48 protein-coding genes and 2 other annotated features are annotated in these 44,226 nt (G+C 38.7%); of the genes, 5 read left to right on the forward strand and 43 right to left on the reverse strand.

The window, feature by feature from the left end; all coding sequences use genetic code 11:
- Positions 1 to 244: 244 nt before the first annotated feature.
- The 5 genes from AC25Y1_RS18400 to AC25Y1_RS18420 form a co-directional block, all read right to left on the reverse strand.
- A complete protein-coding gene (locus tag AC25Y1_RS18400; RefSeq protein WP_488149467.1) occupies positions 245 to 373 on the reverse strand; it encodes a hypothetical protein in 129 nt (42 codons plus the stop codon).
- Between the two features lie 134 nt (positions 374 to 507).
- Positions 508 to 672 (reverse strand): hypothetical protein, encoded by a 165-nt coding sequence (locus AC25Y1_RS18405; protein ID WP_488149468.1) that lies wholly within the window; start codon positions 670 to 672, stop codon positions 508 to 510.
- A gap of 249 nt (positions 673 to 921) precedes the next feature.
- Complete coding sequence (locus AC25Y1_RS18410) at positions 922 to 1,122, reverse strand: cold-shock protein (protein ID WP_488149469.1); 201 nt, start codon at positions 1,120 to 1,122, stop codon at positions 922 to 924.
- Positions 1,123 to 1,714: 592 nt separating this feature from the next.
- On the reverse strand, positions 1,715 to 3,457 hold the full coding sequence (locus AC25Y1_RS18415; RefSeq protein WP_488149470.1) for a GMC family oxidoreductase: 1,743 nt from the start codon (positions 3,455 to 3,457) through the stop codon (positions 1,715 to 1,717).
- Positions 3,458 to 3,481: 24 nt separating this feature from the next.
- The gene (locus AC25Y1_RS18420; protein WP_488149471.1) at positions 3,482 to 4,228 is read right to left on the reverse strand and encodes a gluconate 2-dehydrogenase subunit 3 family protein; all 747 of its coding nucleotides are present in this window, start codon (positions 4,226 to 4,228) and stop codon (positions 3,482 to 3,484) included.
- 288 nt (positions 4,229 to 4,516) lie between these two features.
- Here AC25Y1_RS18420 and AC25Y1_RS18425 point away from each other — a divergent pair, with 288 nt between their 5' ends.
- On the forward strand, positions 4,517 to 5,116 hold the full coding sequence (locus tag AC25Y1_RS18425; protein ID WP_488149472.1) for a TetR/AcrR family transcriptional regulator: 600 nt from the start codon (positions 4,517 to 4,519) through the stop codon (positions 5,114 to 5,116).
- A 508-nt stretch (positions 5,117 to 5,624) separates the two neighbouring features.
- Here AC25Y1_RS18425 and AC25Y1_RS18430 read toward each other — a convergent pair.
- The 33 genes from AC25Y1_RS18430 to AC25Y1_RS18590 all read right to left on the reverse strand — a co-directional run bounded on the left by AC25Y1_RS18430 (position 5,625) and on the right by AC25Y1_RS18590 (position 35,269).
- A complete protein-coding gene (locus AC25Y1_RS18430) occupies positions 5,625 to 6,068 on the reverse strand; it encodes a tyrosine-type recombinase/integrase (protein ID WP_488149512.1) in 444 nt (147 codons plus the stop codon).
- Positions 6,065 to 6,334, reverse strand: coding sequence for a hypothetical protein (locus AC25Y1_RS18435; protein ID WP_488149473.1), 270 nt, complete (start codon positions 6,332 to 6,334; stop codon positions 6,065 to 6,067). Before AC25Y1_RS18435 ends, AC25Y1_RS18430 begins: the two co-directional genes overlap by 4 nt.
- 183 nt (positions 6,335 to 6,517) lie before the next feature.
- Entirely contained in the window at positions 6,518 to 7,240 is a 723-nt protein-coding gene (locus AC25Y1_RS18440) for a YebC/PmpR family DNA-binding transcriptional regulator (RefSeq protein ID WP_488149474.1), read from the reverse strand.
- A 12-nt stretch (positions 7,241 to 7,252) separates the two neighbouring features.
- Complete coding sequence (locus AC25Y1_RS18445) at positions 7,253 to 8,122, reverse strand: phosphotransferase (RefSeq protein WP_488149475.1); 870 nt, start codon at positions 8,120 to 8,122, stop codon at positions 7,253 to 7,255.
- 6 nt (positions 8,123 to 8,128) lie between these two features.
- Positions 8,129 to 9,313, reverse strand: coding sequence for a SafA/ExsA family spore coat assembly protein (gene safA, locus AC25Y1_RS18450; protein ID WP_488149476.1), 1,185 nt, complete (start codon positions 9,311 to 9,313; stop codon positions 8,129 to 8,131).
- A gap of 134 nt (positions 9,314 to 9,447) precedes the next feature.
- Positions 9,448 to 10,332 carry a prephenate dehydratase gene (gene pheA / locus AC25Y1_RS18455; RefSeq protein WP_488149477.1) on the reverse strand — a complete coding sequence of 295 codons (885 nt, stop codon included), beginning with the start codon at positions 10,330 to 10,332 and terminating at the stop codon, positions 9,448 to 9,450.
- 16 nt (positions 10,333 to 10,348) lie between these two features.
- Positions 10,349 to 10,804 carry an ACT domain-containing protein gene (locus AC25Y1_RS18460; RefSeq protein WP_488149478.1) on the reverse strand — a complete coding sequence of 152 codons (456 nt, stop codon included), beginning with the start codon at positions 10,802 to 10,804 and terminating at the stop codon, positions 10,349 to 10,351.
- 24 nt (positions 10,805 to 10,828) lie between these two features.
- The gene (gene obgE / locus AC25Y1_RS18465; RefSeq protein ID WP_488149479.1) at positions 10,829 to 12,115 is read right to left on the reverse strand and encodes a GTPase ObgE; all 1,287 of its coding nucleotides are present in this window, start codon (positions 12,113 to 12,115) and stop codon (positions 10,829 to 10,831) included.
- 11 nt (positions 12,116 to 12,126) lie between these two features.
- The gene (locus AC25Y1_RS18470; protein ID WP_488149480.1) at positions 12,127 to 12,645 is read right to left on the reverse strand and encodes a Spo0B domain-containing protein; all 519 of its coding nucleotides are present in this window, start codon (positions 12,643 to 12,645) and stop codon (positions 12,127 to 12,129) included.
- A 332-nt stretch (positions 12,646 to 12,977) separates the two neighbouring features.
- The gene (rpmA, locus tag AC25Y1_RS18475) at positions 12,978 to 13,268 is read right to left on the reverse strand and encodes a 50S ribosomal protein L27 (RefSeq protein ID WP_488149481.1); all 291 of its coding nucleotides are present in this window, start codon (positions 13,266 to 13,268) and stop codon (positions 12,978 to 12,980) included.
- A gap of 12 nt (positions 13,269 to 13,280) precedes the next feature.
- The gene (locus AC25Y1_RS18480) at positions 13,281 to 13,610 is read right to left on the reverse strand and encodes a ribosomal-processing cysteine protease Prp (RefSeq protein ID WP_488149482.1); all 330 of its coding nucleotides are present in this window, start codon (positions 13,608 to 13,610) and stop codon (positions 13,281 to 13,283) included.
- Positions 13,611 to 13,613: 3 nt separating this feature from the next.
- The gene (rplU, locus tag AC25Y1_RS18485) at positions 13,614 to 13,922 is read right to left on the reverse strand and encodes a 50S ribosomal protein L21 (protein WP_172369044.1); all 309 of its coding nucleotides are present in this window, start codon (positions 13,920 to 13,922) and stop codon (positions 13,614 to 13,616) included.
- A 12-nt stretch (positions 13,923 to 13,934) separates the two neighbouring features.
- Positions 13,935 to 14,009, reverse strand: a sequence feature (ribosomal protein L21 leader region).
- 41 nt (positions 14,010 to 14,050) lie between these two features.
- The gene (locus tag AC25Y1_RS18490) at positions 14,051 to 14,440 is read right to left on the reverse strand and encodes a hypothetical protein (protein WP_488149483.1); all 390 of its coding nucleotides are present in this window, start codon (positions 14,438 to 14,440) and stop codon (positions 14,051 to 14,053) included.
- A gap of 221 nt (positions 14,441 to 14,661) precedes the next feature.
- Positions 14,662 to 15,204, reverse strand: coding sequence for a hypothetical protein (locus tag AC25Y1_RS18495; protein ID WP_488149484.1), 543 nt, complete (start codon positions 15,202 to 15,204; stop codon positions 14,662 to 14,664).
- A 163-nt stretch (positions 15,205 to 15,367) separates the two neighbouring features.
- Positions 15,368 to 16,168 carry a septum site-determining protein MinD gene (gene minD, locus AC25Y1_RS18500; RefSeq protein WP_488149485.1) on the reverse strand — a complete coding sequence of 267 codons (801 nt, stop codon included), beginning with the start codon at positions 16,166 to 16,168 and terminating at the stop codon, positions 15,368 to 15,370.
- Position 16,169: 1 nt separating this feature from the next.
- Positions 16,170 to 16,853 (reverse strand): septum site-determining protein MinC, encoded by a 684-nt coding sequence (locus tag AC25Y1_RS18505; protein ID WP_488149486.1) that lies wholly within the window; start codon positions 16,851 to 16,853, stop codon positions 16,170 to 16,172.
- Between the two features lie 16 nt (positions 16,854 to 16,869).
- Positions 16,870 to 17,394, reverse strand: coding sequence for a rod shape-determining protein MreD (gene mreD / locus AC25Y1_RS18510; RefSeq protein ID WP_488149487.1), 525 nt, complete (start codon positions 17,392 to 17,394; stop codon positions 16,870 to 16,872).
- Positions 17,391 to 18,284 (reverse strand): rod shape-determining protein MreC, encoded by an 894-nt coding sequence (gene mreC, locus AC25Y1_RS18515; RefSeq protein WP_488149488.1) that lies wholly within the window; start codon positions 18,282 to 18,284, stop codon positions 17,391 to 17,393. Before mreC ends, mreD begins: the two co-directional genes overlap by 4 nt.
- An 80-nt stretch (positions 18,285 to 18,364) precedes the next feature.
- Positions 18,365 to 19,381 (reverse strand): rod shape-determining protein, encoded by a 1,017-nt coding sequence (locus AC25Y1_RS18520; RefSeq protein ID WP_488149489.1) that lies wholly within the window; start codon positions 19,379 to 19,381, stop codon positions 18,365 to 18,367.
- 91 nt (positions 19,382 to 19,472) lie between these two features.
- Positions 19,473 to 20,183, reverse strand: a complete 711-nt coding sequence (gene radC / locus AC25Y1_RS18525; RefSeq protein ID WP_488149513.1) for a RadC family protein — start codon at positions 20,181 to 20,183, stop codon at positions 19,473 to 19,475.
- A gap of 170 nt (positions 20,184 to 20,353) precedes the next feature.
- The gene (locus AC25Y1_RS18530) at positions 20,354 to 20,995 is read right to left on the reverse strand and encodes a hypothetical protein (protein ID WP_488149490.1); all 642 of its coding nucleotides are present in this window, start codon (positions 20,993 to 20,995) and stop codon (positions 20,354 to 20,356) included.
- Between the two features lie 174 nt (positions 20,996 to 21,169).
- A complete protein-coding gene (locus tag AC25Y1_RS18535; protein ID WP_488149491.1) occupies positions 21,170 to 21,925 on the reverse strand; it encodes a prepilin peptidase in 756 nt (251 codons plus the stop codon).
- The gene (locus AC25Y1_RS18540; RefSeq protein WP_488149492.1) at positions 21,926 to 22,651 is read right to left on the reverse strand and encodes a hypothetical protein; all 726 of its coding nucleotides are present in this window, start codon (positions 22,649 to 22,651) and stop codon (positions 21,926 to 21,928) included.
- On the reverse strand, positions 22,648 to 23,247 hold the full coding sequence (locus AC25Y1_RS18545; RefSeq protein WP_488149493.1) for a PilN domain-containing protein: 600 nt from the start codon (positions 23,245 to 23,247) through the stop codon (positions 22,648 to 22,650). Before AC25Y1_RS18545 ends, AC25Y1_RS18540 begins: the two co-directional genes overlap by 4 nt.
- Entirely contained in the window at positions 23,231 to 24,223 is a 993-nt protein-coding gene (pilM, locus tag AC25Y1_RS18550; RefSeq protein WP_488149494.1) for a type IV pilus biogenesis protein PilM, read from the reverse strand. The genes AC25Y1_RS18545 and pilM overlap by 17 nt, the downstream gene beginning before the upstream one ends.
- Positions 24,224 to 24,353: 130 nt before the next feature.
- Positions 24,354 to 24,797: a prepilin-type N-terminal cleavage/methylation domain-containing protein gene (locus AC25Y1_RS18555; protein ID WP_488149495.1), complete on the reverse strand. Its 444-nt coding sequence runs from the start codon at positions 24,795 to 24,797 to the stop codon at positions 24,354 to 24,356.
- A 90-nt stretch (positions 24,798 to 24,887) separates the two neighbouring features.
- Positions 24,888 to 26,096: a type II secretion system F family protein gene (locus tag AC25Y1_RS18560; RefSeq protein WP_488149496.1), complete on the reverse strand. Its 1,209-nt coding sequence runs from the start codon at positions 26,094 to 26,096 to the stop codon at positions 24,888 to 24,890.
- Entirely contained in the window at positions 26,096 to 27,136 is a 1,041-nt protein-coding gene (locus AC25Y1_RS18565) for a type IV pilus twitching motility protein PilT (protein ID WP_488149497.1), read from the reverse strand. Before AC25Y1_RS18565 ends, AC25Y1_RS18560 begins: the two co-directional genes overlap by 1 nt.
- Before the next feature lie 13 nt (positions 27,137 to 27,149).
- Positions 27,150 to 28,814 (reverse strand): GspE/PulE family protein, encoded by a 1,665-nt coding sequence (locus AC25Y1_RS18570; RefSeq protein ID WP_488149498.1) that lies wholly within the window; start codon positions 28,812 to 28,814, stop codon positions 27,150 to 27,152.
- Positions 28,815 to 28,832: 18 nt separating this feature from the next.
- Positions 28,833 to 30,173: a VanW family protein gene (locus AC25Y1_RS18575; RefSeq protein ID WP_488149499.1), complete on the reverse strand. Its 1,341-nt coding sequence runs from the start codon at positions 30,171 to 30,173 to the stop codon at positions 28,833 to 28,835.
- Positions 30,174 to 30,467: 294 nt separating this feature from the next.
- Positions 30,468 to 32,219: a sensor domain-containing diguanylate cyclase gene (locus tag AC25Y1_RS18580; RefSeq protein WP_488149500.1), complete on the reverse strand. Its 1,752-nt coding sequence runs from the start codon at positions 32,217 to 32,219 to the stop codon at positions 30,468 to 30,470.
- Positions 32,220 to 32,238: 19 nt separating this feature from the next.
- Entirely contained in the window at positions 32,239 to 33,945 is a 1,707-nt protein-coding gene (locus AC25Y1_RS18585; protein WP_488149501.1) for a sensor domain-containing diguanylate cyclase, read from the reverse strand.
- A gap of 115 nt (positions 33,946 to 34,060) precedes the next feature.
- Positions 34,061 to 35,269, reverse strand: a complete 1,209-nt coding sequence (locus tag AC25Y1_RS18590; RefSeq protein WP_488149502.1) for a bifunctional folylpolyglutamate synthase/dihydrofolate synthase — start codon at positions 35,267 to 35,269, stop codon at positions 34,061 to 34,063.
- A gap of 61 nt (positions 35,270 to 35,330) precedes the next feature.
- On the opposite strand from AC25Y1_RS18590, the gene AC25Y1_RS18595 reads away from it, so the two are divergent.
- Both AC25Y1_RS18595 and AC25Y1_RS18600 read left to right on the forward strand, forming a co-directional pair.
- On the forward strand, positions 35,331 to 36,197 hold the full coding sequence (locus AC25Y1_RS18595) for an ATP-grasp domain-containing protein (RefSeq protein WP_488149503.1): 867 nt from the start codon (positions 35,331 to 35,333) through the stop codon (positions 36,195 to 36,197).
- Positions 36,194 to 36,970, forward strand: coding sequence for an ATP-grasp domain-containing protein (locus tag AC25Y1_RS18600; RefSeq protein ID WP_488149504.1), 777 nt, complete (start codon positions 36,194 to 36,196; stop codon positions 36,968 to 36,970). Before AC25Y1_RS18595 ends, AC25Y1_RS18600 begins: the two co-directional genes overlap by 4 nt.
- A 364-nt stretch (positions 36,971 to 37,334) precedes the next feature.
- Here AC25Y1_RS18600 and AC25Y1_RS18605 read toward each other — a convergent pair whose 3' ends face one another.
- The 4 genes from AC25Y1_RS18605 to AC25Y1_RS18620 form a co-directional block, all read right to left on the reverse strand.
- A complete protein-coding gene (locus tag AC25Y1_RS18605; RefSeq protein ID WP_488149505.1) occupies positions 37,335 to 38,498 on the reverse strand; it encodes a hypothetical protein in 1,164 nt (387 codons plus the stop codon).
- Positions 38,499 to 38,511: 13 nt separating this feature from the next.
- Positions 38,512 to 38,940, reverse strand: a complete 429-nt coding sequence (locus tag AC25Y1_RS18610; RefSeq protein ID WP_488149506.1) for a PilW family protein — start codon at positions 38,938 to 38,940, stop codon at positions 38,512 to 38,514.
- On the reverse strand, positions 38,937 to 39,323 hold the full coding sequence (locus tag AC25Y1_RS18615) for a type IV pilus modification PilV family protein (protein WP_488149507.1): 387 nt from the start codon (positions 39,321 to 39,323) through the stop codon (positions 38,937 to 38,939). Before AC25Y1_RS18615 ends, AC25Y1_RS18610 begins: the two co-directional genes overlap by 4 nt.
- 229 nt (positions 39,324 to 39,552) lie before the next feature.
- On the reverse strand, positions 39,553 to 42,198 hold the full coding sequence (locus AC25Y1_RS18620; protein ID WP_488149508.1) for a valine--tRNA ligase: 2,646 nt from the start codon (positions 42,196 to 42,198) through the stop codon (positions 39,553 to 39,555).
- 63 nt (positions 42,199 to 42,261) lie between these two features.
- Positions 42,262 to 42,492: a binding site (T-box leader), on the reverse strand.
- 67 nt (positions 42,493 to 42,559) lie between these two features.
- Here AC25Y1_RS18620 and AC25Y1_RS18625 point away from each other — a divergent pair.
- The gene (locus AC25Y1_RS18625; protein WP_488149509.1) at positions 42,560 to 42,751 is read left to right on the forward strand and encodes a hypothetical protein; all 192 of its coding nucleotides are present in this window, start codon (positions 42,560 to 42,562) and stop codon (positions 42,749 to 42,751) included.
- On the opposite strand, the gene AC25Y1_RS18630 is transcribed toward AC25Y1_RS18625, so the two are convergent.
- Entirely contained in the window at positions 42,719 to 43,405 is a 687-nt protein-coding gene (locus tag AC25Y1_RS18630; RefSeq protein ID WP_488149510.1) for a hypothetical protein, read from the reverse strand. The genes AC25Y1_RS18625 and AC25Y1_RS18630 overlap by 33 nt on opposite strands.
- 199 nt (positions 43,406 to 43,604) lie before the next feature.
- Here AC25Y1_RS18630 and AC25Y1_RS18635 point away from each other — a divergent pair, with 199 nt between their 5' ends.
- On the forward strand, positions 43,605 to 43,847 hold the full coding sequence (locus AC25Y1_RS18635) for a hypothetical protein (RefSeq protein ID WP_488149511.1): 243 nt from the start codon (positions 43,605 to 43,607) through the stop codon (positions 43,845 to 43,847).
- The last annotated feature ends 379 nt before the right edge of the window (positions 43,848 to 44,226 follow it).

Raw genomic sequence — 44,226 nt, forward strand, 5'->3', positions numbered from 1 at the left:
TAATGTTGGATGACGTGTCCAACATTAGGGGGGCAGTGCAATTGCGCTCCTGTGGGGTCTTCGGTTGATGCTATTCCCGTAGGAGTCGCCGCCCTCCACTTCAATCAACTGTAGATCTCACTATATATATATAGATAGTTACTAAGATACTTCCCACGTAATAGAACGATTTATGAATCGTGTATGGAAATAAAATATCCACGTCAGTTTAAATGAACTTAAATCGCTTCCTTTACCCAGTAATCTATAAGCGACTCGCTGAAAACTTCGTTAGTTCATCATTTACAACTACTTTGTCCTTGAATTTCAGTATCGCCATAAGTTCAGCTGCACTAGGATTTATTTTCTTGGATATTGAAGATTTCTTTGACAAATCTAATTCCATTTTCTCTTAGTTTGAACTCTATAATCTTACCATCATCACTGTAGATTATATGATTGCCTAGCAAATCAATTATTTTCCAATCTAAATATAGTTATCTACTTTAAGTAAAGCTTCTTCTATTATTAGGAATCCTTTAAAGCGTCACGACTCTTCGCTGCTCTCTCTTTGGATAGCCGTTTGTCTTCTTCAACATCTTTTATTTCTACGCCTACAACTGAATTAGGATTTCTATACTTGGTTCTTGCACCATTTGAAGATTTGAACCATTCATCTTCTGTTCTGGGCAAAAAGTCGTCAAATACCTCTTTTCCACGCAGTTAAAACCTTCTATGAGAACAGTTTTTTCATGGATCATCCACTTCATCAATAATTAATAGAGTTTTTTGAATCAGTTCTAAAATTGATTACAGCCAATGAAATGTACCACCCTTGACATGTTTATTCCAACGAATGCCATAGAATGTATCTGCGAATGACATAAAACAAATTTAAGCACAAAAAAAGACCCTACAAGTAGGGTCTTATTTTTGCTATTATTAAGCTTTTTGAACGTTTGTAGCTTGTAGGCCACGTTGTCCTTCTTCAATTTCAAATGTTACACTTTGACCTTCGTCTAATGATTTGAAACCTTCGCCTGAAATTGCTGAGAAATGTACGAATACGTCATCTCCTGCTTCACGCTCGATAAATCCAAAACCTTTTTCTGCATTAAACCATTTTACTGTACCTTGTTCCATAGTTGTTGCCTCCTATGTGTGGTTATCCACACAATATGTTACTACTCTTGCTCAAATACTTAGACGAAAAACAAAATCTTTTCTAAATCTGAAATAGAACAAAAATAACTCTTCTTAAGAATAACAGAGATAAGATGAAATAGCAAGTTGTTTCGTTTATTGAACAAAAGTCAACACACTCTTCAACTAAGCTAAAAATCTTATTTAATCTTATATGCTTATTAAATGATAAAGAGTTCCAGCATGCAATACTATCGTGTTATTTTAAACATTCATATCTATTCAAACAATCTTAATGTTTACTGCATCTTTTCATGCAAAGAAAGACACTGCCCAGGAATAAAATTCCCGTTCAATGTCTTTTTTAAACGACTACATTATCAGCCATATCTCTATGGAGACGGCGAGAGTCGAACCCACATCCAGTGGGCTGCATATTTTTTTATGCTTTCAAATGTTGATATATCTAGGTTTTACTCATTAGGAAGTATTACATATTCATGATACCCAAAACTTCCATACTATAATCCAATATACCTTAAAAATATAAGCAGATTCGTTGTTTCATATACTCCTTTGTGATGGAAAAATATTAAACGGTTTGCTTTTCACTTTTCACTCCCACTAATTGACCGCCACCATTTTGTAAGAACTGAATCATACCTTCAGTAGCACGGTATGTCAGTGCTGCAGCAGTTGTTGTTGGGTTTGTTACACTGAAGTGAGGGAATGCAGATGCTCCACAAACAAATAAGTTATCTATATCCCACATTTGAGAAAAGTTGTTTACCGCACTTGTACTTGGATCACTTCCCATAATCACACCACCAGCATTATGTTGAAAAGCAAGTCCACCTGTATAATGTTCAGGCATTGGAACTGGTAAAACATGAGTTGCATTCATTTTCTCTAAAATTTCAATTTGTTTTTGTTGCATAAAATCATGGATTTCACGATCGTTTTTAGAAAAATCCCATGTAATGCGAATGAGTGGGTCACCATTTTCATCTTTATAAGTTGGATCTAAGTCTAAATAATGATGTTTAAAGGGCATGGTCGCTTTTTGTGTAAATAGCATTAAGCTACGGTTTGCATAAAATAACGATTCTTTTTTAAAATCTTTCCCCCAAGTAGATGTACCAGGTGCGGTAAGATTATTTGCAATTGGTGAAGTACCCGTTATACGAAGTTCAATCTGCCCTCCGTGGATGAAGTCTAAATTCGTATGGTCAATTAGATCACCAGTATAGTCTGTGATGGCCATTCCATATGCACCTGTTGAAGCATAGTTGTTAAATTTCTTATCATCAAATAATCCAAATGAAAGTGTGATTCCGTGATGATCGGTAAAGTTTTTACCAATAACCCCCATTCCAGTTTGCGGATTATATGCATCACCAATTCCGGATAATAATAATAGTCTTACGTTATTAAAAACATAACTTGTTAGTACTACGAGGTCTGCTGGTTGTTCAAACTCTTCTCCAGTTCGTGTATCTTGATAGATGACACCTGTCGCTTTTACTCCATCATGCAAAACTCTTGTAACTTTTGCATGTGTACGAAGATCAAACTTTCCAGTTTTTTGAGCAGTCGGAATAACCGTCATAACAGGGTCTGCTTTTGCACCATATTCACAATAGTTACTTCCGCAGAATGAACAATATTGACAAGCATTTAAATGTTGTCCATCAGGATTTGTGTAAGATTCTGAAACTGTTCCGGTTGGTATCATAAATGGTTTATAACCCATATTTTTTGTCGTTTCTTCAAATATACGAATCGCCTCACTCTTTTTAAGGGGCGGAGTTGGATATGGATTTGAACGTTCTGGATAATTCGGGTCAGGCTCTCCTGAAATCCCTGCCATTTTTTCAAACTTATCAAAATAGGGTTCTAATTCATCGTACGTAATACCCCAATCTTGAATGGTCATATCAGCTGGTATTTTTCCTTTACCATACTTTTCAATAGTTTTTGATTTAATTTCAAAATCATATGGGTAATAACGGTGTGTTTGAGCACCCCAGTGAGACCCACCTCCACCAATACCTTCGCCTATAACAGCTACTGCTTTATCGCGAATAGGCGTGGCATCTTGCTCGAGTGTGTTTCGATACGTATATGTTTCTTTTGTTAGTTTTTGAAGTCCTTCCCCTCGAATTGGATACCGAACTTCATCGTGTGTTAGTTGATAATCTTTAATATTTTTTTCTTTTCCTTTATCAAGTCCAACGACATTGTATCCCGCTTTTGTTAATTCTGCAGCTACAATTCCTCCGAACCAACCGACACCTACTGTCACAACATCTGTTTTGGGTAGTTTTGTCACCATTACTTTCCACTCCTACTATTCATTTTAATGTAAATGATCGCTTAAACTTTTAGGTTCTTTTAAAATAAACTCCTTAGATTCAACTACATCAACGAATGACATGTATGCTCCTGGAAATTCTTTCATTTTCCAACCTTCCATGTTTTTATTACCACCATGCATTGGATCAGAGTAGCAACCTTCAATGGTTAACTGTCTAAGTAGACTGAAGAAGGCTGCAGACGAAACGAATTGTAATTTTATGCTACCGCTTTCAAACTCTTGTAAAATGGCAATTTGTTCATCTGCTGAAATTACGTTAAATGCTTTTTGGTGTTTTGCATTCGAAATTTCGTTTAATTTTCTTAAACCTTGAAGCATAATATCTCCGCGATTAAGTGGAGTTGCTCCATTTTTAAAAGGTCTTTCCATGTAATCATCTGCGTTTCTTCCCCAAGGAGAGGCTAATTGCTTATCGATATAAAATGGTGCACCAAGTTTAATGGCACCCGGACCATGCTCATCTTCCGGGAAAATTTGCTCTGTTGCTGCTGCCAATACGGTGAAATCTTCCGTACGAGTGAAAAACTGCAGTGCTTCACTAAAATCCTTTGTTTCATGAGTAATCCCACCTACAACTGGCTGAAGAGTTGTTACTTCATCCTTCCCCATTAGACTACCTATTGCACCACCTAGCACAAGACCGCCGACAGTCAATCCAGAATTCTTTATAAAGGTTCGTCTTGAGGAACGTTTATCTAAGACTGGATTTTCCTTTTCTAATTTTGACATATTGCAACCCCTCATATAGTGAAAAAGTAATGATTTCAGCAATCAATTATCTTAAATTCATTCTAAAGTATTAATACTATAGAACGAGCTAATTAAATTCTAACAATCTAATGAAAGCGCTTCAACCATTAAAATGTCTAGTTTTGTCTAACCATTCAACACTTTTCTAAATAGTGTTGCATGAACCTTTTAATTTTTCAGAATGTAGGTTAATATAAACGTATAACTTAAATATGTATATATAATATTCAGGTTTTTAGAATTACCATGAAGTTGGGGGATTTGGTTATGAATGGAGAAAGTAATAATGATTTAGATAGAAGAATTCAAAGGACAAAACTAAGCTTTAAGAACCACTTCATTAGTTTAATAATAGAAAAAGGATATAGAAGTGTTTCGGTCAAAGATATCGTAGAGCACGCAAATTATAATCGGAGTACTTTCTATCATTATTATAAAGATAAAGAAGATTTAACGGATGAATTAGTAACTGAAATGTTAGTTGAATTAGAAGAATCATTTCAGCGGCCATTTGCGGATATGGAAGAAGTTAGAATCCATATAATTAATCCAAGAAACTTAGCATTATTTGATCATATATATGAAAACAAAAATTTTTATACGCTTTTAATATTAACTGACACAATACCCGAGCTACACGAGAAAATCATTAATAGAATTCGAATACTCTATGATACATTAATCTTTCAAACCGACACAAAAGAGCGACTTACCAAAGAACATCTTAAAACGTATATTACATATGGAGAGTTTGGATTGATATTAGAATGGATCAAAAATGATTATGATATATCTCCATTAGAACTAGCAGAAAATATGCTTGATATTTTCACCAACCAAATACATTCAGTTCGTTTAGAAAAGTAGAAAATGAAGCTCTTCAATAGTTAACATTAAGCTCAAATGAATTTCTCATTAATGTAGCATGCATGTGTCAAATGAGTGTGCAATACCCTATTTTGACTGCATACTCGCCCCTCCTTATATGGTCTACGATATTTATAAAATGCGTTAATATCTTTTTACCGTAACTCCTTTAGCATGATTGAGCGGTCTTTCTTTAGCATTTTAATCGCTTGACTCTAGCGCCATTCAACTAGCAGAATAGCTGTACGTTCTAGGAAATTGGCGCAAAGGTATTACCTTGCTAGCGCAAACAATGAAACTTAATTAGCGATAATAAGTAATACCGTCATACTTCGTAATAGCATCATAGTGACGTCTGAGATTTCTCGTATGCTATCGTTAGGTTAGGAACTTCCGTCCCGCATATACTTACCAACATCTTGCAGTCCACGTTGTGCAGTGATCTTGTTTCTATCCGCTTGCATATGCTTACCCGTGCCGTAACTCTCCTGTAAGCCATCCCGCGCCTTTAATGGCAGCGCTCGCCCTTCATCGCAACCTTAACTATAAATGGCTTGACCTGCGATATAGTAGTGGAGGTCGGGCGCTCGTAACACCTCGACCTCTTTTTTGAGTTTTTTTTATTCAAGTTCTTTAACGGACTAGACATTCGCCCCATCTCGACGATCTGCTCGTCTTGCATTGATTCGAGATAAAACTTCGTAATATCAATTGTCGTATGGCCTAATAGCCTACTAAGTGAGTAAACGTCCGTACCCATACGTAATTGCTTCTGGGCGTAGTAGTGTCGAATGGTATGCAGTGAGCAGCGTATCGACTCAAGTACCTTCACACGCCTACCCGCAAGTCTAACGACGCGCTGTAGAGCCTCTGTTGTAAGAGGTAGCCCTCGATATGAAGTAAAGTAGTTTCTATGCGGTACGAGCTTGTCCTTGAAATAGAAGTCCTTCATACGTTCGTACAATAATTAAGTAGCGAGCGGATATTTTTCAAAATACCGTTTATATACGTTGCCTTCCGATCAATCTTCTTCAAATACATGAAATACACTTTAATATGCTGCGGCTTAACGTCGTCAACTTCATCGATATTAAAATCCGCCCCGATGAAACGAAAGATTGCGAGATTATTATTTCGATAACCCTTAATAGTTTTATCCGAATAATTTCGGACTTGTATCGAGTAAATATATTCCTCTAGAACATCGACCAATAACAAAAAAGACACCTCCCCGCAAGATTGTTTTTACACAATACTCGTAGGAAAGTGCCTTAAATAGAACGTCGTAACAAAAATCAACGATAATCCGCGTATATATCGTAACAAATACTGAAAAAACACGCGTTATAATTATTGGAATTCGTTGTAAACCTGTGTTGTGCCTGCGTTTATCTGCTAATCTCAGTCTTCACTAGCATTATGATAAACATCTTGCACATCGTCATCATCTTCGAGGATTTCGATCATTCTTTCAAACTCTTCTTCGCTTTCTTCTGGAATAGGCGTGAACATAGACGGGATCATTTCGATTTCAGCGGAGATGAATTCGATGCCGTCTTCTTCAAGCTTTTCTTTTACTTCCAAGAAGTCACCTGGTTCTGTAACAATTTCAAAGCCTTCTTCAGTAGACTCGATATCTTCAGCGCCCGCTTCAAGAGCAGCCAACATAATCATATCTTCGTCAGTGTTTTCTGTACGTTCGATGAATAAACGGCCTTTGCGGTCAAACATATAAGCGACTGATCCGCTGGCGCCTAGATTTCCACCATTTCTTGAGAATGCAACTCTGACATTCGGTGCTGTTCGGTTTCTGTTTTCAGTTAAACAGTAAACGAGAACGGCAACGCCGCCTGGGCCGTATCCTTCATAAACGACTTCTTCATAGTTTTCATCTGCTCCTGCACCGGTTGCTTTGTCGAGTGCTCGTTTTACAACATCATTTGGTACGTTTGCACTTTTTGCTTTTTCAATGGCTAACCGTAGACCAGGGTTCATTTCTGGATCTGCGCCTTGTTTTGCCGCCATATAAATCTCTCTTGACATCTTTTGAAATATTTTTCCGCGCTTCGCATCTTGTGCGCCTTTACGGTTTTTAATATTATTCCACTTGGAATGCCCTGCCATGATGCAGCCCCCCTATTTTTTCATCCGTTCTACATTATACCATAATTTCGGCCAATGTGAGAGTGCGGACTCAGTAAATAGCATGAGGTTTTTCACTTGTCTATCTTGTGAACGCTGAGGTAATGAAAAGAAATGCAACCATTCACGTAATAACTCATTCGGGAATAATAATAATGTTTTTGAGGCATTATCCAATTTTCTCAGGGATGGCTGTTCATTGACAAGAAATTCGATATCATAATCGATTTGAGGTAAAACTCGATGTATCCATAAAGCAATTTCAGTTCCAGGCGGTCCAGTACACGTTAAATCAAAATCAATAAAACGAATGACATCGTGTTTATCGCGTAAAATATTATGATGAACGACATCACCATGCAACAAAGTTTCTTTTTCTTCTGACTCACCTGTTTTTCTAACTAAGTGAAGCGCATTTTTCGCATACTTCAGGATTTCATCGAAATTATTTTTTCCAATATACTTCACACAGTCTTCCCGTATGTTTTCAAAACGATTTATTCTGTCAGACCATTTCATTTCCAATGTGTAGGGATGTAAGTACGGTTCCGCCGGCCAATTAACGAGCGATCCTGTATTGTGCAATGCAGTTAATGCTTCGAGGGAGTCGGTTCGATCTGCTCTTTTTTTAAAGTTAACAGACCTAGCTCCCTCTAACCAAGGCTGCATAAATGTTAACTGATGCTCATTTGATAACACTGGGACAATATGTGGAAATGAAATCGAATTCAATGTATCATGCACAGTTTTTACTTTTAGTGCAATAGCTGAAAAGTCATATTGCTTTACTGAATAAAATAGCCCATCTCGTTCTAACTTCCAGACATTGCTATTTATTTGCTCTAACTTTCCATCTAATTTCATAGCTTCCTAATAGTTCCCTGGCCAATTTTGGTAGGGGCTATTGTTCTGGTAGGGCATTGCCTGGATTGGTTGATTGCAAGAATTGCAGTAATTCATTTGCTGTACCGACATTGGTTGTTGTTGATACATCGGCATCATACCTTGCCCACAACCACATGGTTGCATCATAGGTTGTTGATATTGGTGTTGTGGCTGTCCACACCCACATGGGGACGCGGAATGTGCCGGATATGCTGGATACGGCTGATAGCTTTCGTACTGACTGTAATTATCCATTCCTTGAGGGAGCATACTGTAAGGTTGAATAGCCTCTTCGTCCATTATATCCTCAACTTCTGCAGCAATATTTTCCATTGCCTCTACTTCTTGCTTTTCAGCTTTCATATCATGCATAGGTGATTCTTCAAAATGGATATTTGGTATTTTATTAAATTTAATATCTTCCTCAAATTGGATAGCTGGAGACTCCATCATTTTCCACTCTTGTCGCAATGGCATTACAGGCATTTCTGGCATTTCCGGCATCGCTGGGATATTCTCATGTTGTGTTGGTAATTGTTGTGTCGGCGGATACGGCATCGGCTGCATTTGGCTTGGGTGCACATAGGAAAAACAATCTGGGTCATAAATCGGCATCCATCCGCATGGAATACCATAAAATTGCATGGGTTGTTGTTGAATAGGCTGCATTTGTTGATTTGGTTGCATTGGTTGCATCGCTTGAATTGGTTGAACCGGTTGCGGCATTTGGTAATGCATTACATTTTCTGATGGCTTTTCCTGAATAGGTTGTGCTGTTGGTTGTTGTTTTGCTTTTGGCATTTCTGGTCTTGCTACTTCTTGGACTATAGGTGCAGGTTTAGCTTTCGGCGCAACAGGCTTTTTGTCCGCTGCTCCAGAAACTACGGGCGGCTTTGAAACTGGTTTCTGTTGAGGTGGTGGTGCAACACTCTCCGTTACTGGTGCAACTTTAACCGGTGCTTTTTCCATCTTCGTCTCTGCACGAACACTTGGTTTAGTAGCTGGAGCATTTTCTTTTGGTCTTACTGGGACTGAAATTTTCATCCCTGGAACAATATAATCTGGGTTAGCGAGGTGTGCATTCACCCGCTTCAATTCATCAAAAGAAACACCGTATTGTCTCGATATTTTCCAAAGTGTGTCACCTTTTTGAACAATATGAACTTCCACTAAAAAAATTCCCCCTTCCATCAACTCATCGTATGAGTGGACACTCGCCTTTGTGACCTCTTTTTTGCAAGCAGTCCCTTGATGTCATTTATATGCGGGAGAAGCGTTAATATGCAAAAAACCGCAACGTCCAATTAGGACATTGCGGTTGATCCTTCATATGTATAATACGTGCCAAATGAGCGAACTGAGCACCCTAGCGCTTCAAGTTCCTCTAACGCACCTTTCATCATCGGTTCTGTTTCTGACTCGACAACATCAATGATAAAAAAATAATTTCCAAGTCCAGTTTTTAATGGCCTTGATTCAATTTTACTGAGATTCAATCTGCGCCAAGAAAAAACAGAAAGCACTTGGTGAAGCATACCTGAACGATCATCTTCTGGAAGTTTGACCATCAGCGTCGTTTTGGGAACTTCTAAATGATTCGGAACTTCCAACTGTCCTTTTTGAAGTGACAAAACTACGAATCTCGTATGATTAAAATGGAAATCATGAATTTTTTCTTCAGCGATATGTAAGTCATATTTTTTTGCAGCAAGACGGTTTCCGATTGCGGCAATTTTCTCATCAGGATTTTCAGAGATATATTTCGCCGCTGCTGCGGTCGAAGTTGTTTGAATGAGCGGTACATTTCGATAATGATACAACAAAAATTTATGGCATTGTGCAAGTGCATGTGGATGCGATTGAACGGATTCAATGTCGTCCATAAATGCAGCTTGCTTTTTATTGACCATAAGATGTTGTTCGATCGGAATTGACAACTCTGCGTTTATAAACAAATCACGTTCGTTGTACATATAATCGATTGTTAATGGAACGGAACCTTCTAATGCATTTTCTAATGGAACGACTGCGTAAGTTGCACGCCCAGCACTTACCGCCTCGATACAATCAGGGATTGTTGGTTGCGGTGACAAGCCTGACGCTCCAAAAAGATAAGAAGCCGCAACATGTGTAAACGAAGCTTCAGGTCCTAAATAAGCAATGATAGGTGTAAATTTATCGGTACTCAAACGATTTCCTCCCTTATTAAAGTGCACCAGAACTTATGACAGATACGGAATCGACAAAATCTGGACTTTTTAATTGTTGGATAAATGTATCCATCTTAATTTCCATTTTTGTAACGTCAAGTGATAATGTTATATTAGCCCTCGCTTGGACTGGAATCGTTTGATGAATCGTGAGTACATTGCATTTGGCATCCGAAACGATGCCAAGCAATGTAGCAAGGGATCCTTTACGATCTTCAAGCTGAATGAAAATCGTTAATATCCGTTCACGTGCAATGGATTCAAAAGGAAAAACTGTATCACGATATTTATAAAAAGCACTGCGTGAAAGCCCAACCTTTTTTACAGCTTGTTGAATGGTTGTGGCTTCACCAGTAGAGAGTAACTGTTTTACTTCAATCGTTTTCTGCATTGACTCTGTAAGGACATCTTCCCTTACAAGATAAAAACGGCCATCGCCTAACTGCTTCATAAAATCCCCCTTGCCATGCTCTTTTTACTCGATAAATTCAAATTCGAAGCCAAGAATACGAACGATGTCTCCGTTTTTAGCACCGCGCGCCCGAAGTTCATCATCGATTCCCATTGCACGCATTTGTCTTGCGAATTTACGAATAGACGCGTCAAAATTAAAGTCCGTCATTTTAAACAGACGTTCAATTGTATAACCCGTAAGCACATAAGCCCCGTCATCATCACGTGAAACTTTGAATTCAGATGCTTGACCTTCGTGTTTATAAAGAACGGATTTATCACTTTCTTCTTCGATATCCACAATCGGAAATTCAGGTGTTACATCGATTAAATCGGCGATTGTGAAAAGAAGTGGATCGAGTCCTTTTCGAGTAACCGCGGAAATTGGAAAGATTTTAACATCGTCACCAATTTTTTCTTTGAATATCCGTAGGTTTTCCTCCGAATCTGGCATGTCCATTTTATTGGCCACAACCACTTGTGGTCGCTCTGTTAAGCGCAAATTATATTGCTTTAATTCTTCATTAATCGTTATATAGTCTTCGTATGGGTCTCGTCCTTCCATCGCTGACATGTCAACGACGTGAACAATAACGCGCGTTCGCTCGATATGTCTTAAAAATTGATGACCTAAACCAACACCTTCATGCGCGCCTTCTATCAAGCCAGGTAAATCTGCAATTGCAAAACTGCGTCCATCATCTGTTTCTACCATTCCAAGATTCGGAACGAGTGTAGTAAAATGATAATCGGCAATTTTCGGTTTTGCAGCTGAAACGACGGATAGGAGTGTGGATTTCCCGACACTTGGAAAACCAACAAGTCCCGCATCTGCAAGAACTTTTAATTCTAAACTGATTTCTTTTTCAACGCCTGGTTCACCCATTTCAGAAAGTTCAGGTGCAGGATTTTGAGATGAGACAAAACGGCTATTACCACGTCCACCACGCCCGCCTCGAGCAATGACTGCTGTTTGCCCGTGTTCAACTAAATCAGCGATGACAGCACCCGTCTCGTTGTCTGTAACGACTGTTCCGGGTGGGACTTTAACGATCATATCTTCAGCGTTTCTACCATGTTTCCCTTTACTCATTCCGTGATCGCCTCGTGGTGCTTTAAAATGACGTTGATAGCGGAAATCCATTAATGTGCGTAAACCTTCTTCTACGATAAAAATAACGTTGGCACCGTCACCACCGTCACCGCCAGATGGTCCACCTAGTGGTACATATTTTTCCCGGCGAAATGAAACCATTCCATCGCCGCCGTCACCACCTTTTACATAAATTTTAACGTGATCAACAAACATATTGTTTCCTCCTATTGTCCAAGTAACTTGAACGTCCATAAATTATGGGTAATGATTTCTTCAACAACTATATTATCGGGTTTAGTTATCTTTTTATTCGTTTCAGGTAATTGACCATCGATTGCTACAGTGAGCGACCAATTTGTTTCGTCAGCGAAAACGTCAAAGTGCACTTCATAATCGGAAAACGGATCAAGCACTTCGTCAATATTGTTAAATAAAGTGCTTAAATATTCGACAAGATCGCCATCAATTACTTGTCGATGTCCTTTTTTCAGATTACAAGTTAGCGTGCTACGAAATGCCGTATAAATCCAGTCAAATGTGAGTATCCATTCTTGGACTTTGGGTAAACCAAGTGCAGACAATTGAGCGTCTTGTTTCATTGCATCAGTCGTTTTCAATATCGCATTTCTAGCTTCCGAGGGATTCCCGAGATCAAGGTACATTAAGATAATTTGTAGCTCATTCATAAAATCATGTCTCATAAATGATATTAATTCATTTGGCGTTAATGGTCCTTTACTCATTCCTCCACACCCCCATCAATTCTAGATCTAACTACAGTATAGCATTTCTTCACGTATTTACGATATTGAACTAAAAAAAAGTAGTTTTTTGTTTGCGGGGTGGTGTTTGGAAAAGCGTTATGGTGAAAACGTTGCGTTCTCGGGCTGAAACGTTGCGAACTTAAAGCGAAACGTTGCGTTCTCAGGCCGAAACGTTGCGCTCTCGTAAAAACGTTGCGTTCTCGAGGCGAAACGTTGCCTACTCAACGGAAAACATTTCCTTCTACCTGTGTCAAAAAAAAAGAGGACTGCATGTACTTCTGCAGTCCTCTCAATCTATTAATTTTTATAAATTAAGCTTCTTGAGCTTCAGCATATACGCTTACTTTCGTTTTACTGCGGCCGTAACGCTCAAAGCGTACGACGCCGTCAATTTTCGCGAAAAGAGTATCGTCGCTGCCGAGACCAACGTTTTCACCTGGGTGAATTTTAGTTCCGCGTTGACGATAAAGGATTGATCCGCCTGTAACGAATTGTCCGTCAGAGCGTTTTGCGCCAAGACGTTTAGACTGTGAGTCACGACCGTTTCTAGTTGAACCTGCCCCTTTTTTCGATGCGAAAAACTGGAGATCTAATCGTAGCATGTGTGCCACCTCCTACTTTTTGAAGATGATTTTTATATGGTGCCCGTAGTCCATTTCAATCGTCTGTAAAGAAACAATCATCGCTTGTACAATTAATTGAATATCGTCATCTTTTTCACTAACTTTAGGAAGTAAGACTTTCAAATACCCGCCGCCGTCTCCTTGGAGAATTTCGGGGGTAATGCCAGTAAGCGCGATAATGGCATTCACAGCACCAAAAGATACTGCGGAAGCACCTGCACAAACAAGATCTTTTCCATGTTCTGCAAAATCAGCATGACCTGACATTTCAAATGCGTGTATGCGGTCTGATCGATCTTTCGTAATCGTCACTGTAATCATGGATTAAGCGTTAATTCCGTCGATCACTACTTTTGTGAACGGCTGACGATGACCTAGTTTTCTGTGATAGTTCTTTTTTGGCTTATATTTGAAAACAGTAATTTTTTTACCGCGGCCTTGTTCAACGACTTTAGCTGTAACAGTAGCGCCTTCCACGAATGGAACGCCAACTTTTACATCGTCTCCACCTACGAATAAAACTTTGTCAAAAGTGACAACATCGTTTACTTCGCCAGCAACTTTCTCAATGAAAATTTCTTGGCCTTGTTCAACTTTAACTTGTTTTCCACCAGTTTCAATAATTGCGTACATACTTGCACCTCCTCATAAACTCAGACTCGCCTTCAAAGGTGACCCTCATCGGATTCTTGAACCTTTTCAGTGCGGTTGTAGCACAGGTGCGCTACAATCAATAACATTAAAATATTACCACGTAGAAATCATTTCGTCAACTCATTTATTTTTAATTTAATAAAGGCTTGTTCGTATTTACGAAAACGGAACGAAGCATAATTTTGAATGAACAAAAAGACAGCCAATAATAGGTATGGAACTGAATTTGGCAAATGAAAAATTAATGCGATTGAGATAATCGCTAGCATAAACATTGAGAAAAGGAGCATCATAGATTTTGTGCTAGATTCAAATCCTTTTGTTTCTAAAGCAGCAGCGAGTGCCTGCCCACCGTCCAACGGCAATATAGGCAGTAAATTGAGACCTAGTAAAAACAGTTGTGTTTTCATCACAATTTCATTTCCCGGAAACTCAAAAGTGAGCGATATAAAGAGGAGTAACATAGTTGCCGCAGGACCACCGAGTGCGAGATACATTCGATGACTCCTTTTTGCGGTCAGTCTCCCTGGTATAACTAATTCGCCACCATAAGGCATAATCGTACACGATCGGACCCGGAGTCCTAGTATGTATGCACTAATGAGGTGACCGATTTCATGAAATAAAAGAGATATGAAAATGATTGTATAAACAGATATGTCTCCAGATATAATAAAAAAGAAAAAGACCGGAAGAAGAACCGGGTGCAAGCGGAATTTCATTCAACCAAACCTGATAAATACGCTGGAAGTAAAGATGAATCTAAATGTTGGCCGTCGCGTTTGACCGTAATGTAAATGGCTTCCTCATCCATAAATGCGAGCGTGTCCCCTTTACTGACAGAAGTATAAGGCAGTTTTTCGAACGTCCCGACAAAACCATATGTCACTTCATCTCCGTCATCATACAGAACAGTAACGGTTTTTCCAGTATCCCGTGTGATGCCCGTGAAGACAACAAGCCCATTCGATTGTGCTTCAATAGAGATTGGAACGGAGTAAGATACGAGTACACCGTTTTTAAATGGTTGCATAGACTCATAGGCAGGTAGTAGTCCACTATCATGACTAACCACTGTTATTTCATCTTCGGGTTGCTTAATCATTGAAGAAACCCATTTTTTCATCGTAACAAAGTCCTCACCTGTCGTCACGTATTGCGTAACGGGTTTACCGATAGTTCCCGCACCTTCTAATTTAGCCACGCCGATGACGCCAATTGTAAACAAAATCGCAATAATCCACTTCGTACGCCACTTCATCCATATACACCACCCATTTTTCTCAGTATATGTACACAAGGCGTAAAATAGTAATAGGCTTTTGTATAGACGCTGACGTTTCAAATAATTTCAGAAGTAATGATTTCCAGCAAATAAAAAAATAGCATAGGAGATAAGTGAAAACCTCCCATACTATCCATACTTAAGCTTTTGAAAAGATTGATTTAATTCGCCCGAAAAATCCTTTATTGCTTGCGTCAAATGACATTAAAGGAACAGATTCTCCAAGGATTCTGCGTGAGATGTTGCGGTAGCCGATTGCAGCTGGATTATTCGGGTCCATCACGACAGGTTCTCCTTTGTTGGACGAGCTAATGACATTCTCATCGTCCAAAACAATTCCTAGAAGATCTATAGATAAATGCGTCGTAATATCATTCACATCAAGTGCGTCACCAGAATTCATAAGATGGCGCTTGATGCGATTAATAATTAGTTTTGGTGGTTCGATATCCTCTTGTTCGAGCAGCCCAATAATTCGGTCCGCGTCTCGAACAGCTGAAATTTCAGGTGTCGTTACAACAATGGCACGGTCAGCACCAGCTACTGCGTTTTTGTACCCTTGCTCAATTCCTGCAGGACAATCAATTAAAATATAATCATAATCACGTTTCAATTCAGTAATTAATGTTTTCATCTGCTCTGTGTTCACTGCATTTTTATCTGTCGTCTGTGCAGCAGGAAGTAAAAAGAGACCATCTTCGAATCGCTTATCTTTCACAAGCGCTTGTTGAACTTTACAACGTCCTTCAACGACATCAACCAAATCATAAATAATTCGATTTTCAAGTCCGAGAATGACGTCAAGATTTCGTAAGCCAATGTCGGTATCTACGAGACAAACTTTTTTCCCTTGAAGCGCCAACGCAGTTCCAAGGTTTGCTGTTGTCGTCGTTTTACCAACACCACCCTTACCTGATGTAATAACAATAGCTTCTCCCAAACTAGATGCCCCCTTTGAATGTAGATAGTTGTGGCCGGAGGATCCGGAGCTCCTGCAACCGGTCAATCGCGATAAATCCTTTCGGATGGAGATATGCGCATTCCATTTCTGGTCGTTCGGACAAAATGGTGATCTCATCCGTCATTAACTGAACTTCTTCGGCAATCAATAAATGAGTTGCTTCGAGCCATGACGCCGCAATAACCGCATCGCGATTGCCATTAGATCCAGCATGAGCAATTCCTTTTAAACGTCCAAGAACATAAATGCTGCCCGCTGCAACAACTCGGCCGTTCGGATTGACATCACCAATGATAACAAGATCTCCGTCTGCCGTGACCACTTGTCCGGAACGCACGATACCTATGAATGTCTCGGATTGTTTTTCTTGTATTCTTGTATTGCATTCTTCCATTGTAATAACATCACTTTGAATCTTTGATACACGTAAATTTGGTGAGCCGTGAATAATATTCATGATTTCTTTTAAATCACTTTCACTACAGTATCGATTGCCTGTGTCAACTCGCACTTCAGCAAGTCCATCCAATCCATCTTCGGCCACCTTTTTACGAAGTTCGGCAAGTAAATCAGAATAGGCACATTTATCATCGAGCCGAAGAACGAGACCGTCTTTCGTCCCTTTGATTACTACATACTGTTGCTGTTTCGTCAATTGCGTCACCCCGTATTTCTATTGTTTACAGAGCTTCACTATTTTTTAGTAAAACTCGATTATCGATTAACTTCTTAAATATCCATCCGAACATAATGATAAACAGTGAATTTGCAATCATCGTTGGCACAAGTCGAGTCGCCATAAACACTTCTGGTTCTATTGAAGTAATCGATATCATCGTAACAAATCCGTATGATAAAACTTCCAACAAGGCAACCAGTAATAAAGCCAAAAAAATCACTGTAATAATATGCTTATGCACATAACGAATGATGAAAGCTGCAAAATAACAAATCACAGGATAGAGAAATGCATATAACCCAATAATATCAATGTAAAACACATCATACAAGAGGCCAAAGACAATTCCGTATATGATTGCGCGCTGTCTACTATAATAAACTGCAATAAAAATGAGATAAACGATGACAAAACGCGGCACCAAAATATATAGATTGCCTGATACTTCAATGGGTGAAAACAAACTAAAAACGGGTTCAAAGAAAAAAAGTAAAACGGCAATAAGGGGGATGATGAACCTAATCATGATCCATCCTCCCCCTCTGTACCTGCTGTCCCGTCGCCGTCTGTTCCATCTACAACCTCAGAACTCCGCATGGCAATAATGACATGGTCAAGCATGGAAAACTTTGCAGCCGGTCGAATATAAGCCAATTTTGTGAGGCCATAATCATCCGTTGAAACTTCTGTAATTTCACCAATAGGAAGTCCCTTCGGAAAAATACCACCCAATCCAGAAGAAATTACTTTATCTCCAACTTCTATCTTAAAACTAGAGTCAATTCGCTTCATGATGAGTTCACCACGGGCTTGGTCATATCCTTCGATAAGTCCATATGCGGGATCTTTACCAGGAACAACTGCAGAAACACGGAAATTTCTATTTTCAGTTGATAATAATTCAACAGTGGCTGTGGTCGATGAGGTATTAATCACTTTTCCAATCAAACCACTCGCTGTGATGACTGCCATATTTTTCTTAACGCCGTGAGATTGGCCTTTATTAATAATAATCTTTTCTTCCCATTGATCCGGATTTCTCGCGATGACTGTCGCATGTACAGGATTGAACTCGCGTAAATCATCTTCCTTATCAATAATTTCACGTAGACTATCATTTTCAGCTTGTACATCTACGAGTTCAGATTGAACTGCAGCATATTCACTTAAACGTGATTTCAATTTCTTGTTTTCCTCATATGTATTCAAAACCCCGTCGATATTCTCAATAACACCAGTTATGTAATGAGCAGGCTTAGAAAATAACGATTGCCCGAAACCGACGACGTCTTTTACAATTTGTTCTGGTAAGGAGGCGTTTTGCCGATCACGCAAGGTGAATGAAATTAATGCAACGAGGACAATGACCCCGACAAGCAGTAATATCAATCGTTTATTAGAAAAAAATCGCGGCATTGCCTATCCCCCTCGAGTATTCTTTAGTAGGCATATGTAAATCACTCTACTTGTAGAAGAGTGATTTACAGTTTACCTAATTATCGAACTTGCATTTTTTTAATAACATCAAAATTATCCAAAGCTTTACCTGTTCCAATTGCAACACAATCCAATGGATCTTCAGCGATGAACACAGGCATATTTGTCTCTTCAGAAATTACTTTGTCAATGTTTCTTAATAGTGCCCCACCACCAGTTAGAACAATTCCACGTTCCATAACATCTGATGATAATTCAGGTGGCGTTGTTTCTAAAGTCTTACGAACACCTTCAATAATTTGCGTAATCGACTCACGTAATGCATTTGCAATTTCGTCAGATGTAATTTCTAATGTTTTCGGTAAACCTGTTAAGAGGTCTCGTCCACGAATTTCCATCTTCTCTGTTTTTGTCGTTACGTTTGCTGAACCGATATCCATTTTAATCGCTTCTGATGTACGCTCACCAATTGTTAAGTTATATGTTTTACGAATATAGCTTGTAATGGCAATGTCCATTGTATCTCCACCAACACGAATTGATTCACTTGTCACGATACCCCCGAGTGAAATGACCGCAACTTCAGTCGTTCCGCCGCCGATATCAACGACCATGCTACCTGTTGGCTCCCAAACTGGAAGACCTGCACCAATTGCAGCCGCAAATGGCTCTTCAATTGTAAATGCGTCTTTTGCGCCAGCTTGACGTGATGCATCAATAACCGCACGTTGTTCAACAGAAGTAATCCCGTAAGGCACACAAACCATAACATTTGGTTTTTTAAATGAACCACCAGAAGCTTTCATCGCTTCTCTCATATAATGTTCGATCATCGCTGTCGTAATTTCATAATCTGCGATAACGCCATCTTTCATAGGTCTTGTTGCTATAATTGAACCAGGTGTACGTCCGATCATATTTCTCGCTTCACTACCTACAGCGACGATTTCACCTGTATGTGTATTTTTTGCTACAACTGAAGGTTCGCGTAAAACGATCCCTTTCCCTTTTACAAAAACTAGTGTGTTAGCTGTTCCTAAATCAATTCCTACATCTCTTGCACCAAATCCAAACAAATTTGTTCTTCCTTTCTTCTGAACCGCTTATTTACGGCATTCATCAAATCATACACCACATTATAGCGGAAAAGCGAAGAAAGTGATAGTGTCACATGTACCCTTTTTCTTTAAGACTTATGAACTGATGGTCGCCAATTATGACATGATCGATAACTTCAATCCCCATTAATGAACCAGCCTCGCTTAATCTCTTCGTTACTTCTATATCTTCTGGTGACGGCGACGGATTTCCAGAAGGATGGTTATGTGCACAAATAATGGAAGCCGCGGAACGTTTTACCGCTTCGCGAAATATGTCCCTAGGATGTACGATCGATGAATTTAATGAGCCGATAAAAATCGTTTGCTTATGAAGCACTTCATTTTTTACATTTAAAAACAAGACGACGAAATGTTCTTGTGTCAGTCCTGACATATCCGTCATTAAGTAAGCTGCTGCGTCTTCAGGCGAGCGAATAGCGTAGCGACCTTCTGAACGCTTTTGATACAGGCGTTTTCCAAGTTCGGCAGCCGCTAGGAGTTGCACGGCTTTTGCTTGTCCAATCCCATTAATCTCTGTGAATTGCTCCACGGTCGCATCTCGTAAATCTTGAATCTTATCAAACGTCGATAAAACTCGGTTCGAGAGGACAAGCACAGATTCATTCTTCGTGCCTGTCCGAAGCAAAATTGCAATCAATTCCTGGTTCGATAAACTCGGTGCACCTTGCCTAATAAGTCGTTCACGTGGCCTGTCTGCAATATGAACATCTCGAATCATCATTTTAGGTTCGAGATCTATTCCCAGTTCTAATTCCATTGTCAATACACACCACACCTCCGATAACGGATGATGTTGGCAATTGCAGCAATGCGTTTACAGCTATTTCTCATCAATATCTCCCCTTTCAAAAACATTGTAGCGGAGATTATTCAATCAGAAAATTGTGTAAAAAACGTGAAATTGGAACTACGACCTGTTTTTCGGCCTCAATCTGAAATTTTGACACAGTCAGCTTTACTTGAAAAGTGCGCAAGTAAATGAAGGCGAACGACTCGAATATCGTTGGTAAATGAAGTAATAGCGCTTAATTGCTCATTGAAAACCTTCACTTTTTCGTCTTCAGTTTCACCTTCCGAAATTTTTATTTTCTCTACAGTGTCTGCAACTAGTGAATCACGTAATACTTTTGCGTCAACTGCCTCACAGGTTCCTGCAGTTGCTGTGATTTCTTTTCGAAATGTATCATCACTTTCACTGTCCATAATTTCTGTTTCGGTCAAGCCCATTGAAGACCAGATAAAGTACTTATCGCCAATTTGAAAAATAGCAGCTGAAGATAATGACGAGTCTGCCGCTAAAAAAGTTGCAGCAGATTCAGAACTCGAGAAAACCCCATGTTGTCTGGCGAATAATTGAAGTGGCGCAACCGTCGTTTCTACAGGTTCTTCTTTGTTTTCCGGTGCAGGTCCTGCTGTCGGTATTTCAGGTTCTTTTTGATCATTTCCCAACTGCCCATTTGCGCTGACGATGATAAAACCAACGACTGCCACTGCTGCAATTCCAATAATAACCCCTTGAATAATCGCCATTACATACGTGCCTTTTTTAAAGTTTCTGCCAAATTTCATCTCACTTCACCCCGTTCGTCCTGCTTTAACAGAAAGTCTACCCACCGCTCGCCTATGTAAAGCATGCAGTATGATTTCTACTTCCGTTAAGCGCTTATCCCTACAATAACCGTAGCAGAACAAGGGTGAAAAAAAACATGAGGTCTGTCAGCGACCCCATGGAAATTTATCGACTTATGTAAACATCGTCATATACCATTCGACAAGGTTAGTTCCCCAAAAATAACAAATAACCGCTGCAATGGCGATGGACGGTCCAAATGGCACCGGCGTTTTACGGCCTTTTCCAGATTTCCGCAAAATAATAATACCGATAACAGAGCCTATTAAAGCAGCCACAAACAAGGTTAATAACGTATTCACGGTACCCAGTACAAGTCCGATGACAAAAAACAATTTAATATCCCCGCCGCCCATTCCGCCTTTCGACACGACAGCGATTAAATACAGTACACTAAAGCCCACTACAGCGCCCAGTAAGCTATCCCACCAGGGCGTCAGTTGTATGAGCATCCGACAGACCAATAGCGCAACAGCGAACGGGAAGAGCACTTTGTCAGGGATGAGCATATAGGCAATATCAGAGACCGTAATAATGACAAGAAGAGACAAAAATAAAAGCGCCACAACAAGTTCCAAACTAAATCCAAGCATGAAATAAGCCAACGCAAATAAAGCACCCGTCGTGAATTCCATAAACGGATAAATGAAACTAATCTTCGTTTTACATCCCCTGCACTCTCCTCTCAAGAAGATGTAGGAAAAAACCGGAACGAGGTCAAGTACCCCAAGTTTCCGGTTACAGTTTGTACAATGAGAAGGCGGTGACACGATGGATTCTTTTTTTGGCACACGTAGGCCAACGACGTTAAAAAACGAACCGAACACGATCCCATAGATGAAAAATAAAATCATAAACAAAATGTCCATTTAATCCCCCACATCTTCAGAGAAAAACGTCGTGATTTGAACTGAAACATCTAATCGTTTGTCAGGATTTTCCTGCGCTAAGTCAAATTCACCAGGTTGATCGAAATCAACTTCATCAATTCGTACAATCCGCTCAAGTCCTTCGATTTCCTGTAAAAATGTCAAGAGATGCGCATAGTCCAGTACTTGCAAATCGATTCTCAGCGAAATTAATTTCAGTTCCGCTGGCAATAAACTAATATTGATTGGCGTGATTGGCTTCACATCATCTTCAGCATCTGCCTCATCACTAGATTCAGGCTCGCCCTCAGTAACTTCTTCAGTGGACTCCTCAGTCGACTCTTCAGTTTCTTCTTCAACTTCAGGCGTACTAATTGCTTGTGATACTTCTGCATCATAATTATTAAAAGAAATGGCCGTAATTTTCGATTCACTTAGCAACTCGACTTCATGGATGGTATGCAGTAAGTTATCCAACTCACGACTCACAGGAAGTTGTTTACGTAAGTTATATTCATTAGCAGTATCCGTATCGACAACACTTAAAACTGCCACTTGATTTTCCAATTCAGCATTATCGACTTTTAGTTGTTGAATGGTCGATTTAATGCGGGACACTTCTTCCCCTTTTGGAACAATCAAATAATAGTAAGCCACAGCAACTAACAAAAAAGCAATTAGACCAAGCAATGTCACTAACATTTTATTTTCACCTGTTTGCTTCATTGCTCAACACCGCCTGTCCGTAAATAGAACGGATCAATTACGACCGTCAGCTCATTTGTAAAACGCTCTACCGTTTCAAAGCTCTCAGTTTCTTCCTCATCTTCTTCCCCATTACTTGGAACCGGGTCAAATGTGGATATTTCCTCAACTTTCACATCTTGGAAATAAGGGCTACTTGATAAATCATTCACATAAGCCACCACTTCAGCGAGCGATTCAAAATCAATAGAAAACCTGATTTCACTTTCAGAGAAAACATAGTTTCGTAAATATGTATGTTCATTGATGTACTTATTCACTTCTTCCAATAGCGGAGAGACAGGATAAGAGATACTCTCTACAAATTGTACAGACGTTGACAAGTCAGCCTTTTCCGGTTCTTCTAAGACAATAAGGGACGATTCAAGTTCCGTCTTTTCGGCCTGTAATTGCTGCTCATCGTCATTTAAAGAAACAACGGCATTTTTTAACGAATAATATTGAACAGCCACATACGTAACCAGTAATAAAAATACGATGGCCAATATGATGGTGAACCAACGCCTACCTGGTGATGGTCTATCAATCTGCGGGAGCAGGTTAATCTCTGGTGCCAAGGGAATCCTCCTCCTTTTGCGAAAGACCGAGTAAGGCGATATGTTTTCGATTAAAATTTTGATAATGTTTTCTAACGAATTTATCGTCAATGACTTCAACTGGTGTATCTACCGTCGCATTTAATTGCGATTTAATATAATCGACCTCCGGATTGTCACCAACAATCACAATCTGATCCACCGATTTTTCACCCTTGTGGAATGAAAAACGATAAAAGTTCAATATACGTTCAATTTCTAGCACTTGTTCAGCTAACGACAAATGGTAATTAATCATTTCTCCATTAAAGGTAAATACGTTTTCATCCATAACATCTGGCGCATACGTCCAATTTCGAGTCGGTGATTCTGCAGAATGATAGCGAAGAAACTCGACATTTCTTTCTGAATAAATGCTGATAGACAACGTATTAATAGACCAATCAGCGACTAAATAAGACTTCCCTGCTGAAAAGTAGTTCACATTTTTAAAGAATCGTATAATAGACAGCATGCGCACATCCACGACTTTCGGATTTAAATGACAATCTTGAAAGAGTTCCATCGCTTTAATGACTTCTTCAGATGAAGATGCATAGATAGCTGCTTCTCCGTCACCTTCTGTTTGATCATAGACGTCGAGAAGTGGATTTTCAAAAGGTAAATGAATCGTACGGCCGAGTTCCATTTCCACATAGCCTTTTAGTTCACTAGATCTTAATTCTTTCGGGTGGTCAAATGTTCGCATCATGACAGAATGATCCGGAACAAAAAAGCGTAGGTCATGCCGTGAGATATTCCAATCTTTCACAAGACTTTTAAGAATCTCAAAAAAAGCCAGTTCATCTACTAGAACTTCATCGACGATAACGCCAGGTGGGAGTGCATATTCGTATACTTCCGCCGTTTCTAAAACACCATCCTGCGTAATAAGTCCACGGATGACATAATCATTCATTTCAATTGAAGCCACTCTATTTTTATTTCTACGAAACATTCTAGTTGCCCCCTTAGACAGACGGATTGTTCATTTAGCATCGAAGGAAACGAAGTGTGTGGGTCGTTTGCTTGGATGGTGAATGAAAGATAAAGACTACAGCAACTGGAGAGCTGCTGTAGGTAAATTTCTACTCAAGTGCCTCATTTAATTTAACTTCAGTAACTTTTTCCGCATCTTTAATTGCTTTATAATCAGCATTTTTAAGTTCTGAAAGCTTTGAGTATGATACAGTCCAAGTATCTCCTACTTTCTCAGCTGAAAAAGTAGTACTTCCTTCTTCTGCCCCCACACCTGTAATTCCTTCAACAAAAGGTTTAAGGTTATCCTGTGTACAAGATATAGTACCGCTTATAGTTTCATCGCAAACTCTATCAACCGCAGCAATCTTTGCCCCCGCCAAAATATTTGATGATTCAGCTAATAAAGCCTTGTCTTTGGAGTTATTAATAATATTCCCAATCGCTGGAACCGCTATCGCCGCAATAATCGCTAAAATAACAATAACTGCAAGTAATTCAATAAGAGTTAAACCTTTTTCGTTGTTCAGTTGTTTCTTCATATTTTTAAACATTCCGTTTCCCCCAATTTATTATAGTTTTTAGTGCGTTTTGACAAATGCGATTAACTTCTTTGCATCACCTCCTTAAAACTGGAATATTTGTTAAATCTGTTCATACAAGCCAAACATTGGAACCATGATAGCGAGGACGATTGTACCGACGATTGCCGCTAGAAAGACAATCATTAGTGGTTCGATTAACGATTTCAATGTGTCGACAGTCCTGTCAACATCATCCTCATAAAACTCTGCAATTTTTTCTAACATATAATCTAGTGAACCTGTTTGCTCACCAATGGCAGTCATTTGTGTGACCAATGGTGGAAATAGCCAACTTTTTTCGAGTGGCGCTGATAATGTACTTCCTTGTTCCAGGCTCGATCTTGATTCTAATATCACTTTTCCGATGACTGGATTTCCGCTTACTTTTTCTACAATCGACAGCGCATTGAGAATTGGCACGGAACTGCTAAATAAAGAAGATAAAGTCCGCGTCATTCTTGCAATCGCTGACTTTTGCAGCAACTTTCCGAAAACCGGCATTTTTAATAAGAAATAATGAACTTGGTAGTGGAAGGTTTTATTGTTTTTGAACATATAATTGAAGCTAAATATTGCAATTAAAACTAGCAGTAATATCAGCCACCAAAACCCTTGAACAAATTCACTCATCCCCATGACGATAATGGTGATCAATGGTAATTCTGCCCCGAAATCGGCAAACATCGCTGTAAAAGTTGGGACGATTGTTAACATGAGAAACACGACGACGATAATTGTTAGAACGAATAATACCAATGGATACATCATTGTCGATTGGATTTTTTTATTTAACGCATGTTGCTTCTCGTAGTACTGAGCGAGTCTATCTAATGTTTCATCTAAGTTACCCGTCAATTCGCCAGCCTTAATCATATTGACGAAAAGTGGTGGAAATACTTTACTTTCCTTAGCCGACGCATCTGAAAATGCAGTACCGGACCGAATATCTTCTTCCACCGCAAGTAATGCTTTTTTCATGATCTTACTTTCTGATTGGTCAGCAAGTATTTTTGTAGATTCTACGATGGTTATACCTGCACGGATCAGTGTGGCAAATTGGCGGCAATAGACAACAAAGTCCTCGGTTTTAACTTTTCCACCCAACGCAATTTGTGTGTGCAAAATATTTGTTGAGACTGTAATTTCTCTTGGGTTAATGCCCTGCCTTCGAAGTTTTTCAACCGCTGCATCTTCAGAATCAGCAGATATGACACCTTTTTTGAATGCACCTGTCGAAGTTCTTCCGCTATATTTGAAAACAGTGGACATCAGTATTCACCTACAGTCAAAAACGCTTTAGCTTCACTAGAATTAATGACGCCATTCGTAATTAATTGTTGAATAGATGATTCTAATGTATGCATGCCTAGACTTCGGCCCGTTTGAATACTATTTTGTATTTGATGGACTTTTTCAGAGCGGATTAAATTTGCAATCGCTGGTGTTTGCACTAATATCTCAGTCGCAACTACTCGTCCGCTTCCTTTTTTGTTGATAAACAATCGTTGTGAGACAATTCCTTGTAAAACGTTTGCCAACTGTATTCTAACTTGATTTTGTTGATGTGGTGGAAAAACGTCTATGATTCGATCAATTGTTGTTGCGGCACTACTCGTATGTAACGTCGCCAATACTAAGTGACCTGTTTCAGCTGCGGTTATGGCCGTCGAAATCGTTTCAAGATCCCGCATTTCTCCGACAAGAATGATTTCAGGATCTTGTCTAAGGGCTGCACGGAGTCCATTGGCAAAAGAGCCAGTATCAGTACCTACTTGACGTTGATTGACGATAGACTTTTTATGTTCATGTAAATACTCAATCGGATCTTCTAATGTGATGATATGTTTTGCTGAATTTGTGTTAATATAATCAATCATCGATGCCAACGTTGTTGACTTCCCTGAACCTGTAGGTCCGGTTACTAAAATCAGCCCATGTGGTTTACTTGCAAGATCATGTAACACCGACGGCATGCCCAATTGTTCAAAAGTTGGAATTGTTGACGGGATGAGACGCGCTGCAATAGAAATTTGGCCACGCTGATGAAATGCATTCACACGAAAACGACATAAATTGCCGAGCACATAGTTAAAGTCGGTTTCACCCTTTTGTTCGAATTCTTCAACTTTAATTTTCGGGATCAACTTTTTGGCCACTTGTTCCAAACCTGTCGATGTCATTACCGTTTGATCTAGTTGTCGGAGTTGACCATCGACCCGATAAACCGGCGGAATTCCATGTGAAAGATGTAAATCCGACGCGCCTTCTTCATATGCTTTCGTTAACAGTTTGTCAATTGTATTCGGCATTTCATCACATCCTTTATTCTGATGTTGCAACGCGTAGAACTTCATCAATTGTTGTGAGTCCTGCCGCGATTTTTTCAAAACCATCTTCGACAAGCGTTTTATATCCGTGACTTCTTGCGTATGCTCGAATCACGTCAGGTCTTTCTTTATTTAAAATTTGCGTTTTAATCTTGTCGTCGATTGTTAAAACTTCATGAATCGCTAAACGGCCTCGGTAGCCCGTGTCATTACACGAAGGACATCCTTTTCCTTCTGTGATCTGGTCAATCGTAACACCGTAGCGATTAAAAATTTGTATTTCATGTTCATGCGGCGCTCGCTTTTCCCCGCAGTCTAAACAAACTCTTCGAACAAGTCGTTGCGCCATAATGCCAAGAAGTGAAGAAGATAATAAAAATGTTTCAATCCCCATATCTATTAATCTTGAAATAGATTCAATGGCGTTATTTGTATGTAAAGTACTTAAAACGAGATGTCCCGTTAACGATGATCGAATAGCAATTTGCGCCGTTTCGATATCTCGAATTTCCCCAATCATAATAACATCAGGGTCTTGTCTAAGAATCGACCGCAGCCCAGATGCGAACGTTAATCCCACTTCTTCTCGAACTTGAATTTGATTAATGCCTTCTAATTGATATTCAACTGGATCTTCAACTGTAATGATATTAACGGCTTCATCGTTCAAATAATTGAGACCTGCATACAATGTAGAAGATTTCCCTGAACCTGTTGGCCCAGTGAGTAATATAATACCATTCGGCTTTTCCAACATTGCATGGAATTTCCGATAGTTTTCATCAGAGAATCCAAGATTATCCAAACTATTTAATGCATTACTAATGTCGAGAATACGCATAACGATTTTTTCACCGTAAATCGTCGGCAAAGTTGAAAGCCGAATATCGATGGGTCGATTATTGACAATGCTTTTAATACGTCCATCTTGTGGTAAACGGTTTTCAGTAATATTTAAATCGCCCATAATCTTCACGCGTGCAACGATAATGTTTTGCATTTTCTTTGGTATTGAACGGTCATTCCGCATGACACCATCTACCCGGTAACGGATTTTCAATTCCGTATCTTGTGGATCGAAGTGAATATCACTGGCTCGTTGCGCAACCCCATTGGCAATAATTTGGTTAACAAGTCGGACAATGGGTGAATCGTCATCTGTCATCTGCGCCTCATCATCAATATCTGCCGGTTCTGCATCGATAATCGCTTCATCCATCGATTCTTGCAGATCATAATACTTTGTAATCGCACGGAAAATATCATCTTTTGCAGCGATGTTTGTTTCTATTTGGTAACCCGTCGCCATTCGAACTTCTTCGATCACGAAGTAATCCATCGGGTCACTCATCGCAATCAACAATTTATTACCGTTTTTACGAACAGGCATGATATTTGCACGTTTTGCCAATTCTTTCGGCACGATATGTATTAGTTCAGGATCAATCGTTTGTTGACTTAAGTAGATACGTGGAACACCTAGCTGCGTTTCAAGAACTTGCAGTAATTGTTGTTCTGTTATAAGTCGTTGTTCTATTAAATAGTCGCCAATTTTTTGTTCTCTTTCTTTATTGACCAATGATTCTTCTAGTTCTACTTTTGAAATAATATTCGATTCTACTAACATATCACCAAGTCGTTTTCGAGTTGCACGTTTCATGGAAAGTACCTCCCGTCTCTATTTTTCATCGGAAGTGATTAAGTTTCCGCCCTTATCATATATCTGCTCGCCATTATCTCCTGCTGACTCTTGTGCTTTTTCCGTTGTCGTCTCTGATTCAACCTCATTAGTTTCTGTTTCGATAACCGAAGTACTCACGCCACCTTCTGCTGCTGTTGGCGGGGTAGTTACAGTATTTTCTTCAATAGCTGTTTCTATTGGTTGTTGAGATGAAACTAGGATAACTTTATTTTTAGGCGGATAAAAATCGCGACTAACGAGCATTTCATCTTCATATGAAGAATTTATTTCAGATATATTTTTATAGACTTTAATCCGCAAACCGTCTTTTCCATTTTCTATTACTTTTTCTTGTCCAATGGCCAAGTCTGCAGAAAGTCTATAAATCGTTCTCGGTTTGATGATTTCTTTATCAGATATTTCATACGATATTTCGTAGTTCGATTTAAAGGAATACAATTCTACAATTAATTTCCCATCCCGGATTTCCGCTGAGATGATAAACGGGGTTTCGGTTTCGTTATTGAATTTTAAATCCTGTGATCTTGCTTGATTTACTTTTGCTTCAATCCCCGCTTGTAAATAATTCGGCAACATATTTTGAGAATGTCGTTCGAGTATATTTAAATCTGTTTGTAAAACTGCGCTATATAAAGTTGAGGCTACGAAATCGGCTGTTCCTTCACTATATAACCCCTCAACACCCTCTAACATTTCTAGAAATGAAAAATGTTCACTATTGACAATTGTTGTGTTGTTTAAGGCTTCGGCAATTAATGAAATACCTGTTCCATCGACCACAACATCTTGAATTTCAAAAGCAATTCTTTCTAAATTCTCTTTGGCTAGTTTTGCTTCCGTCGCCTCAATTGGTCCAGTTCTTAAATACGCAGCATGTTCTACAACTGTATTTAATGTTTCATCTATGTAAAATAAACGAGCTTCTTTTAGTAAGTTCTTAATCTCTTCGTCAACAATTACCTCAATTGGCAGTTGAATATTTTCTTGATCTTCCCAAAATGTATACCAAGGTGTTTTAGTTAATGCCATATACTGATCCACTGTTTTACTAATATCAAACGTAAAAAAAGAACTGGGAACTGTAATCTTCGCGCTTGTCCCTTCGATGATCACGTCATTGTTTTTCCACTTTTGAACTTCAGAAGCTAATTGTGACTGTATATCTATCTTTTTCGTTTCAGTAATTTCAATTCCGGCAATTGTTGCATTCGCAGATCCATCCTTTGCAGAAGCCTTGATCGTTGGACTGATGACTTGATATAAAAGAAATACTAAAATTACAGAACATACTATTGTAAAAACCGACTTCTTATTCAACGACAATCCCCCTTTATTCAACAACAATCTCTTAATAACTTCTTTTTCATCTGTAAAATACTATTATTTACAAAAAAACCAATTCCTTATTTTCAGTTTATACAATGGGATAGTAAAAAGCAACTAGATTATTTCACAATTTCGTGTCATTAATTAAAATAGCAAAAAATAATAGTTCAAATTACTCATATAAAACACCAAAAAATAACACTTCCGAATTATATAGAATAATTCGAATGTGTTATTTCAATTAAGAGAAGGTATTTACACCTACTTTACACTGTAGATGTTTCTTTAATAATTTACTTTTGTACCGGCTACCTCTCCGTCTTCATAAACGCCAACTAAATTTCTACCCGATTGTTTCCCACCAATATACATTGCTCGGTCCGCATTACGCAGTAAGTCTTTTGCTGAAGTCGCATCATCTGGAGCAGTCGAAACGCCTAAACTGACCGTTATATTCACCTTTATTGGTTTCCTGTCTTCTAGTAAGTCCATTGTTAAATCTGGCGTTATTAAGAATTCTGTTTTCTCAACTTCTACTCGAATTGCTTCCGCAAGTTTTGTCGCATCACCCTTTGAACAATTCGGTAAAATGAAAACAAACTCTTCCCCCCCGTATCTTGCCAATGTCTCATTCATCGTCTTGAAGTTTTTCAGCGTTTTAGCAAGCTTGACTAAAATCACATTGCCGCATTCATGTCCGTACATATCATTGATACTTTTGAAAAAATCAATATCTAACATAATGACAGACAAGTTTTCGAGTTTTCCTTTTTGAAGTTTGCGAACGTCTTCTTCTAATTTCGTTTCTAAATAAGAAAAGTTATAGAGCTTCGTTAAGCCACAACGCTCACTCTTCTCAATCGTTGTTTCATAAAACCTTGCTTTTACTAATGAAATAGCGAAATAACCGGTTAAGATATCAATAAATTGAATACTTTCAGGTAGGAACATGTTTTTCCTAAAGGAAGTTAAGATTAGAAATCCTTCCGTAACATCATTTCGAATAATCGGTGCTGTTAAAACACTTCGTATGTCCTCGTTAAATTCAATATTGCTCAAAGCTCGTATTTCTTTTTTATTGAAATATATTCTTATGAAAAAAGCATCTAACCCATCATCGATTTTTTTTACATCGTAAAAAGAAAGATCTTTTACCTCTTTTGTGATCCCAGCTGGCCCATTGCCTATTAAGGGAATCAGTTGATTGGTATCTCTTCGAAAATCAACGACATATGCATGGTCATATGGAACAATATCCTTTAATTTCAACAAAAATGTTGCTGAAACCTCGTCATATAACAGTCGGTCAGCAAGTTCGCGACCAATTTTAGCTGCACTTGAAAGTTGGTCATTCACTGTGTTGGCGTTATTGAACATCCGGCTGATCAACATAACAACGACGAAAGGAATCCCCAGTAACAATAATGATTTATTGCCGAGGTGGTCATTTAAGAAGTAAAGTGCAATTCCAAACGGCACCATAATCAGTGTGGATGCATAATCCCATAACGCTCCTTTTGAAGTTAAAGAGAAAATATGTGAATTGAAATAAAAGTATATTTTTAACAAATAGTTATTTATGAGCGAATAAGAAATTGCATAAATGAGTCCTAGGAAAAGAACTTTTGTAAAGTCCGACGAATCAATCGTTCCCCCTACTGCATGGAAAACAATTCCGCTACCTATTGATGTAACCGCTAAAATCGTAGAGTTCACAAATAGCTTATGCGTAATGGGTAGTCTGCTTTTTTCAGTAAAAAGAAGGAAAAACATCGCGACTTGCATGACAATCAATTCAATAAAAACACCGTATTGTAAAAGGATTGATAATGTAATCCAACGTTCCAATGAAATCGTCATATTTTTAAATCTTAACGGGAGTAGCATCGTTAAAAATATTATCAGAAATAGTACGATGAGATTCATCCAATCAATTTCTTTTGAAGGAAAATATGCTTTAGCCAAGAAAAAAGAAAGTGGAACAACTAGAAGCCAAATAAAGAACATAATAATTTGTTGTTTTTTAGAGACGTTCAAAGTTATTTCCTACCTTTCTTTACTTTACATAGCCCGCGACTCGATTTCGTCCAGCTTGTTTTGCACCAAGATAAAGCGATCGATCTGCATAAGATAACATCGTTTTTGCATCTTCGCTATCTTCCGGCGCTGTGGATACGCCAATACTAACAGTTATAGAAATCAGCACAGGTTCAGTTTGATATGTCAGACTTGGATACACTTGAAATGAATATTTTTCAATTTCCGATCGAATGCTTTCCGCTAAAAGCTTTGCCTCATCAGCGGACATGCCCGGAAGTATGAAAGCAAATTCTTCTCCACCATACCGGCCAACGATTCCATTTTGTGGCACAAATTGATTTAGAATACGCGCAACCATTTTTAAGACTTCGTTTCCGTTTTGATGTCCGTAGGTATCATTCACTTCTTTGAAACGATCAATATCGAGCATCAGGACTGATAATTGGTCGACCAGCCTATTATTTACTTGCGCCATCTCGTATTCTAATCTTTCCTCTATATATTGATAATTATATAGTTTCGTTAATGCGCAGCGTTCACTTTTAATCACCTTTTCTTCAACATGACGCGCTTTTTCCACGGAAACTGTGAAGTATGAACATAGAATATCTAATATTTCAAGATGATATTGTTTAAAAGCTGATTTTCTTTGTGTCGAAAGAAATAGCACTTTCACAACTTCTTGGTTTCGATGAATTGGTAAACAAAGGACACTTTGCATGTCATCAGGACCGTAGTGTTGCGATACTTTTTCCCAACCATCACGATTCGAATAGATAAGTGCCTTATTCCACATAAGCGCGAATCCCGCGATTTCTTGAGCAACTGAGCATTTATTCAACTTACTGTCAATAAACTCACCGTTTTCATAGGAACGCATTAATGACAACAAACCATCCTCATGGTTAAATAAGTACGCATATTCAACGTTAAACATTTCTGATACTTTTCCAACAAATTCATCGATAACCTTTTTTTCCGTCACATAATTCGAAAGTCGGTGACCAATTTCTCCTGCCCGTTGTAAATGGCTATTAATCTCTTCCGTATGATTATTAATTTGAAGTACATAGGCGATAAGGATAAAAGGAATTCCAAGTAAATATAAAGCTCCAAATCCAACATATTCAATTAAAAAGTAAATCGTAAGCGCAAATGGAATAACGCCAAAATCTATTGCATAATCAAATGCGACTTTATTTGATAAATAATTGGAGGCTTGATCCTTATAACTTCCATATAATTTAACGATTAAATCCTTAAAGAATGTATGAGATAATTGATAACAAATAACAAATAAGATGAATGGCCAAAAATCCAATACGCCAATTTCTCCACCAACTAAATGGAATATTGCAGCGCTGAAGATGGACGTGACAAAAAATAAAGTTGAATTTTTAAAGAATCGGGTTCGTTTAAGGTTCGAATTTTCAAATGAGAACACGATCGCAATAATTGAAATTTGCATCACGATGATTTCCGCTATGATTCCGTATTTAAGAAACACAGGTATTGTTACCCACCCGATGAGTAAAAGTGGTTGATCCCCACGTTTAATCGGATAATACAGTGTAACAAAACCAAATAATGTATAAACTAAGATATGTAACCAATTAATGCCTTCGATTCCGTATGTTACAAGTAAATATATAGCCCCAGGCGGAACTATGACTAACCACACAATCAAAGCCCATAAAGTAGTGCGATTATTGGTTTTCAACATAGTTCACCCCCTATTACTTATTATCATTTTTTTGTTGAATATACTGAAATCTTAACAAACAAAGATTAGTTTGTCACCTTAGCAATCAAATTTACGTTGAAATAAATATAATTGCCTATCGGTATAACAGACTAGCAAGCAGATAAAGTGAACCTGTGACTACTTGCTTATTAAGTTTATTTTCACCCAGTTCAATAGTTCTATTCAGTACAGATATTACTTTTTTATTGGGATGTGCACATTTTCCCATCAATTCATCTCCACTTGCAGCTTCTTTATGCGGGAATGTGATGAATGTGAAAGAATTTGCGACAGGCATTAGTTCATCAAGGGTTCCTTTTATGTCTTTACCTTTTAACATGCCAACCATAAAATCTACTTTCTCCCCAGGAAACTCGGATTTAATCGTTTCTGTAAGGGCCTTTGCGGCAGCAGGATTATGTGCGCCGTCCAAAAAGACACCTGGTGCCATTTCTTGAAAACGATGTGGAAGTGTCGTTTTCGCAACTGCGCTGTCGACTTTATCATGAGTAAGCTGAACTTTTGCAGTGAGTAATGCTTGAATCGAGACGGCAGCATTTCTACTTTGATGTTCACCTTTCATTTTTCGCACAGATAATCTAAAGTGTTGTTGTCCATGAAATTGATCTTCTGTGACTCTGAAATCTGCACCATAAATTTGAAGTGTGCTCTCTTTTTCATTTGCTGTTTTCGAAATCACTTCTAGTGCTTCCTTCGGTAATGGCCCAACGACAACAGGGATTCCCTTTTTAATAATCCCCGCTTTATGTTTTGCTACTTCATGTAAAGTCGTTCCAAGAAAATTTGTATGATCCAGCGCAATCGATGTGATGACTGAAACAATTGGCGTAATCACATTTGTGCTGTCGAATAATCCACCCATTCCCGTTTCAAGCAATACATAATCAGGTTGAAAACGATTAAAAGAACAAAATGCTGCTACCGTCAAGAGTTCAAAATCAGTTAATAGCCCACTAAGATTCGCATTTTTCATTTCTTTAAAAGTTTCATTTAATTCCTCTTCAGAAATTGATGTTCCGTTCAATCGAATTTGATCATGAATGTCGAAAATTGCAGGAGATGAAAAAACACCGGTTGAATACCCGTGTTCGCTTAATAAAGACTCCATAAAGGCAATTGTTGATCCTTTGCCGTTTGTTCCTGTTACATGAATGACTTGTAATGATTTTTCAGGATTCCCCAATAATTTTAATGCTTTTTCTATCGCGGCAAGTCCTGGTTTAATCTCATTATCACTTTCAATTCCCCATCGTTCTTTATATTGTTTCATTTTTGGAATCATCTTAAGTCCCCCGTATGGTAAAATATGATTAGCTAATTATATCATGACCGGGGGAAATTTTATGTATAGTTGTTGGGTAATTTATAACGGCAGTTTAACCAGTGATAAATTTAAAGACCAAGCTGTTTTACTAAAAGAAGCTGCTGAGCGTGCAGGTATTAGTACTATGTTAAAGAAAAATTATGAAGTGTTAATGGATTTGTCGGCTGAATTTGCAGCACAACCAGACTTCGTTGTTTTTCTGGACAAAGATATCCTACTAGCAAAGTTTTTGAAAGATAAAGGGATTCGTATATTTAACGATCCAATTGTTATCGAAACTTGCGATAATAAGGCAAATCAATATTTGGAGTTGTCGAAACATGGCATTCCAATGCCCCAAACGATCATTGCACCAAAAGTATATCCTGCATTTACAATTGCGGATTCTGGTTATTATGAAAAAGTACTTTCTACTCTCGGACTTCCCATGATTATTAAGGAAGGGCACGGATCCTTTGGGATGAAGGTTTATTTGATCGAGACGGAAGAAGACTTTTATTCAAAAGTAGAGTCTCTGCGGGGCATCGATTATGTCTTTCAAGAATTTGTCGAATCCAGTCGTGGACGGGACATTCGTGTCAATATTGTCGGCGGTGAAATTGTCGCAGCGATGTACCGTCACTCAGAAACGGATTTTCGCGCCAATATTACTAATGGTGGTGTCGCTGAAGTGATTAAGTTAACAGAAGCCCAGAAGAATTTAGCGTTACGAGCTGCGGATGCGGTTGGAGCTGAATTCGCTGGCGTCGATCTACTGTTCGGAGAAAACGACGAACCACTTGTCTGCGAAGTAAATGCCGCCGCCCACATCCGAAACATATACAACGTCACAGGCGTTAACGTCGCTGATTCAATGATTGCGTACATATTGAGGGAAATTCAATGATTGGTTATGTCTATTACGCGAAGGAAGAATCGGTTAGAAATCATGCGTTTATAAAGGATTTGAAAAACGAGGCTGCTCAAATCGGCATCGAATTGCGATTAATTGTGGATGATGAAACACCAGAAATGAATGCAGATTTTATTTTGTTTAGGGATCGAAATCCAGACAAAGCAAAAGCATTTGAAGAACAAGGTTTCCGCGTTTTCAATCGCGCGGAAGTGAATAGAATTGCGAATGACAAACTTCAGACATTCCAACTCGCCTCATTATTAGGTGTGCCCGCGGTTCCAACAAGCAAACTGCGAGCAATTGAGGAAATTGAATCCTATCCAGTTGTATTGAAAACAGTTGATGGTCACGGTGGAAACGAAGTGTTTCTTTGTAAATCTGCTGAAGAAGCTGAAGCGTTCATGGAAAATTTTAGCAACCTGATCGTTCAACCCTATATCGAATCGAACGCAACCGATGTTCGTGTATTTGTGATTGGTGAAGAAATCATTGGCGCTGTTAAACGAACAGGCCAAGGATCATTTAAATCCAACTACACATTGGGTGGATTTATTGAAAAATACATATTGTCCAGTTGGCAGGAAAAAGAAGTCGTCCGGATTGCAAGAGCGCTGAAAAGCGACTACATCGGAATCGATTTTTTACTACTTCCCGATGGTCACTGGCTTTTGAATGAAATTGAAGATCCTGTAGGTGCTAGATCATTGTATGTAACACATAATTTTTCAGTGGCGGAGAAATTGATAAGGTATATTAGCGGGTGATCCTATATCAACGAATCGCTTACTGGTCGCAGCAAAAAGAGTAACCGCTCGTCACTTTAACAAGAGAGGAAAAATAGGAGTTACTCTTTTCAAGCTGGCAACCGCATTTCTACGGTATGCACTAGGATTACTAATTTAAAGGTACCTGACACAAACATTCACGATAATTCAAACACTTGTAAATTAATACACGTCTTATAGACTTACTATCAGATTTAATGAATACTTATACAATTATAGCGTATTGCCAGAATAGTTTTTGACACAGGTACCCAATACTGTGTTCAAATACTATCAAATAACTTTCTTGAAATAGTTTCATTCATTTTAAATTCTTTTTATGTTGACCATAACCGCTGCGCTTTTATCTTACATACGTCGCTTCAATTTGTTCTCTTAAATCCCATGTATGAATTTGATAATAACTTTCAGAACCATTTCCTTGATTTCTAGGTCCAGGTAAAGTACACCCTTTAAATTTAGTGTATTCAGGATTAAAACTTCGATATCCTTTCGGATCTTTCTTAACTCCATTTTGGTATACATCACCTAATACAAATATCTCCCCATGACCGCCTTTCTTAGTAATAATAGGTGGCAAATAGGCATCTCCATAGACAAAAATATTTGTTTCATTTTTAGTGTGGAGTTCATTAATAACTGTAAAGTTTCCTTGTATTGCAAAACAACTGTGCGTTCCCGAATTCATAGTATCTTTAACATAAAAATCGCCTGCAACCGTTAACATTAGACCTTTACCATTACCAACATTAACATTATTCGCTTTCAAGTGATTCTTTACAGTTATGTTACCTTTTTGTGAGTCTATTACATTTACATTAACAAAATCATTAATTACTTTCTCTTCTTTTTTATCACATTTTTGATCCGGACATGGCCAAATGTTTATTTCTTTGCTACCAATTGGACGTGATGGTGGCAAACCACCTTCACCATTGCCACTTCCGATTCCCTTATCTTCTTCAACTATCACTGTGAAATTTGATTCAGGTAATGTTATCATAAGATTTGCATTGATTTCAGCCTCACCAGAAATTCCGGATTTTCCAACGCTATTGACGGTAAGTTGAATTATTTTACTGTCTTCATCATAAATACAACCTAAGTCTATTGCTACACCCGTTTTCTCACTAAGGTTAACTGTGTAGCTATTAGAACCCTCAAATGTCGGCTTGTTACTCGTTGTTTGTTTTTCAGCTAAGCTAGAACAAAATTCCTGATTCTCAGTATTCAGGCTTTTCTCTATATCTTCTCTTTTTGTAGACTTATCCTTAATTTTAATAAGTTCTTCGTTATGTACCACTAACATTTCCTCTACTTCTGCCTTGTAATGCAAAATCCCCATCTCCGCCTGATGTCGTGCCTGTACTTGTTCTTCTTTCTTATCAAACTGTTTCGTTGCGGATGCGTTCATGGAGAGTAGACTCACACCAAGAATCGTGAAGACGACTACGACCATTAAAACTATCAATAATGCATTGCCGTTTTCATTTCGCCTAAGCTTCACTTTCATTCCCCCATTATCGTAGCTTACTTAAAGTCGTGTCGATCGTATAAGAAAGATTATCTTTAGTGAGCTTTAATTTAATTGGCGTAGATTCATTTCGATCAATTATAATTTCATTTACAATTATAGTTTTTACTTCATCTTCGTTTATAATTTCTTCAATTACCTCATAATGATACCCTTCAGAAATAACAATATCATTCATTTCAAGTTTGTTAGGACTCGTTTCCAATTTTATGGTTGCATCATCAAGTAGTAAGTACTCATTCCTTATCGTCTCCAAAATATAATTCGCTTCTTGTTGAAGTGTTTGATTTGTGACAGTTCGATCAGAAGCTTTTTTTCCATTAATAAAAACTGAAGTGACTAAGGTGATGATTATGCCGACGATAGCAAGTACTGCAAGTAGTTCGACGAGTGTAATTCCACGTTCATTTCTCATGGCGAATCCTCATAATACATTTCTGTAACAAATGACGACTTTTTAGTTCCAGTCTCGAGTGTGGAGTTAACTGTAATTATAGCTTTATGTAAGTTCACACCTGATGGGCCATCTCCAATTTTAATAGATACCTCGTAACCATCATAGCCAATCTCCGAAAATTCTTCACCCACACTTTTTCCTCTATACTCGTTCGCCCTTACTTTGGCGACTACATCTTCCGCAACTTGAACGGCTGTCAGTTTCTCGTTATTGAATTTTGTATGCTTGGCTGACTGAAGAAAGAGATTTGTGAAGGTAACGAGTACAATGGATAGAATCACAACTGCTGCGAGAATTTCGACAAGCGTCAAGCCTTTATCATTCTTAGTATATCTTTTCAAAGCCGTTCACCCCAATCACAATCTATTATCAAAAACTACTACTCTATACCTATTTATATTATTTATTCTTAAGTTTCGCAGTATAATATACATCTATATTACCATATAACATAACTCGGATGTCAATACAGACATAACTGTGTTTATTTATGCCGAATATTGACTCAATAAATTCCGAAAATTTAAACCCCCGTCAAAGTAAATTGCGGGGGTCTGCTTCTTACTATTTTTAAATTTCTTCCAATTCCTTCATACGCTTCTCAACAGTCGCATATTTCTCAAGGTAATCTTTTTCTTTCGCACGTTCCTCAGCAACAACTGCTTCAGGTGCATTTGAAACAAATCGTTCATTCGCAAGTTTACCTTGAACGAGCTTCACTTCACTTTGCCATTTCTTTAGCTCTTTCGCTAAACGCGCTAATTCTTCGTCAATATTCAACAAGCCTTCAAGTGGTAAGAACAATTCTGCGCCTGTAATAACGGCTGACATTGTTTTGCCTGGTGCTTCGATTCCTTTACCAATTGTTAATGGTTTTGGATTACAGAAACGTTCAATGTATTTTCGATTCGTTTCGAAAATCTCGGCTGTTTGATCATCTCTTGTTGAGATATAGAGCGGAACTTCTTTACTCATTGGTGTGTTTACTTCTGCACGGATATTTCGAACAGATTTAATGATGTCCATGAGCAATTTCATTTCAGATGCACGCTCTTTATTGGACAGGGATTCATCTACTGTTGGCCATGCTGCGATTGTAATTGATTCGCCTTCGTGTGGAAGGTTCTGCCAGATCTCTTCTGTAATGAATGGCATGAATGGGTGTAGAAGACGCATTGTATTATCAAGAACATACGCAAGTACTGAACGCGTCGTCTTTTTCGCTGCCTCGTCTTCCCCGTACAATGGCAACTTCGCCATTTCGATGTACCAATCACAGAAATCATCCCAGATGAATGTGTAGAGTGCACGGCCGACTTCACCGAACTCATATTTATCGGCAAGATTTGTTACTTGTTCGATGGTTTCATTCAAACGCGTTAAGATCCAAGTGTCTGCAACAGATTTTTCGCCGGATAGATCGATTTCGTCATATGTCATTCCGTCCATATTCATAAGCGCGAAACGAGATGCGTTCCAAATTTTATTGGCGAAGTTCCAGTTGGATTCAACTTTTTCAATCGAGAATTTGATATCCTGCCCTGGTGATGCGCCTGTTGAAAGTGTATATCTAAGTGCATCGGCACCGTATTTTTCGATAACTTCCATTGGATCGACACCGTTATCTAGTGATTTAGACATTTTTCGACCTTCAGCATCACGTACTAAACCATGAATTAGCACATCTTTAAATGGACGTTCTTCTGTAAACTCAAGACCTTGGAAAATCATGCGTGACACCCAGAAGAAAATAATATCATAACCTGTAATAAGTGCATCTGTCGGGTAATATCGTTTAAATTCCTCATTATCTACGTCCGGCCAACCTAATGTTGAAAAAGGCCATAATGCTGATGAGAACCAAGTATCTAAAACGTCTTCATCTTGTTTCCAGTTTTCACTGTCGGATGGCGCAACACTTCCAACATGTACTTCACCAGTTTCTTTATGATACCAAGCTGGAATTCGGTGGCCCCACCAGAGTTGTCGAGAAATACACCAATCATGGACATTTTCCATCCATCTTAAGTACGTATTTTCAAATCGACTTGGGACGAAGTTTACTTTTCCGTCGCCTTTTTGAAGGTCAATTGAAGCGTCAGCAAGTGGTTGCATTTTAACAAACCATTGTGTTGATAGATAAGGTTCAACTACTGCGCCACTTCGTTCAGAATGACCGACCGAGTGAAGATGTTCTTCAATTTCAAAAAGAACGCCCATTTCTTGGAGATCTTTGACGATTTGTTTACGACAGTCAAAACGGTCCATTCCGTTGTATTTACCAGCGAGATCATTCATCGTTCCGTCTTCATTCATCACAAGAACGCGTTCTAAATTATGACGGTTCCCAATTTCAAAGTCATTTGGATCGTGTGCAGGTGTGATTTTAACTGCACCGCTTCCGAATTCCATGTCCACATAATCATCGGCGATAATTTCAATTTCACGACCAACGATTGGAAGTGTAACTTTCTTACCGATTAAATGTTTGTAGCGCTCATCTTCAGGATGAACCGCAACCGCCGTATCACCGAGCATTGTTTCAGGACGCGTTGTCGCAATTTCAATGCTGCCCGTGCCATCTGTTAATGGGTAACGCATATGATAGAATGCACCCTGCACATCCTGATGGATCACTTCAATGTCGGATAAAGCCGTTTTCGTTTTTGGGTCCCAGTTAATAATATATTCACCGCGGTAAATTAAGCCTTTATTGTATAGTTTAATAAAGACTTCTTGGACCGCTTCAGATAGGCCTTTATCTAACGTAAAACGCTCACGTGTGTAATCCAGACCCAGTCCGAGTTTAGCCCATTGCTCACGGATATGAGAAGCGTATTCTTCTTTCCAATTCCATGTTTCTTCAATGAACTTTTCGCGTCCCAAGTCATAACGGGATTTCCCTTCAGTACGGAGGCGCGCTTCAACACGAGCTTGTGTCGCGATCCCTGCATGGTCCATTCCTGGAAGCCATAACGCATCGTATCCTTGCATCCGTTTCATGCGCGTTAAAATATCTTGCAGGGTTGTATCCCAAGCATGGCCTAAATGGAGTACGCCTGTTACGTTCGGCGGCGGAATCACGATTGTATACGGTTCTTTTCCACTTTTAGGTTGAGCTTCAAAGTATTTTCCTTCAAGCCACCATTTGTATCGGCCATTTTCAATTGTCTGTGGTTCGTATTTTGTTGGCATTGATAAATCGTCAGTTGACATGGATAATTCCTCCTTTGATAAAAGAAAACTATTTTTTGGAACAAAAAAACTCCATTCGTCTAAAAAAAGGACGAAGGAGTTGTTCGCGGTACCACCTTTATTTGTGCACAGCAAAAAAATGTACACCTCAAAATTGTATAACGGCTTCAAACCGGTTTTCACTAATGAGGAATGCTCCTGTTCATGAAAACTGCTCCCGGGGGACGTTCAGTGAATTCTTTACGGGGCCTCTCACCATTGGCACCCTCTCTTTAGAAAATAATGTCACGTACTCTTCCCGTTCAACGCATCTCTATGCAGTTGAGTTGATTATATAGGAAATCTATTGTGTACGTCAAGTAAATCAAGAAAGGATTGTGAGATGAGAAAAGGCTATAATCCATATCTATTGCCACCCTGGCTGCGAAAAACAAGATTTTATTGCAAAACGATCATCATTCCCATTACTGTTTTTCAATTAATACGCATGTTGATTGTTCCTACCACCGGTGATTTTTTACTTTTAGTTATTCTCGTTGGATTAGCTTTCGCTTTGTACCGGGACATTATTTGAAGTGAAGAGAGTTGTTGAAATACCATCATCTAGCTCTGTCATGAACGCCAATATTTCATCAGATTCCTCGTAAGCAATTGAGACATTTTCGTATTTGACTGCGTGTTCGGTAGCAGGTTCATTCTCAGCTACTTCGGCAACCTCTTCTGTTTTGGGTGCTTCATTTCCCTGTACTTTTGCAGCATTTCCCGTTTTTATTGCTTCTTCTACTGTGCTTTCAACTTGTTCCGGTTTCGTACTATCTTCTTGCACAACTACCATTTCCCTATACGAACATTGCACTTCCCATATCACTGAAATTTCACCTTGTCCTTCTGTTTCACATAGCGCATTCGCCGCTGTAATGTTTAAAGGATCATTCGCCTCAGGTGGCAGATCAATATTAAACGGAACCGCATATTCAAAATAACCTACATCCCCGTTAAGTTCTACATCATCAATTAAAATAGCAGATTCTTTCCGCTCTGATGCAGGAACCTCTAAGTCAAATTGAACATCTACTGCTAGATGGTAAATACCAGTCATTCGGACCGAATCATTAGATCGATCAATTTTAAATCTAGGCGTCACCTTAACCGATTCTGTCCCCATCGGCGTTCCCGTTGTTCTCGGAAATACAAAGTCCTCTTTCATTTGCCATTGTACAGTTTTCATATTTTTCTCCTCCTATTCCCTCACAAACAATTGTATGCGTGGTGATTAGTTGTTAGAAGAAGTTTTGAAGAGGAAGTTCTCTTTATTAAACTGGTAAGTGGGTGCGTTTCCTTTTTTGAAGGAAACGTTTCTTTGTTTTGCGGTAGTGTTTCCTAGTTTGTGCAATACGTTGCCAGGTTTGATGATAACGTTACCTAGTTTGAGTGATACGTTTCCAGGTTTGATGATAACGTTACCTAGTTTGAGCGATACGTTGCCAGGTTTGATGATAACGTTACCTAGTTCGAGCGACACGTTTCCAGGTTTGATGGGAACGTTTCCTAGTTCGAGCGACACGTTGCCAGGTTTGATGGGAACGTTTCCTAGTTTGAGTGATACGTTTCCAGGTTTGATGGGAACGTTTCCTAGTTCGGCCGGTGGGAAGGAACTGCCTTTAATATAATCTTTCTAAAGCCACCGACATATCTTGTAACATTACCGCTACTTTAAAAGGAGAAGTTATCGTGCTTACTTTATTGGAAGATATACAAGAACTATCTGCAATCGTATTGGTGTATTGTGGTTATGCATATCTAAGACTACTCAAGAAAACAAAGCGGGAAAGAAAACTTACGAAGTCGGAGATAATAATGTACATCATAACCGCAACAGCAACTTTCCTCTTTATAGGTACTTATCTACTTTTCTTTTTAGATAGGAACTACGGGTAACTGAATAACACTAATTTTTTAGTAAGCAATTATGGTTTCACTCATAATATAATGAAATCTACAGTTGATTGGAGTGCAGGGCGGCGACCATACGCGTCAACTTAAGGTTCT

This window comes from Sporosarcina sp. Y1009 (assembly GCF_057669865.1).

Coding starts and splice junctions, on each gene's coding strand:
- AC25Y1_RS18410 (WP_488149469.1), bottom strand. CDS start 1,122: ATGGAACAAGGTACAGTAAAATGGTTTAATGCAGAAAAAGGTTTTGGA.
- AC25Y1_RS18415 (WP_488149470.1), bottom strand. CDS start 3,457: ATGGTGACAAAACTACCCAAAACAGATGTTGTGACAGTAGGTGTCGGT.
- AC25Y1_RS18420 (WP_488149471.1), bottom strand. CDS start 4,228: ATGTCAAAATTAGAAAAGGAAAATCCAGTCTTAGATAAACGTTCCTCA.
- AC25Y1_RS18425 (WP_488149472.1), top strand. CDS start 4,517: ATGAATGGAGAAAGTAATAATGATTTAGATAGAAGAATTCAAAGGACA.
- AC25Y1_RS18430 (WP_488149512.1), bottom strand. CDS start 6,068: ATGAAGGACTTCTATTTCAAGGACAAGCTCGTACCGCATAGAAACTAC.
- AC25Y1_RS18440 (WP_488149474.1), bottom strand. CDS start 7,240: ATGGCAGGGCATTCCAAGTGGAATAATATTAAAAACCGTAAAGGCGCA.
- AC25Y1_RS18445 (WP_488149475.1), bottom strand. CDS start 8,122: ATGAAATTAGATGGAAAGTTAGAGCAAATAAATAGCAATGTCTGGAAG.
- AC25Y1_RS18460 (WP_488149478.1), bottom strand. CDS start 10,804: ATGAAGCAGTTAGGCGATGGCCGTTTTTATCTTGTAAGGGAAGATGTC.
- obgE (WP_488149479.1), bottom strand. CDS start 12,115: ATGTTTGTTGATCACGTTAAAATTTATGTAAAAGGTGGTGACGGCGGC.
- AC25Y1_RS18470 (WP_488149480.1), bottom strand. CDS start 12,645: ATGAGTAAAGGACCATTAACGCCAAATGAATTAATATCATTTATGAGA.
- rpmA (WP_488149481.1), bottom strand. CDS start 13,268: ATGCTACGATTAGATCTCCAGTTTTTCGCATCGAAAAAAGGGGCAGGT.
- AC25Y1_RS18480 (WP_488149482.1), bottom strand. CDS start 13,610: ATGATTACAGTGACGATTACGAAAGATCGATCAGACCGCATACACGCA.
- rplU (WP_172369044.1), bottom strand. CDS start 13,922: ATGTACGCAATTATTGAAACTGGTGGAAAACAAGTTAAAGTTGAACAA.
- AC25Y1_RS18490 (WP_488149483.1), bottom strand. CDS start 14,440: ATGTATCTCGCACTCGGTGGTCCTGCGGCAACTATGTTACTCCTCTTT.
- AC25Y1_RS18495 (WP_488149484.1), bottom strand. CDS start 15,204: ATGAAGTGGCGTACGAAGTGGATTATTGCGATTTTGTTTACAATTGGC.
- mreD (WP_488149487.1), bottom strand. CDS start 17,394: ATGATTAGGTTCATCATCCCCCTTATTGCCGTTTTACTTTTTTTCTTT.
- mreC (WP_488149488.1), bottom strand. CDS start 18,284: ATGCCGCGATTTTTTTCTAATAAACGATTGATATTACTGCTTGTCGGG.
- radC (WP_488149513.1), bottom strand. CDS start 20,183: ATGGAATTAGAACTGGGAATAGATCTCGAACCTAAAATGATGATTCGA.
- AC25Y1_RS18530 (WP_488149490.1), bottom strand. CDS start 20,995: ATGAAATTTGGCAGAAACTTTAAAAAAGGCACGTATGTAATGGCGATT.
- AC25Y1_RS18535 (WP_488149491.1), bottom strand. CDS start 21,925: ATGGACATTTTGTTTATGATTTTATTTTTCATCTATGGGATCGTGTTC.
- AC25Y1_RS18540 (WP_488149492.1), bottom strand. CDS start 22,651: ATGAAGCAAACAGGTGAAAATAAAATGTTAGTGACATTGCTTGGTCTA.
- pilM (WP_488149494.1), bottom strand. CDS start 24,223: ATGTTTCGTAGAAATAAAAATAGAGTGGCTTCAATTGAAATGAATGAT.
- AC25Y1_RS18555 (WP_488149495.1), bottom strand. CDS start 24,797: ATGTTTAAAAATATGAAGAAACAACTGAACAACGAAAAAGGTTTAACT.
- AC25Y1_RS18560 (WP_488149496.1), bottom strand. CDS start 26,096: ATGTCCACTGTTTTCAAATATAGCGGAAGAACTTCGACAGGTGCATTC.
- AC25Y1_RS18565 (WP_488149497.1), bottom strand. CDS start 27,136: ATGCCGAATACAATTGACAAACTGTTAACGAAAGCATATGAAGAAGGC.
- AC25Y1_RS18570 (WP_488149498.1), bottom strand. CDS start 28,814: ATGAAACGTGCAACTCGAAAACGACTTGGTGATATGTTAGTAGAATCG.
- AC25Y1_RS18585 (WP_488149501.1), bottom strand. CDS start 33,945: ATGTTGAAAACCAATAATCGCACTACTTTATGGGCTTTGATTGTGTGG.
- AC25Y1_RS18590 (WP_488149502.1), bottom strand. CDS start 35,269: ATGATTCCAAAAATGAAACAATATAAAGAACGATGGGGAATTGAAAGT.
- AC25Y1_RS18595 (WP_488149503.1), top strand. CDS start 35,331: ATGTATAGTTGTTGGGTAATTTATAACGGCAGTTTAACCAGTGATAAA.
- AC25Y1_RS18600 (WP_488149504.1), top strand. CDS start 36,194: ATGATTGGTTATGTCTATTACGCGAAGGAAGAATCGGTTAGAAATCAT.
- AC25Y1_RS18610 (WP_488149506.1), bottom strand. CDS start 38,940: ATGAGAAATGAACGTGGAATTACACTCGTCGAACTACTTGCAGTACTT.
- AC25Y1_RS18620 (WP_488149508.1), bottom strand. CDS start 42,198: ATGTCAACTGACGATTTATCAATGCCAACAAAATACGAACCACAGACA.
- AC25Y1_RS18625 (WP_488149509.1), top strand. CDS start 42,560: ATGAGAAAAGGCTATAATCCATATCTATTGCCACCCTGGCTGCGAAAA.
- AC25Y1_RS18630 (WP_488149510.1), bottom strand. CDS start 43,405: ATGAAAACTGTACAATGGCAAATGAAAGAGGACTTTGTATTTCCGAGA.